This window comes from Micropruina sp., assembly GCF_047607385.1.
In the GTDB taxonomy this organism is placed as follows: Bacteria; Actinomycetota; Actinomycetes; order Propionibacteriales; family Propionibacteriaceae; genus Micropruina.
The window spans coordinates 1-55,924 of record NZ_JASGDE010000080.1; the positions used below are offsets into that span (position 1 = coordinate 1).

General features: G+C 69.0%; 57 protein-coding genes, 1 tRNA gene and 2 pseudogenes (1 of these 60 cut by a window edge). 28 read left to right on the forward strand and 32 right to left on the reverse strand.

Annotation, left to right across the window (positions count from 1 at the left end):
• The 3 genes from QM582_RS06995 to QM582_RS07005 all read left to right on the forward strand — a co-directional run.
• A partial coding sequence (locus QM582_RS06995; RefSeq protein WP_415082989.1) for an MFS transporter occupies nt 1–965 on the forward strand: 965 nt, incomplete at its 5' end.
• Nucleotides 966–1,110: 145 nt separating this feature from the next.
• Nucleotides 1,111–1,983 (forward strand): helix-turn-helix transcriptional regulator, encoded by an 873-nt coding sequence (locus QM582_RS07000; protein WP_415082990.1) that lies wholly within the window; start codon nt 1,111–1,113, stop codon nt 1,981–1,983.
• Nucleotides 1,984–2,079: 96 nt separating this feature from the next.
• The gene (locus QM582_RS07005) at nt 2,080–2,511 is read left to right on the forward strand and encodes a cupin domain-containing protein (protein WP_415082992.1); all 432 of its coding nucleotides are present in this window, start codon (nt 2,080–2,082) and stop codon (nt 2,509–2,511) included.
• Between the two features lie 51 nt (nt 2,512–2,562).
• On the opposite strand, the gene QM582_RS07010 is transcribed toward QM582_RS07005, so the two are convergent.
• The gene (locus QM582_RS07010; RefSeq protein WP_415082994.1) at nt 2,563–3,408 is read right to left on the reverse strand and encodes a PRD domain-containing protein; all 846 of its coding nucleotides are present in this window, start codon (nt 3,406–3,408) and stop codon (nt 2,563–2,565) included.
• A 151-nt stretch (nt 3,409–3,559) separates the two neighbouring features.
• On the opposite strand from QM582_RS07010, the gene QM582_RS07015 reads away from it, so the two are divergent.
• The 5 genes from QM582_RS07015 to QM582_RS07035 all read left to right on the forward strand — a co-directional run bounded on the left by QM582_RS07015 (nt 3,560) and on the right by QM582_RS07035 (nt 6,862).
• Nucleotides 3,560–4,573 carry a zinc-dependent alcohol dehydrogenase family protein gene (locus QM582_RS07015; RefSeq protein WP_415082996.1) on the forward strand — a complete coding sequence of 338 codons (1,014 nt, stop codon included), beginning with the start codon at nt 3,560–3,562 and terminating at the stop codon, nt 4,571–4,573.
• Nucleotides 4,570–4,701: a hypothetical protein gene (locus QM582_RS07020; RefSeq protein ID WP_415082998.1), complete on the forward strand. Its 132-nt coding sequence runs from the start codon at nt 4,570–4,572 to the stop codon at nt 4,699–4,701. Before QM582_RS07015 ends, QM582_RS07020 begins: the two co-directional genes overlap by 4 nt.
• Before the next feature lie 9 nt (nt 4,702–4,710).
• Nucleotides 4,711–5,217 (forward strand): DUF6328 family protein, encoded by a 507-nt coding sequence (locus QM582_RS07025; protein ID WP_415083000.1) that lies wholly within the window; start codon nt 4,711–4,713, stop codon nt 5,215–5,217.
• Between the two features lie 209 nt (nt 5,218–5,426).
• Nucleotides 5,427–6,287: an EamA family transporter gene (locus QM582_RS07030; protein WP_415083002.1), complete on the forward strand. Its 861-nt coding sequence runs from the start codon at nt 5,427–5,429 to the stop codon at nt 6,285–6,287.
• A 23-nt stretch (nt 6,288–6,310) separates the two neighbouring features.
• Entirely contained in the window at nt 6,311–6,862 is a 552-nt protein-coding gene (locus QM582_RS07035) for an AAA family ATPase (protein WP_415083003.1), read from the forward strand.
• A gap of 148 nt (nt 6,863–7,010) precedes the next feature.
• Here the strand turns inward: QM582_RS07035 and QM582_RS07040 are convergent, their stop codons facing one another.
• Nucleotides 7,011–8,216, reverse strand: coding sequence for an MFS transporter (locus QM582_RS07040; protein ID WP_415083005.1), 1,206 nt, complete (start codon nt 8,214–8,216; stop codon nt 7,011–7,013).
• A gap of 287 nt (nt 8,217–8,503) precedes the next feature.
• On the opposite strand from QM582_RS07040, the gene QM582_RS07045 reads away from it, so the two are divergent.
• From QM582_RS07045 to QM582_RS07055, 3 genes are all read left to right on the forward strand, one after another.
• Nucleotides 8,504–9,118 carry a TetR/AcrR family transcriptional regulator gene (locus QM582_RS07045; protein ID WP_415083007.1) on the forward strand — a complete coding sequence of 205 codons (615 nt, stop codon included), beginning with the start codon at nt 8,504–8,506 and terminating at the stop codon, nt 9,116–9,118.
• A gap of 54 nt (nt 9,119–9,172) precedes the next feature.
• Nucleotides 9,173–10,075, forward strand: coding sequence for an alkaline phosphatase family protein (locus QM582_RS07050; protein WP_415083009.1), 903 nt, complete (start codon nt 9,173–9,175; stop codon nt 10,073–10,075).
• Nucleotides 10,076–10,219: 144 nt separating this feature from the next.
• Nucleotides 10,220–10,486 (forward strand): DUF4342 domain-containing protein, encoded by a 267-nt coding sequence (locus tag QM582_RS07055; RefSeq protein ID WP_415083011.1) that lies wholly within the window; start codon nt 10,220–10,222, stop codon nt 10,484–10,486.
• 60 nt (nt 10,487–10,546) lie between these two features.
• Here the strand turns inward: QM582_RS07055 and QM582_RS07060 are convergent, their stop codons facing one another.
• From QM582_RS07060 to QM582_RS07080, 5 genes are all read right to left on the reverse strand, one after another.
• Nucleotides 10,547–11,716, reverse strand: a complete 1,170-nt coding sequence (locus QM582_RS07060) for a glycoside hydrolase family 1 protein (RefSeq protein ID WP_415083013.1) — start codon at nt 11,714–11,716, stop codon at nt 10,547–10,549.
• A 61-nt stretch (nt 11,717–11,777) separates the two neighbouring features.
• Entirely contained in the window at nt 11,778–14,108 is a 2,331-nt protein-coding gene (locus QM582_RS07065; RefSeq protein WP_415083014.1) for a glycoside hydrolase family 3 N-terminal domain-containing protein, read from the reverse strand.
• A gap of 10 nt (nt 14,109–14,118) precedes the next feature.
• Entirely contained in the window at nt 14,119–15,021 is a 903-nt protein-coding gene (locus QM582_RS07070; RefSeq protein WP_415083016.1) for a carbohydrate ABC transporter permease, read from the reverse strand.
• Between the two features lie 9 nt (nt 15,022–15,030).
• The gene (locus tag QM582_RS07075) at nt 15,031–15,954 is read right to left on the reverse strand and encodes a carbohydrate ABC transporter permease (protein ID WP_415083017.1); all 924 of its coding nucleotides are present in this window, start codon (nt 15,952–15,954) and stop codon (nt 15,031–15,033) included.
• The gene (locus QM582_RS07080; RefSeq protein WP_415083019.1) at nt 15,951–17,258 is read right to left on the reverse strand and encodes a sugar ABC transporter substrate-binding protein; all 1,308 of its coding nucleotides are present in this window, start codon (nt 17,256–17,258) and stop codon (nt 15,951–15,953) included. Before QM582_RS07080 ends, QM582_RS07075 begins: the two co-directional genes overlap by 4 nt.
• Nucleotides 17,259–17,459: 201 nt before the next feature.
• Here QM582_RS07080 and QM582_RS07085 point away from each other — a divergent pair, with 201 nt between their 5' ends.
• Together QM582_RS07085 and QM582_RS07090 are read left to right on the forward strand one after the other, a co-directional pair.
• Nucleotides 17,460–18,647, forward strand: a complete 1,188-nt coding sequence (locus tag QM582_RS07085; RefSeq protein ID WP_415083021.1) for an ROK family protein — start codon at nt 17,460–17,462, stop codon at nt 18,645–18,647.
• 106 nt (nt 18,648–18,753) lie between these two features.
• A complete protein-coding gene (locus QM582_RS07090; RefSeq protein WP_415083023.1) occupies nt 18,754–21,015 on the forward strand; it encodes a glycoside hydrolase family 3 N-terminal domain-containing protein in 2,262 nt (753 codons plus the stop codon).
• A gap of 45 nt (nt 21,016–21,060) precedes the next feature.
• Here the strand turns inward: QM582_RS07090 and QM582_RS07095 are convergent, their stop codons facing one another.
• Nucleotides 21,061–21,708 carry an SDR family oxidoreductase gene (locus tag QM582_RS07095; protein ID WP_415083025.1) on the reverse strand — a complete coding sequence of 216 codons (648 nt, stop codon included), beginning with the start codon at nt 21,706–21,708 and terminating at the stop codon, nt 21,061–21,063.
• 113 nt (nt 21,709–21,821) lie between these two features.
• On the opposite strand from QM582_RS07095, the gene QM582_RS07100 reads away from it, so the two are divergent.
• The gene (locus QM582_RS07100; protein WP_415083026.1) at nt 21,822–22,403 is read left to right on the forward strand and encodes a dihydrofolate reductase family protein; all 582 of its coding nucleotides are present in this window, start codon (nt 21,822–21,824) and stop codon (nt 22,401–22,403) included.
• Nucleotides 22,404–22,613: 210 nt separating this feature from the next.
• On the opposite strand, the gene QM582_RS07105 is transcribed toward QM582_RS07100, so the two are convergent.
• Both QM582_RS07105 and QM582_RS07110 read right to left on the reverse strand, forming a co-directional pair.
• Complete coding sequence (locus tag QM582_RS07105) at nt 22,614–23,786, reverse strand: MFS transporter (RefSeq protein ID WP_415083027.1); 1,173 nt, start codon at nt 23,784–23,786, stop codon at nt 22,614–22,616.
• Nucleotides 23,783–24,805 carry a zinc-dependent alcohol dehydrogenase family protein gene (locus QM582_RS07110; RefSeq protein ID WP_415083028.1) on the reverse strand — a complete coding sequence of 341 codons (1,023 nt, stop codon included), beginning with the start codon at nt 24,803–24,805 and terminating at the stop codon, nt 23,783–23,785. Before QM582_RS07110 ends, QM582_RS07105 begins: the two co-directional genes overlap by 4 nt.
• A gap of 136 nt (nt 24,806–24,941) precedes the next feature.
• Here QM582_RS07110 and QM582_RS07115 point away from each other — a divergent pair, with 136 nt between their 5' ends.
• A complete protein-coding gene (locus QM582_RS07115) occupies nt 24,942–25,832 on the forward strand; it encodes a helix-turn-helix domain-containing protein (protein ID WP_415083030.1) in 891 nt (296 codons plus the stop codon).
• Nucleotides 25,833–25,885: 53 nt separating this feature from the next.
• Here the strand turns inward: QM582_RS07115 and QM582_RS07120 are convergent, their stop codons facing one another.
• Nucleotides 25,886–26,980 (reverse strand): FAD-dependent oxidoreductase, encoded by a 1,095-nt coding sequence (locus tag QM582_RS07120; RefSeq protein WP_415083032.1) that lies wholly within the window; start codon nt 26,978–26,980, stop codon nt 25,886–25,888.
• A 129-nt stretch (nt 26,981–27,109) separates the two neighbouring features.
• Here QM582_RS07120 and QM582_RS07125 point away from each other — a divergent pair, with 129 nt between their 5' ends.
• Together QM582_RS07125 and QM582_RS07130 are read left to right on the forward strand one after the other, a co-directional pair.
• The gene (locus tag QM582_RS07125) at nt 27,110–27,775 is read left to right on the forward strand and encodes an SDR family NAD(P)-dependent oxidoreductase (protein WP_415083034.1); all 666 of its coding nucleotides are present in this window, start codon (nt 27,110–27,112) and stop codon (nt 27,773–27,775) included.
• Between the two features lie 152 nt (nt 27,776–27,927).
• Nucleotides 27,928–28,290, forward strand: coding sequence for a cyclophilin-like fold protein (locus tag QM582_RS07130; RefSeq protein WP_415083035.1), 363 nt, complete (start codon nt 27,928–27,930; stop codon nt 28,288–28,290).
• Nucleotides 28,291–28,395: 105 nt separating this feature from the next.
• On the opposite strand, the gene QM582_RS07135 is transcribed toward QM582_RS07130, so the two are convergent.
• From QM582_RS07135 to QM582_RS07145, 3 genes and pseudogenes are all read right to left on the reverse strand, one after another.
• Nucleotides 28,396–30,909 carry a glycoside hydrolase family 3 C-terminal domain-containing protein gene (locus QM582_RS07135; protein ID WP_415083036.1) on the reverse strand — a complete coding sequence of 838 codons (2,514 nt, stop codon included), beginning with the start codon at nt 30,907–30,909 and terminating at the stop codon, nt 28,396–28,398.
• A gap of 14 nt (nt 30,910–30,923) precedes the next feature.
• Nucleotides 30,924–31,067, reverse strand: a pseudogene (locus QM582_RS07140) (SDR family oxidoreductase); the annotation flags it as partial.
• Between the two features lie 15 nt (nt 31,068–31,082).
• A pseudogene (locus QM582_RS07145) lies at nt 31,083–31,586 on the reverse strand (SDR family NAD(P)-dependent oxidoreductase); the annotation flags it as partial.
• A 136-nt stretch (nt 31,587–31,722) separates the two neighbouring features.
• Here QM582_RS07145 and QM582_RS07150 point away from each other — a divergent pair.
• On the forward strand, nt 31,723–33,423 hold the full coding sequence (locus QM582_RS07150; RefSeq protein ID WP_415083038.1) for a glycoside hydrolase family 13 protein: 1,701 nt from the start codon (nt 31,723–31,725) through the stop codon (nt 33,421–33,423).
• A gap of 1,200 nt (nt 33,424–34,623) precedes the next feature.
• Here QM582_RS07150 and QM582_RS07155 read toward each other — a convergent pair.
• Nucleotides 34,624–34,800 (reverse strand): hypothetical protein, encoded by a 177-nt coding sequence (locus QM582_RS07155; protein WP_415083049.1) that lies wholly within the window; start codon nt 34,798–34,800, stop codon nt 34,624–34,626.
• A 112-nt stretch (nt 34,801–34,912) separates the two neighbouring features.
• On the opposite strand from QM582_RS07155, the gene QM582_RS07160 reads away from it, so the two are divergent.
• Nucleotides 34,913–35,242: a histone-like nucleoid-structuring protein Lsr2 gene (locus QM582_RS07160; RefSeq protein ID WP_415083050.1), complete on the forward strand. Its 330-nt coding sequence runs from the start codon at nt 34,913–34,915 to the stop codon at nt 35,240–35,242.
• A gap of 100 nt (nt 35,243–35,342) precedes the next feature.
• Here QM582_RS07160 and QM582_RS07165 read toward each other — a convergent pair whose 3' ends face one another.
• Together QM582_RS07165 and QM582_RS07170 are read right to left on the reverse strand one after the other, a co-directional pair.
• Nucleotides 35,343–36,182, reverse strand: a complete 840-nt coding sequence (locus tag QM582_RS07165; RefSeq protein WP_415083052.1) for a cytochrome c biogenesis CcdA family protein — start codon at nt 36,180–36,182, stop codon at nt 35,343–35,345.
• 3 nt (nt 36,183–36,185) lie between these two features.
• On the reverse strand, nt 36,186–37,055 hold the full coding sequence (locus tag QM582_RS07170; RefSeq protein ID WP_415083053.1) for a DsbA family protein: 870 nt from the start codon (nt 37,053–37,055) through the stop codon (nt 36,186–36,188).
• A gap of 221 nt (nt 37,056–37,276) precedes the next feature.
• Between QM582_RS07170 and QM582_RS07175 the strand changes: the two genes are divergently transcribed.
• The 5 genes from QM582_RS07175 to QM582_RS07195 all read left to right on the forward strand — a co-directional run bounded on the left by QM582_RS07175 (nt 37,277) and on the right by QM582_RS07195 (nt 40,357).
• A complete protein-coding gene (locus QM582_RS07175) occupies nt 37,277–38,482 on the forward strand; it encodes a sodium:proton exchanger (protein ID WP_415083055.1) in 1,206 nt (401 codons plus the stop codon).
• 38 nt (nt 38,483–38,520) lie between these two features.
• Nucleotides 38,521–39,192 carry a hypothetical protein gene (locus QM582_RS07180; protein ID WP_415083057.1) on the forward strand — a complete coding sequence of 224 codons (672 nt, stop codon included), beginning with the start codon at nt 38,521–38,523 and terminating at the stop codon, nt 39,190–39,192.
• Entirely contained in the window at nt 39,189–39,689 is a 501-nt protein-coding gene (locus QM582_RS07185) for a hypothetical protein (protein ID WP_415083059.1), read from the forward strand. Before QM582_RS07180 ends, QM582_RS07185 begins: the two co-directional genes overlap by 4 nt.
• Nucleotides 39,690–39,860: 171 nt before the next feature.
• Nucleotides 39,861–40,115, forward strand: coding sequence for a type II toxin-antitoxin system Phd/YefM family antitoxin (locus QM582_RS07190; protein ID WP_415083061.1), 255 nt, complete (start codon nt 39,861–39,863; stop codon nt 40,113–40,115).
• A complete protein-coding gene (locus tag QM582_RS07195) occupies nt 40,112–40,357 on the forward strand; it encodes a hypothetical protein (RefSeq protein WP_415083063.1) in 246 nt (81 codons plus the stop codon). The genes QM582_RS07190 and QM582_RS07195 overlap by 4 nt, the downstream gene beginning before the upstream one ends.
• 64 nt (nt 40,358–40,421) lie before the next feature.
• Here QM582_RS07195 and QM582_RS07200 read toward each other — a convergent pair whose 3' ends face one another.
• The 6 genes from QM582_RS07200 to QM582_RS07225 all read right to left on the reverse strand — a co-directional run bounded on the left by QM582_RS07200 (nt 40,422) and on the right by QM582_RS07225 (nt 44,879).
• Nucleotides 40,422–40,958 (reverse strand): GNAT family N-acetyltransferase, encoded by a 537-nt coding sequence (locus QM582_RS07200; RefSeq protein ID WP_415083064.1) that lies wholly within the window; start codon nt 40,956–40,958, stop codon nt 40,422–40,424.
• Nucleotides 40,959–41,149: 191 nt separating this feature from the next.
• Nucleotides 41,150–43,027, reverse strand: coding sequence for a heavy metal translocating P-type ATPase (locus QM582_RS07205; protein ID WP_415083066.1), 1,878 nt, complete (start codon nt 43,025–43,027; stop codon nt 41,150–41,152).
• Nucleotides 43,024–43,422, reverse strand: coding sequence for an ArsR/SmtB family transcription factor (locus QM582_RS07210; RefSeq protein ID WP_415083068.1), 399 nt, complete (start codon nt 43,420–43,422; stop codon nt 43,024–43,026). The genes QM582_RS07205 and QM582_RS07210 overlap by 4 nt, the downstream gene beginning before the upstream one ends.
• A 109-nt stretch (nt 43,423–43,531) precedes the next feature.
• Entirely contained in the window at nt 43,532–44,089 is a 558-nt protein-coding gene (locus QM582_RS07215; protein WP_415083070.1) for a hypothetical protein, read from the reverse strand.
• Nucleotides 44,090–44,295: 206 nt separating this feature from the next.
• Nucleotides 44,296–44,631 carry a type II toxin-antitoxin system PemK/MazF family toxin gene (locus QM582_RS07220; RefSeq protein WP_415083072.1) on the reverse strand — a complete coding sequence of 112 codons (336 nt, stop codon included), beginning with the start codon at nt 44,629–44,631 and terminating at the stop codon, nt 44,296–44,298.
• On the reverse strand, nt 44,628–44,879 hold the full coding sequence (locus QM582_RS07225) for a hypothetical protein (RefSeq protein WP_415083073.1): 252 nt from the start codon (nt 44,877–44,879) through the stop codon (nt 44,628–44,630). Before QM582_RS07225 ends, QM582_RS07220 begins: the two co-directional genes overlap by 4 nt.
• 370 nt (nt 44,880–45,249) lie before the next feature.
• Here QM582_RS07225 and QM582_RS07230 point away from each other — a divergent pair, with 370 nt between their 5' ends.
• Nucleotides 45,250–45,675: a hypothetical protein gene (locus QM582_RS07230; RefSeq protein WP_415083075.1), complete on the forward strand. Its 426-nt coding sequence runs from the start codon at nt 45,250–45,252 to the stop codon at nt 45,673–45,675.
• Between the two features lie 61 nt (nt 45,676–45,736).
• Here QM582_RS07230 and QM582_RS07235 read toward each other — a convergent pair whose 3' ends face one another.
• The 3 genes from QM582_RS07235 to QM582_RS07245 all read right to left on the reverse strand — a co-directional run bounded on the left by QM582_RS07235 (nt 45,737) and on the right by QM582_RS07245 (nt 48,365).
• Nucleotides 45,737–46,984: an ATP-binding protein gene (locus tag QM582_RS07235; protein ID WP_415083077.1), complete on the reverse strand. Its 1,248-nt coding sequence runs from the start codon at nt 46,982–46,984 to the stop codon at nt 45,737–45,739.
• A 130-nt stretch (nt 46,985–47,114) separates the two neighbouring features.
• Entirely contained in the window at nt 47,115–47,825 is a 711-nt protein-coding gene (locus tag QM582_RS07240) for a tyrosine-type recombinase/integrase (protein WP_415083078.1), read from the reverse strand.
• Nucleotides 47,826–47,849: 24 nt separating this feature from the next.
• A complete protein-coding gene (locus QM582_RS07245) occupies nt 47,850–48,365 on the reverse strand; it encodes a hypothetical protein (protein ID WP_415083113.1) in 516 nt (171 codons plus the stop codon).
• Between the two features lie 313 nt (nt 48,366–48,678).
• Here QM582_RS07245 and QM582_RS07250 point away from each other — a divergent pair, with 313 nt between their 5' ends.
• Entirely contained in the window at nt 48,679–49,599 is a 921-nt protein-coding gene (locus QM582_RS07250) for an IS5 family transposase (RefSeq protein ID WP_415083080.1), read from the forward strand.
• Nucleotides 49,600–49,605: 6 nt separating this feature from the next.
• Here the strand turns inward: QM582_RS07250 and QM582_RS07255 are convergent, their stop codons facing one another.
• A complete protein-coding gene (locus QM582_RS07255; protein WP_415083082.1) occupies nt 49,606–50,835 on the reverse strand; it encodes a type II toxin-antitoxin system HipA family toxin in 1,230 nt (409 codons plus the stop codon).
• Nucleotides 50,819–51,064 (reverse strand): helix-turn-helix domain-containing protein, encoded by a 246-nt coding sequence (locus QM582_RS07260; protein WP_415083084.1) that lies wholly within the window; start codon nt 51,062–51,064, stop codon nt 50,819–50,821. Before QM582_RS07260 ends, QM582_RS07255 begins: the two co-directional genes overlap by 17 nt.
• A 139-nt stretch (nt 51,065–51,203) precedes the next feature.
• Here QM582_RS07260 and QM582_RS07265 point away from each other — a divergent pair, with 139 nt between their 5' ends.
• Entirely contained in the window at nt 51,204–51,461 is a 258-nt protein-coding gene (locus QM582_RS07265) for a hypothetical protein (protein ID WP_415083086.1), read from the forward strand.
• A gap of 89 nt (nt 51,462–51,550) precedes the next feature.
• On the opposite strand, the gene QM582_RS07270 is transcribed toward QM582_RS07265, so the two are convergent.
• The 3 genes from QM582_RS07270 to QM582_RS07280 form a co-directional block, all read right to left on the reverse strand.
• Nucleotides 51,551–51,627: transfer RNA gene (locus QM582_RS07270), tRNA-Pro, on the reverse strand.
• A gap of 44 nt (nt 51,628–51,671) precedes the next feature.
• Nucleotides 51,672–52,574, reverse strand: coding sequence for a metallophosphoesterase (locus tag QM582_RS07275; RefSeq protein WP_415083088.1), 903 nt, complete (start codon nt 52,572–52,574; stop codon nt 51,672–51,674).
• On the reverse strand, nt 52,575–54,974 hold the full coding sequence (locus QM582_RS07280) for a transglycosylase domain-containing protein (protein WP_415083090.1): 2,400 nt from the start codon (nt 54,972–54,974) through the stop codon (nt 52,575–52,577).
• Nucleotides 54,975–55,143: 169 nt separating this feature from the next.
• Here QM582_RS07280 and QM582_RS07285 point away from each other — a divergent pair, with 169 nt between their 5' ends.
• A complete protein-coding gene (locus tag QM582_RS07285) occupies nt 55,144–55,422 on the forward strand; it encodes a WhiB family transcriptional regulator (protein ID WP_415083092.1) in 279 nt (92 codons plus the stop codon).
• Here the strand turns inward: QM582_RS07285 and QM582_RS07290 are convergent.
• Nucleotides 55,366–55,924, reverse strand: the 3' portion of a protein-coding gene (locus QM582_RS07290) for an ArsA family ATPase (RefSeq protein WP_415083093.1). The gene runs 548 nt beyond the window's last position; 559 of the gene's 1,107 nt are visible here — the last part of the coding sequence; the start codon falls outside the window, past its right edge; the stop codon is at nt 55,366–55,368. The genes QM582_RS07285 and QM582_RS07290 overlap by 57 nt on opposite strands.

The window sequence follows — 55,924 nt, forward strand, 5'->3', positions numbered from 1 at the left end:
GCCGGGCGAGGGCGCTCGGGGTCTGGGCGGCCGGCGGCGCGGTCGCCTCGGCGGCCGGCCCGGTGCTGGGCGGGGCGCTGTCCGGTTGGGACTGGCGGCTGATCTTCGCCGTGAACGTGCCGGTCTGCGCCGCCATGCTGGCGCTCGCGCCGCGGGTTCGGCGCTCGCCCCGCACCAGCGTCCCGTTCGACTGGGCCGGCCAGCTCCTCGCGCTGGTGGCGCTCGGTTCGATCATCTACGCGCTGATCGAAGGCGGCGTGATCGGCTACGGCGATCCGCTGATCGTCGTGCTGCTGATCGTCGGCGTGAGCGCGCTGGTGGCGTTCGTCGTCGTGCAGTCACGGGTCGCGCACCCGATGATGCCGCTCGGGCTGTTCCACGCCGGACCGATGCGGGTCGCCATGTTCGGCGGCTTCACCTTCATCTACTCCTGGTTCGGCAGCGTCTTCGTGGCCAGCCTGTACCTGCAGCAACAGCTGCACCTCGCCCCGGCGCTGGCCGGCCTGGTCTTCCTGCCCAGCGCCGTGCTGTCCTTCTTCGGCAACCTGGCCAGCGGCCCCCTCGCCAACCAGTTCGGGCCCCGCTTCCCCGTCCTGGTCGGCATGGCGTCACTGCTGGTCGGCCTCGGCACCCTGGCCCTGTCCGCCCCTGCCGAGTCGGTGGCACTGGTCGCGATCACCCTGATCCTGATCGGCGGCGGCGGATCGGTCGCCATGCCGCCGCTGGCCGGCGTCGTCCTGGAACACGCGCCGGACGGTCAGGCCGGGGTGGCCAGCGCCGTGTCGAACACCTTCCGGCAGGTCGGCGGGGCGCTCGCGGTCGCCCTGTTCGGGGTGCTGGTCGGACACCGCACCGACTTCCTGACCGGCATGCAGATCAGCCTGGCCACCGCCGCCGCACTGGCGCTGGCCTGCCTGCTGGTCAGCACCACCCTCGCCGGGCGCCGGCGGGGAGCCGGGCGATAGCGACTACGCACCCGACTCCCCGCCGCACCATCCGCACTTGTTCCGGTTCCAGCTTCACGTGCGATCCGTGTGGTGTGGAGGAACGCGTCATCCGCGTACTGGCAGTACACCGAAAGACCCGGAGTTCCGCCCTAGCGTTGAAGCCGTGAACCAGCGACAGGAGGTCGGCGAGTTCCTTCGCAGCCGCCGCGACAAGGTGACGCCCGAGCGGGCCGGCATCATCGGCGGCCACCGGCGACGGGTCCCGGGCCTGCGCCGCGAGGAGGTCGCGACGCTGGCGAACATCAGCGTGGACTATTACGCAAGGATGGAGCGAGGCGACCTGCGCGGTGTCGCCCCGGAGATTCTTGAGGCCGTCGCACGAGCACTGCTGCTGGACGAGGCTGAAACCGATCATCTGCACGACCTGGCGCAGGCGTCCAGCCCCCGTCCGCCGAGACAGCGCAGGTCGAAGCCGGACCAGAACATACGGCCGAGCCTGCAGCGCTTCGTCGACGCGGTCACCGGCGCACCGGTGTGGGTGCGAGACCGCCGGATGGACCTGGTGACCGCGAACCCGCTCGGCCGGGCGCTGTACCGTCCGCTGATCGACGATCGCGATGGCAGGGGCAACACCGCGCGCTTCATGTTCCTCAGTCCCGCCGCCCGCACCTTCTTTCCGGACTGGGAACGGAACGCGGACGACATCGTCGCCACCATGCGCGGCTACGCCGGGCAGAACCCTCGCGACAAGGCGCTGACCGATCTCATCGGAGAACTCGTCACCCGTTCCGGCGCGTTCCGGACCCGTTGGGCCGCGCACAATGTGCGACACCACCGCACCGGCGTCAAGAGGTTCCGCCACCCCGAGGTGGGCGAGCTGGAACTCACGTACGAAGGACTGGGATTCCCGACGAATCCGGACTGGCTCATGTTCGCCTACACCGCCGAACCTGGCAGCCCGACCGCGGAACGGCTGAGCATTCTCGGCAGCCTTGTCGCCACCACGTCGGCCGGCGAGCAGGTTCACCCCACATGACGACCCCGGACGCCTTCCCCGGTACGCCCTGAGGTCAGGGACGGCAACGGTGTCGTCTGGTTACGCCACACCATCGGAACACAGATGAGGACGAACATGACAGAGAACGAATTCGAGCAGATCTTTCCCCTCGGAGCGCCCAACGACGCCTTCGCGCAGTACTTCGTCGGGCAGAGCTATCTCGCGCCGCTGACATCGGGCAGCGTGCCGGTCAGCAACGTCTCCTTCGAGCCCGGCTGCCGCAACAACTGGCACATCCACCACGGCACCGACGGCGGCGGCGACCAGATCCTGATGTGCACCGCCGGCAGCGGCTGGTGTCAGATCGAGGGGGATGAGCCGGTCAGCATGGAGCCCGGAACGGTGATCCGGGTGCCGGCCGGCACCAAACACTGGCACGGCGCGAAGGCCGACTCGTGGTTCTCCCACGTCGCCTTCATCACCCCTGGCACGGACGTCCGCAACGAATGGCTCGAACCCGTCACCGACGCCGAGTACGGCGCGCTGCCGCGATCGACGGATCGCTGACGAAGCCGGGCCTGGAACACCCGCTCGCCAACGCCCGGGCCGACGTCGGGCTCAGCCCCGGCCGTCCCGCAGATCCCAGAGCAGCCGGGCCACGTGCAGCGCCAGGTAGGCCACCTCGTCGGTGCTCAGCTTCTCGCCCAGGTTCATCTCGAACTGGAAGCGCAGCTTCATCGCGCAGGCGGTCGCCTCGGGGTGAGCGTTGGCGATGGCGTCCGCGAACGTCGGATGCGGGTAGACGATCTGCTTGCCGGAGGCCACCCGGGCGTACAGGTAGCGCAGGTGGGTGACGAACCGGGCGGCGTTCATCGAATGCGTGTCGATGGTGACGCCGAAGCTCTTCTCGATCACCTCGAAGGCCTTGCTGATCGCCTGCGTCATCTCCATCGCCCGGGACATGCCGGGCGATGCGAACTGGGCGTTCACGAAGTGCATCGCGAACGCCACCGCCTCGTCGCCGGGCAGCGCGACGCCGAACGCGGCGTTGGCCAGGCCCAGCGCCGCCTCGCCGACCGCCAGTTCGTCGGGGTACAGCTGGCGCACCTCCCAGGCCAGCGGATAGTGCATCTCCATCCCGTCGGCCTGCCGCCGGACCGCGAAGTGCAGGTGGTCGGCGATCGGCAGGATCAACGCCTGGGTGACCTTCAGGCCGAGCCGCTCGTGCGCCAGCTCGGCGATCCGTCCGGCCACCCGGACGTACTCCAGCGGCACGTCGGCGAGGAATCGGGTCAGCCGCTCGTCGGCGTCGCCGGCCACGAAGACCTGCTCGACCCGCTCGGGCTCCAGCAGGTCGCCGGGACGCCGGCCGTGGCCCAGCCCGCGTCCCAGCGCCACCATGTCCTGCCCGTCGGCGTCGAGCGCGAGGACGGCGTTGTTGCTGATCACGCGTTTGACGCGCATCGCCGCACCTTCCTCACTCGATCGGTCATGTCAGGTCGGCACCGTTTCCGGCGATCACCTTCTGTTCGCGCCCCGGGTGCGCAGCGAGCCCGGCCGAGGGTGGCACTGGCAATACCTCCCACGACGGCGTCCGATGTAGTGAGGTAGAGGCATGTATGGAGCAGTGATTCACGCACCCGGCGACGTCCGCTACGAAGAGCGCGCCGACCCGGAGATCCTGGAGCCCACGGACGCCGTGGTGCGCACCGTGGCGGCCTGCGTCTGCGGGTCGGACCTGTGGCGCTACCGCGGTATCGCGGCGGTGCCGAAGCCGACCCCGATCGGCCACGAGTTCTGCGGCGTCGTCGAACAGGTCGGCGACGCGGTGACCAGCGTCAAGCCCGGCGACTTCGTGGTCGGCGGGTTCAACCCCGGCGACAACACCTGCCCGGTCTGCCGCAAGAATGCCCAGGCCAACTGCGTCAACGGCGCCCACTACGCCGGATGCCAGGCCGAGAAGATCCGGATCCCGTACGCCGAGGGCACCCTCGTGGTCACCCCCGGCATCCCGACCGAGGCGCAGCTGCCGGCGATTCTGGCGCTGTCGGACGTGATGTGCACCGGCTGGCACGCCGCGGTCAGCGCCGGCGTCGGCCCGGACACCACGGTCGCCGTGGTCGGCGACGGCGCGGTCGGGCTGTGCGCGGTGCTGGCCGCCGCCCAGTTGGGGGCACCCACCATCATCGCGATGAGCCGGCACGAGGATCGGCAGCAGCTGGCCCGCCGGTTCGGCGCCACCCACATCGTCGCCGAGCGGGACGAGGCCGGCAGCGAGGCGGTCAAGCGGCTCACCGACGGGATCGGCGCCGACCGCGTGCTGGAGTGCGTCGGCACCGAGGGCGCCCGGCTGCAGGCCATCGGCTGCGTCCGCGACGGCGGCAACATCGGCCTGGTCGGCGTCCCGCACGGCGACCTGCCGGTGAACGAGCTGTTCTGGCGCAACGTCGGCATCAAGGGCGGTCCGGCGCACTGTCGGGCCTACCTGCCGCAGCTGCTCGAGCTGGTCTGGAGCGGCGCCATCGACCCGGGACCGGTGTTCGACCTGCAGCTGCCGCTGGCCGAGGTGGCCGAGGCCTACGCGGCGATGGACTCCCGGCGCGCCGTCAAGGTGCTGCTGCGGCCGTGAGCGCCGGCGTCCGGATCGCGCAGCACCGCGGCACCCCGACGGCGACGCTCGACGTCCGGCTCACCGAGGACGAGGTGAGCGAACCGGAGCGGCCCGACCGGCCGCACCCGCCCACGTCGTTCGCGTAGCTTGGGGCCATGGATCCCGACCGAGACCGGGTGACGCCGGCTCCCGAACGCAACGAGACCGCGGCCGAGCGCCTGGATCGCAACTGGGCGGAACTGCTGCAGGAGCTGCGGGTCACCGAGACCGGCATCCAGCTGCTCACCGGCTTCCTGCTGATCCTGCCGTTCCAGTCCCGCTTCGCCGATCTCGACCCGGTGCTGGTCGGCGTGTTCCTGGCCGCGGTGCTGCTCGCCGTGCTGGCCACCGCGCTGGTGCTGGCCCCGGTGACGGCGCACCGGTTGTTGTTCCGCCGGCACGACAAGGACCTGCTGGTCGACATGGGCAGCGCGATGGCGAAGGCCGGGCTGGTCTGCCTCGGGCTCACCGTGGGCCTGGTGGCCACCCTGGTGGTCGGCATGGTCGCCGGCCGGACCACCGGCCTGGTGGTGGGCGGCGTCACCCTGCTGGTGTTCCTCGGATTGTGGCTGTGGCTTCCGCTGACGCTGGTCCGGCGGCGCGGGCAGCGTCCGTATTCGTGACGCCTCGGCGAAGCCAGTGGGGCGATCGGGCGCGCCGCGGGTCCGAGAACGGTTCGCGGGCCGGCCGGCGTCCGGCCCTTCTCCGGCTGGTGAGCTCTTTCTCCGGCTGGTGAGTTCGGCGCGCGGGACCGGCGTCCGGTGCGGCGAGGGGCCGCCTACGCTGCTGGCGGGCGCACTGTCGCCCCGGGATGGGACGGAATCGGATGTGGGTGCTGTACGCCGCGGGCTCCGCGGTCTTCGCCGGGTTGACCGCGATCCTGGCCAAGGTGGGCATCCGGCACACCCCGTCCAATCTGGCCACGGCGATCCGGACCGTGGTGGTGCTCGGCTTCGCCTGGCTGGTGGTGTTCGTGGTGGGTTCGCAGGGCACCATCGGTGCGCTGTCCGGCGGCACCATCGGGTTCCTGGTGCTGTCCGGGCTGGCGACCGGGGCGTCCTGGCTGTGCTACTTCCGGGCGCTGCAGCTGGCCGACGTCAACCAGGTCACCCCGATCGACAAATCCAGCATCGTGCTCACCGTGCTGTTCGCGATGATGCTGCTGGGTGAGACCGACAATCTGCCGACCCGGTTGGCCGGCGTCGCGGTGATCACCGCCGGCACCTACCTGATGATCGACCGCCGTCCGCGGCGTCCGGCGGTGGCGACCCGGGGACCCGGCTGGCTGGTCTACGCGCTCGGCTCGGCGGTGTTCGCGGCGTTGACCGCGATCCTCGGCAAGGTGGGCATCGCGGACGTCGAGTCGAACCTGGGCACGGCGATCCGGACCGCGGTGGTGCTGCTGATGGCGTGGGTGGTGGCCTTCGTGACCAAGGAGCACCGGCAGCTGACCCGGATTCCGCGCCGCGACCTGGTGTTCATCGTGCTCTCCGGGGTGGCGACCGGGGCGTCCTGGCTGTGCTACTTCCGGGCGTTGCAGGACGGTCCGGCCAGCGTGGTGGTGCCGATCGACAAGACCAGCATCGTGCTCACCGTCGCGTTCGCCTGGCTGTTCCTGGGCGAGCGGCTCAGCCGGCGGGCCACCGTCGGGCTGGTGCTGATCGTCACCGGGACGCTGCTGATGCTGGTGTGAGCCCGGTCGGTTACCGTGGGGCGGTGCCTCGCCTGATTCACCTCAACGGACCGCCGGGCGTCGGCAAGTCCACCTTGGCCGCGCTCTACGTCGAGCGGCATCCGGAGACGCTCGATCTCGACCTGGACCGGCTGCATCCGCTGGTCGGTGGCTGGCAGGATCCGTCCAGCGACACCCACCAGATCGTCCGCCCGCTGGCGCTGGCGATGGCGGCCGCGCACCTGGCCGGCGGCCGGGACGTGATCGTGCCGCAGTTGCGCGCCCGGATCACCGAGATCGAGGCCTTCGAGCGGGTGGCCCGGGACGCCGGCGCGCGGTTCGTCGAGATCGTCCTGATGGCCGACAAGGACGACGCCCTGGACCGTTTCGAACGCCGGGTGGACGACTCCGAATGGGGCCGGCACAACCGGGCGAGCGTCGCCGCCGCCGGTGGCCGCGCGGTGCTCGGCGAGTTCTACGACCGGCTGCTGGAGGTCCTGAAGCAACGTCCGGACGCCATCCTGGTGCCCAGCCGCGAAGGCGAGATCGAAGCCACCTACGACGCCCTGGTCCGGGCCGTCGACGCGGCGTCCTGAACCACCGGGGACGGTTCTCAACGGTTGGGGACGGTTCTCAACGGTCGAAACTCGCACCATTGGGGACGGTTCTCAACCGGCGGGGACGGTTCTCAACGGTTGGGAACCGTCCCCGGCGATCGAGCAGCGGTGGGGTCGGCGCGGCGGGTCACCGGTCCTGGGTGTCGGACGCCTGCAGCGGGCGCGCGGTCGGCACCACCAGGATCGCCAGCAGAGAGACCGCGCCGACCACCAGCAGCGCCCGCAGGATGCCGAAGTGGTCGCCCAGGAAGCCGATCAGCACCGGACCGGCCAGGAACGCCCCGTAGCCGACGGTCGACACCACGCTCAGCCGGACGGCGGCGCGCGCCGGGTCGTCCGCTGCCGCCGACATGCCGACCGGGAAGCCCAGGCTGGCGCCGACGCCCCAGATCGCGGCACCGATGAAGGCCAGCCACGGCGTCCCGAAGACGACCAGCGCACAGCCGATCACCGCGGCGGCGAACAGCGTCCGCAGCACCACCACGCGTCCGTAGCGGTCGAGCAGCTGGGCGCCGAGGATGCGTCCGGCGGTCATGAAGGCGAGGAAGACGGCCAGCCCCACCACGCCCATCGAGTTGTCCAGACCGTGCCCCTCGACGAAGGCGAGCGCCATCCAGTCGTTGGCCACGCCCTCGGTGAAGGCGGCGGCCAGCACCATCACACCGATCAGCAGGGTGCGCGGCTCGGTCCACGGCGAGCGTCCCTTCGAACCGGCGGACGCGGCGTCGCCGTGGTCCTCGTCGAAGGCGGGCAGGAAGCGTCCGGTACCCCACCAGACCGCGATCAAAGTGAGCGCCGCAGCCGAGGCCAGGTGGATGCCGAGCGGCACCTTGAGCCAGGTCAGGCCGGCGCCGATCAGCGCCCCGACCACGGTCCCCGCGCTGAACATGGCGTGGAACCAGGGCATGATCGCCCGGCCGAGCGCCTGCTCGATGATGGTGCCCTCCAGGTTCTGGGCGACGTCCCAGATGCCGATGCCCAGGCCGAGCAGCACCATCATGGGTGCGATCAGCAGCAGCGGCGCGTGCATCTCCACGGCCAGCGCGGCGAGCACGATGCCGGGCAGGGTGAGCAGCGCGCCCAGCCGGACCGTGGTGGTGGCGCCGAACCGGTGGGCGATCCGACCGGCCAGCGGCAGGCCCAGCAGCGAGCCGACCGAGGTGGCCAGCAGCAGCAGGCTGAGCTGCCCGGCGGTGATGTCCAGCAGCTGTTTCACGTCCGGCACCCGGGACATCCACGAGGCGAAGACGAAGCCGTTGACGCCGAACACCAACAGATCGCCGTTGCGGGCGGCGTTGGTTGTCGAGCGAGAGATGGTTGCGGCCTGGGTCACGAAGTTCCTCCGAAGACATGCGGGTGCCACGCTGCCGCGCGGCGGGTGTGAGGGATGTCGAACATCAGCCTAAGCGAACATGTACACTTGTGTCGAGTTTCACCGGAGGTTCGTTCCACGGACGTCGCCCACCCCGAAGCCTGGCCCTCGCCCACCCCGGCGCGGACGCCGACCAGGGCCCTCCCTAACTACCTGGGCCCTCCCACCTGCGGGAGGGCAGAACTAGTTAGGGAGGGGTTTTCGCGGGACGTCCGACCGGCCCGACCCCGACGCGGCACAGGAGGGCCATGGGTACACGTGAGGGCGGCTACGCCGTCGGACGACTGCGCCGCGAGCAGATCGTCACCGCAGCGACGGAACTGTTCTCCCGGGTGGGCTACCGGCACGCCACGGTCCTGGAACTGGCGCAGGCGGCCGGCATCTCCCGGACCGGCCTGCTGCACCATTTCAGCTCCAAGGAGGCGCTGCTGGAGGCGGTGCTGCAGCGCCGGGACGTCGAGGACACCGCCCGGCTCGCCCCGGCACAGACCGACGAGACCGGGCTGACCGCGCTCGCCGCGCTGGTCGACCTGGCCCGGTACAACGCCTCACGGCCGCAGCTGGTCGCCCTGTTCGCAGTGCTGTCGGCCGAGGCGTCCGCGCCCGATCACCCCGCCCACGACTACTTCGTGCAGCGCTACCGGCGCACCGTCGAGGGCGCCCGACGCTCGCTGTGCCGCGCCGAGCGGGCCGGGCTGCTGGCCGCCGGCGTCGATCCGTCCCGGCAGGCCCGCGCCCTGGTCGCGCTGATGGACGGCCTGCAGGTGCAGTGGCTACTCTCCCCCGACGACGTCGACATGGCCGAGGAGGTCCGGCAGCAGGTGCAGCAACTGCTCACCGTCCCGCTGCCCGGTTCCGACTGAGCCGACCGCCCGCGTTCCCGACCCGCGCCCGGGCGCATCGGGCAGACTGCTCCGGTGAGTGAACATGTGCTGATCGTCGGCATCGACGGCGTGCGTTACGACGCGCTCGGCGAGGAGCCGACGCCGCACCTGGACGCCCTCGCGGCACGGGGCTTCCTGACACCGGTCCAGGTCAACGACGCCGGCCCGACGATTTCCGGGCCGTGCTGGGCGACCATCCTCAGCGGCGCATTGGCCGACCGCCACCTGATCAGGGACAACGACCTCTCCCCCAACGCTCTGGACGCCCACCCCGACGTGCTCCGGCTGGCCGCCGTGCAGCGTCCCCGGACGGCGCGGTTCGCCGGCGCCGGCTGGGCTCCGATCGTCGACGCGGTCTCGGGCGGTCCGCTGCTCGCCGACCGCGGCTTCTTCCCGCCCGGCGACCAGGCGCATCTCCCGGACGAGTGGCAGGTCGCCGACCAGGCGGTCACCGACGCGACGGTGGCCTTCCTGGACGACCACGACGGCCGCGACGGCTCGCTGGTGTTCTGCTACCTCGGCGGCGTGGACGAGACCGGTCACCTGCTCGGCGTCGGCGACGAGTACCGGGGTTTCGTCCGCGACTCCGACACCCGGCTGGGCGAGCTGCTGGCCGCACTCGACCGGCGTCCGAGCACCGAGGACTGGACGGTGATCGTGGTCACCGATCACGGCCACGTCGATGCCGGCGGGCACGGCGGCGAGTCGGACGCCGAGCGCACCGCCTGGATCGCGGCCGCCGGACCGGGGATTCCCGAAAACTCCACACTCGATGCCGAAACGGTGGGCGACACGCCGCTGAAGAACAATCGAGTGGGAGATTTTCGGGTTCGCCCGGGACGAGTGGAGCAGGCCGACGTCGCCGGTCACACCATGCACGTCCTGGGCCTGACCCCGCCGCCGGGGACGTTCGGCGTCCGGTTCGGCGCCCGCTGAGGCGAGGCGAGCAGTCACGCTCCACGACGCCGTCCGGACAGCTCCGAAGCCAGGAATCCGAGAATCGCCGGCCGCGACTTGCCCGTGGCGAACAGAATGGGGCCAACGGCCGGACCTGCCGGCCACCGTCTGGAGTGAGCGAGCATGGCCGAGAAGGGCAACACCGAAGAGTTCGAGGTCACCGTCGGCAACGTGATCGGCAAGATCGGCGAACTGATCCGCGAGGGCAACGTGCGCCGGATCACCTTGAAGCGGGGCGGCAAGACCCTCATCGCGATCCCGCTGAACGCTGGCATCACCGTCGGCGCCATCACCGCGATGGTGGCACCGCTGCTGCTGGGCGTGGGAGCCATCGCCGCCGTGGTCAGCAAGGTCACCATCGTCGTGGAACGGCGCCCTGACAAGGCCTGACGCATCAGGGCGGGCGGCGACCCGCCGGGAGCATCCCGGCAGGGCCGCTCGACTCCCCGGCTACTCGTCCAGGCTCCGGACGCCCCGGGCCACCTCGCCGAGCCAGGCCAGCGACGGCTTCGGGGTGCGTTCGAAGGTCTCCCGATCCCAGGAGATCAGCCCGAAGGTGGGGGTGTAGGAGCCCCATTCGTAGTTGTCCAGCAGCGACCAGTGCAGGTAGCCGAGCAGCGGCAGCCCGGCCACCATCTCGGCCCGCAGTGCCTTCAGGGCGTCGCGGGTGTAGTCGATCCGCCGGGCGTCGTCGGCGGTCGCGATGCCGTTCTCGGAGACCAGCACCGGCAGTCCGGTGACGTCGTGGGCGAGCCGAGCGGCTTCGGCGATGGCCGGCGGGTAGTACTCCCAGCCGGTCAGGGTGCGCTCCACGGTCTCCGGCGCCGGCACCGGGCCGTCCACGGTGATCCGGGTCCGGGTGTAGGCCTGGACGGCGACGAAGTCGTCATCGCGGGCCGCTTCCAGGAAAACGATCTCACGCGGGTAGGCGTACGCCTTCAGCACCTCCTCGGCACCAGGGTCGGCGAAGAACTGCTGCGGCGCCACCGGCCAGCCGACCGGGACGCCGACCCGCCGGACGATCTCGACCGCCCGCCGGTGCGCGGCGATCAGATTCGCGGTGGCCACCGGGTCGGGCGCCGGCAGGCTGCCGGCCTGCAACTGCTCGTCGCCCTTCTCGCCACCGATCATCATCGCCAGGATGTTCGGCTCGTTGATGGTGAACACGTGGGACGCGGCGTCCAGCAACGGCAGCACCGCCTCGACGTAGCGGGCGAAGCGCGCCACGCTGCGCTCGTCGAGCCAGCCGCCGTCCTCGGCGAACCAGCGCGGCGAGGTGAAGTGGTGCAGGGTGATCAGCGGGGTGACGCCGTGGTCGGCGCAGCAGGCGATCATCCGGCGGTAGTGGTCGAGTTCGGCGCGCGAGAAGTGCCCCTCGGCCGGCTCGATCCGGGCCCATTCCAGCGAGAACCGGTAGCTGGTCAGGCCCGCCTCGGCGAGCAGCCTGATGTCCTCGGCATAGCGGTGGTAGCTGTCGGCGGCGTCCCCGGACGGCTCCGGAATCCTGGTGCCCGGGGCGTGCTCGCGCACCCACCAGTCGCTGTTGACGTTGTTGCCCTCGATCTGGTGAGCCGCGGTCGCCGCGCCCCAGATGAAGTCGTCGCCGAAGTCATCACCCATGGCTGTTATCTCCCCTTGTCAGTCGGTTCTTGTTCGTTGGATTCCGTCCGGTCGGTGGCGCTCACCCGGTGATCTCCAAGCCGGCGACCAAGAGATCGGACAGCTTGGACGAGGGCCCGACCAGCAGTTCGAAGGCACCGGGCTCGACGATCCGGTTGCCCGCGGCGTCCACGATGCTGCAGGACGCCGCCGGCACGCTCAGTTCCACCAGCCGGCTCTCCCCCGGCTGCAGCGGCACCTGCACGAACGCCTTCAGCTCCCGGTCGGCCCAGGTGACCGAGGTCACCACGTCGCGGACGTAGACCTGCACGGTCTCCAGGGCGGGCCGGGCACCGGCGTTACCGACCCGCACGGTGGCCCGGATCGTCTCGTCGGCGCGGACCCGTGGCGTAGCGACCTGAAGGTCGGCGTAGCGCACCGAGCTGTAGGACAGCCCCTCCCCGAAGGCGAACTGCGGCTCCTGGGTCAGGTCGGCGTAGCGGTTGCCGTGCTGGCCGCGCACCTGGTTGTAGAAGACCGGCAACTGGCCGGCGTGCCGAGGTATCGAGATCGGCAGCCGTCCGCTGGGCTCGATCTGGCCGAGCACCAGCTCGGCGATGGCCCGGCCGCCGCGCATGCCGGGGCTGAACGCCCAGATCAGCGCGGACGCCCCCAGCGCCGACGGCGGCAGCACCAGCGGCTTGCTGGTCATCGCCACCACCGTCATCGGGGTGCCGGTGGCGGCCACGGCGTCGAGCAGCGCCACCTGGCCGGCATTGAGTTCCAGGGTGGCGGTGCACAGCTCTTCGCCGATCTGGCTGAGGTGATCGCCGACCACCAGCACCGCATGGTCGGCGTCGCGGGCATGCTGCACCGCCTCGGCGATCAGGCCCGCGTCGGCGTCGGCGGGCATCGACCGGTAGCGGTCCGGCGCCCCCATCCGGCCCGGCAGTTCCTCGGGCGTGGCCGGGCGCACCATCTGGGCGCCTTGGGCGTGGCTGACCGTCCAGTCCTCCGGCGCGACGGCGCGCAGGCCGTCCAGCACCGTCTCGATCAGGTGCCGCGGGTGGCCTTCGGGCATCCAGTCGATCTGCCCGGAATCGCCGGACCAGTCGCCGAGCTGGCCCACTGGGTAGTCGGCGAGCGGCCCGATCAGCGCGATGCGGCGTCCGGGCAGCGTGGTGTCGAGCGGCAGGACGCCGTCGTTGCGCAGCAGCACCAGCGCCCGCCGCGCCACCTCCAGATTGAGCGCGGCATGCTCGGCCGAACCGATCGCCGCCTGGGCGGCCACCGACGGCCGCCGCGGCCGGTCGAACAGGCCGAGGGCGAATTTGAGTCCGAGGATGTGCCGGACGGCCTCGTCGACCCGTTCCTCGTCGACCCGTCCGGCGCCGACCGCCTCTGCCGTCGCCGCGCCGAAGCCCGCCGTGGTCATGGCCAGGTCGTTGCCGGCCTCGATCGCCACCACGGACGCCTCGACCAGGTCGGCGCACACCTTCTGTTCCCAGACCATCCGGCCGACGCTGTCCCAGTCGGTGACCAGGACGCCGCGGAAGCCCCACTCGCCGCGCAACACCTCGTTGAGCAGCCAGGAGTTGGCGGTGACCGGGACGCCGTCGATGGCCTGGTAGCCGAGCATGAAGGTGGCGCAGCCCTCGCTGACCGCCCGCTGGAACGGCGGCAGGAACCAGGCTCGCAGCTTGCGCCGGCTCAGATCGGCCTCGCTGGCGTCCCGGCCGCCCTGGGTCTCGGAGTAGCCGGCGAAGTGCTTGGCGGTGGCGAGCACCGCGGTCGGGTCGTCCAGCCCCTGCCCCTGGTAGCCGCGGATCATCGCGGCACCCAGCTCGGCGATCAGGTGCGGGTCCTCGCCGAAGGTCTCGCCGACCCGGCCCCAGCGTGGATCGCGGGCGATGCAGAGCACCGGGGAGAAGGCCCAGTGGATGCCGGTGGACGCCGCCTCGATCGCCGCGACCCGCGCCACCCGTTGGGCGAGGCCGGCGTCGAAGGTGCAGCCGAGGGCGAGCTGCTCGCCGAAGACGGTCGCACCCGGCCAGAACGAGTGCCCGTGGATGACGTCCTGCGCCACCAGCAGCGGGATCCGCAGCCGGGTCCGCTGCACCAGGGCGTGGAGTTCGTCGATCCGGCCGGGCGCGGCGTGCAGCACGGCGCCGGCCAGCTTGCCCAGCACGAGGTCGCCGAGGTCGCCGCGGGCGTCGAGTTGCAGCATCTGGCCGACCTTCTCGGCCAGCGTCATCCGGTCGAGCAGATCCTGCACCCGGTCGGCGATCGGCAGACTCGGATCGAGGTACCGGGCCGAGTCGAGAGACCCAGCCGAATCGAACGAGTCGGCCGGATCGACGGACTGGGCAGAGCGCTCAGCGCCCTGCCCAGTCTGCTCGTCGTCGCGAGTCACCGATCTCCGTTCACTTCACGCCGGCGCTGACGACGCTCTGCACGAAGTAGCGCTGCAGGAAGAGGAACAGGATGACGATCGGGGTAACCACCAGCACCGAACCGGCCAGCAGCAGGCCGTAGTTGGTGGCCTCCTGGCCCTTGGAGAACAGGGTCAGCGCGATCGGCAGGGTGTACATCTTCTCGCTCTGCGCGGCGACCAACGGCCAGAGGAACTGGTTCCACGAGCCGAGGAAGGTGAGGATCGACAGGGTCGCCAGCGGCGCCCCGCACAGCGGCAGGATCACCCGGAAGAAGATGGTGCCCTCCTTGGCGCCGTCGATCCGGGCCGCCTCCATCAGCACGTCCGGGATGCCCATGATGAACTGGCGCATCAGGAACACCCCCAGCGGGGTGACGATGAACGGCAGGAACAGGCCGGGCACGGTGTTCACCAGGCCGAGCCGGCTGACCAGCACGAACAGCGGCACGAAGGTGACCGTTCCCGGCACCATCAGGGTCAGCATGACCAGCGAGAACAGCAGCTTCTTGCCCGGGAACTGCATCTTGGCCATGGCGTAGCCGACCATCGAGCAGAACACCACGTTGCCGGCGACGGTGACGATGGCGACCAGCAGGCTGGTGCCGAAGAACTGCTGGATGTTCAGTTCCTGGAACCAGCGGGTGTAGTTCTCGAAGGTGATCTCGGCCGGCACCAGGCCGACCGGGTTGCGCAGCAGTTCGCCCTCGGTCTTCAGCGAGTTGATGATCATGATGACGAACGGCATCACGTAGAGCACGACGCCGGCGGTCAACAGAATGTAGGTGGTGATCTGCAGGGGCATCGGGGTGGCCATGCCGGCCCCGGTGCGGCGCCTGCGGCGGGGCACCTCGGACGTCGGGGCCTGCTCGGTGGCGGATGTGGTGGTGGTCATGTCGTCCTCTCAGTCCCGTTCCCGCAGCACGCGGAACTGCACCAGCGAGAGCAGCGCGATGATCACGAACAGCACGTAGCTGCCCGCCGATGCGGCGCCGTAGTTGCCGAACCCGAACTGGTTGTAGATGTAGTAGCTGACCGACATCGTCGCGTTCAGCGGGCCGCCGTTGGTCATCACGAACGGCTCCTCGAAGAACTGCAGGTAGCCCACCGAGGTGAGGATGGCGCCGAGCAGCAGGGTCGGACGCATCAGCGGCAGGGTGATGTGGATGAACCGGCGCCAGATGGTCGCGCCGTCCACCGCGGACGCCTCCTTCATCTCCGGCGCGATGCCCTGCAGGCCGGCCAGGAAGATGATCATCAGCGTGCCGACGTTGCGCCAGACCGCCATCAGGATCATCGCCGGCATCGCCCAGAAGGTGTCGTTGAGCCAGTTCGGCCCGTGGATGCCGATCGCGCCGAGGGCGGCGTTCAACACGCCCTCGTCCTGCAGGATGAACCGCCACACCACCGCGACGGCGACGATCGAGCAGACCACCGGCAGGTAGAAGCCCACCCGGTAGACCGCCCGGAACCGCTCGATGCCGCTGTTCAGGGCCAGCGCCAGCAGCAGCGCCACCGCCATGGTCAGCGGAATGCCGACCAGGACGAAGTAGAAGGTGACCCACAGCGAGTTGAGGAACTGCGCGTTCCGGAACAGGCCGATGTACTGATCAAGCCCCACGAAGCCGACGGCGAGCGGATTCGGGATGTCCTGCGCGCGGAAGTCGGTGAACGACATGGCGAACGACGACACGATCGGAATCAGCATGAACACCGCGAAGAACACCATGTAAGGGAGCGCGAATCCCCACGCGACCAGCGCCTGCCGGCGGGACTCCTGAGAGGCCCGCCGGCGGGCCGGCACCGTCGGCGCCGGGGTCGTGGTCATCGCCTGCCCGTGCCGATCGAGTCGGCCTGGCTCTGCAGATCCTTCATCACCGCGGCCGGATCCTTGCCGCCCCGGACGATCTGCTCCAGGGCCTTGTCGGCCTGCGCGCTGACCTGGGTCCAGGTGAGCAGGGCCGGCGGGGCCTTGGTGTCGGCCAGCTGCTCGCCGAAGACGCTCAGGTGCGGATCGTCGGCCAGGCTCTTGTCCTTCCACGCGCTCTGCTTGGCCGGCAGGTCACCGATCGTCTTCTGCCACTTGACCTGGATCTCCGGCTTGCTCAGCCAGCGGGCGAACTTCCAGGCGGCGTCGGCGTTCTTGGCCTGCTTGAAGACGACCAGGTTCGAGCCGCCGGTGAAGCTGGTCGACGACTTCTGCGCCGGCACCCGCATCACCGAGAACTTCGACTTGTAGGCGTCGCCGCCGCCGGCCTTGGAGATCGAGCCGATGCCGCTCGGCCCGGCGATCAGCACCGGGGTGTCGCCGCTGACGAACCGGGACTCGGACGCGCCCGCGCCGGTGGCCGGGTTGGCGTCGGCCAGGCCGTCGGTGAACAGGCTCTTGTAGTACTCCATCGCCGAGACGAACTCGGGGGTGTCCAGGGTCCACTTGGTCTGGCCCTCGTCGGTCAGGTTCGCGCCGTTCGACCAGGGGAACATCAGCATGCTCTGGAAGCCGTCGGCCTCACCGCCGTTGGGCAGGCTGATCCCCCACTTCGCGCCGGCCTTGGACTTCAGGTCCTTGAGGAACTGCTTGAACTCGTCCCAGGTCTTCGGGGCCTGGCTCCAGCCGGCCTTCTGGGCCAGGTCGGTGCGGTAGTAGATCACCCGGGTGTCCACGTACCACGGGACGCCGAGCAGCTGGTCGCCGACCTTGTTGGTGTTCAGCGAGCCCTCGAAGAAGTCGGAGGTGTCGATGCCCTGCGGCACGGTCTGGAAGGCGTCGCTGAAGTCGGCCATCCAGGTGGTGCCCATCTGGGCCATGTCCGGTGTGGTGCCGGAGGCGATCGCGGTCTGGTACTTGTTGTGCGCGGCGTCCCAGGGCAGTGCGGTCACCGTGATCTTCAGGCCCGGGTTAGCCTTCATGAACTCTTCGGCGAATTTCGGCAGCGCCGCCGCCTCGTCCGCCTGGGCCCAGACGTTGAGGTCACCGGTGGCCGGGGAGTCGTTGATCGACGCCGCGGAGGACGTCGCACCACCACCGGACGGGGTTTCGGCCCGGCCGCAGCCGGTGAGCAGCAGCGAGGTGGCCAATGCCGCCGCACCGAGGGCCGCGGAGGCCCTCTTCCATCGTTTCGTCCCTGACATCGTTGTCCTCCTCGTGTGGTCTTCCCTGACCCAAGGGCTCTCGGTGATTTTATGATCGACGAGTAGTATTTCCCTGCCGCGAGGTTAAGAGCGCGCCTCCGCACTGTCAAGTGGCTCCGCGGGCCGCCATGGCACACTGACCCGGTGATCGCTGCCGCTCCCGACCAGGGAGGCCCTCGGACATCGAGCCAGTTGCGCCGGGTGACGGCCGATCGCATCCTGCGTGCCCTGAAACGGCGTCCGGTGTGGACGGCGTCCGACCTGATGGACGCCACCGGACTCAGCCGCAACGCCATCCACAAGGTCTGCGGCGAGCTGGCCGGGCTCGGCCTGGTCACCGAGACCGACGCGACGAGCGAGGCGGACCGCGCCCCGGCCGGACGCGGCAGGCCGCCGCGGATGTTCAGCTTCGCCGCGGACGCCGGGGCCATCGTCAGCGTCGACTTCGGGGTCAACACGATCCGGGCCTGCGTGGCCGATCTCCGTGGCAACGAGCACAGCCGGGTGGTGCGGCACGTGGACAATCCCGACGACATCGACCGGGAGAGCGTCCTGGACGAGTTGCTGAACGCCGTCCTGGTGTCCGCGGGCCTACCCGCCGACCGGGTCCGGGTGGCCGTGGTCGGCGTCCCGATGGCGCTGTCGTCGAACGTGGCCATCCAATACCCCGCCTATCAGCGGGTGATCGACATCTCCCGGCGCTGGGGACGCGACCACGGTTGGCCGGTGCTGGTCGAGAACGACGCCAACCTGGCCGCACTGGGCGAGCGACGCTTCGGTGCGGCCCGCGCCGTCGCCGACGTCGTCGTGCTGCTCGCCGGCGAGCGGTTCGGCGCCGGCATCATCACCCGGGGGGCGCTGGTCCGCGGCGCGCACGCCAGCGCGGGCGAGCTGCGGTTCCTCTCGCTGCTGCCGGGATCGACGCCCGAGTACGTGGGCGTCGCGCTGCATGCCCGCGGACTCGCCCACGACGCGCTGCGCGACGGCTGGGCGACCCCCGAGCTGCGCGCGGCGGTCGAGGCCGACGGCGGACGGATCCGGATCTCCGCCATCTTCCGAGCCGCCGAGCAGGGCGACGCCAGCGCGCTGTCGATCGTCCACACCGTCTGCGAGCGGCTCGCGGGCCTGGTCGGCGTGCTGGCCACCATCCTCGACCCGGCCATGGTGGTGATCTCCGGCGGCGCCGCCGAGGCCGGCGACCTGCTGGCGCGGACCACCCAGAGCCTGCTGCCGTCGTGGATGATCGACAATCCCCCGCGGATCGCCATCTCGCCCCTCGGCGGGGACGCGGTGATCGCCGGAGGGCTCAGTCTGGCGCTGTCCCACCTCGACGCCCACCTGCTGGACGACCTCGATGTGCCCGACCGGGCCGGCGGGCCGGCGGCCTGATGCGGACGGGCGTCCGGCCCCGACCCGAGGACGTTGGGATATTCTCATCGGCGTTCATTAATTCTCTGAATCTGTTCCGTTCCGCTGTACCTGTCGAGGAGTGTTCATGACCGAGACCGACATCCGTCCGGTTGACCTGCCGTTCCGGGACCCGGCCCTGCCGGCGGCCGACCGGGTCGCGGACCTGCTCGGCAGGATGACCCTGGAGGAGAAGGTCGGGCAGATGATGCAGCTCGACGCCCGCCGCGACGTCGCCGACGAGGTGCTCCGGATCGGCGCCGGCTCACTGCTGCACGCCTCCCCGGAACGGCTGCGACTAGCCCATTCGCTGGTGGAACAGACCCGGCTGCGGATCCCGCTGCTGATCGGCGAGGACTGCATTCACGGCCACTCCTTCTTCGAGGGGGCGACCATCTACCCCACCCAGCTGGGCATGGCGGCGTCCTGGGATCGGGCGCTGCTGGAGCGGGTGGCGCGGGCCACCGCCGTCGAGGTGGCGGCGACCGGGGTGCACTGGACGTTCTCACCGGTGCTCTGCATCACCCGCGACCTGCGCTGGGGACGGGTGGACGAGACCTTCGGCGAGGACCCGTTCCTGATCGGCGAGCTGGCCTCGGCGATGGTGCGCGGCTACCAGGGTTCCGGGCTGGACGACCCGACCGCGATCCTGGCCACCGCGAAGCACTTCGCCGGCTACTCCGAGACCCAGGGCGGCCGGGACGCCAGCGAGGCCGACATCTCGGAGCGCAAGCTGCGGTCGTGGTTCCTGCCGCCGTTCGAGCGGGTGGCCCGGGAGGGCTGCCGCACCTTCATGCTCGGCTACCAGTCGATGGACGGGGTCCCGATCACCGTCAACGACTGGATCCTCACCGACGTGCTGCGTGGCGAGTGGGGCTACACCGGCACCCTGGTCACCGACTGGGACAACGTCGGCCGGATGGTCTGGGAGCAGAAGATCCAGCCCGACTACGCCCACGCCTCGGCGGCCGCGGTGCGGGCCGGGAACGACCTGATCATGACCACCCCGGGCTTCTTCGAGGGCGCCCTGGACGCCGTCGCGTCCGGCCTGCTGGACGAGGCCGACATCGACCGTGCGGTGGCCCGCATCCTGACCCTGAAGTTCGAGCTCGGCCTGTTCGAGGACCCGCGGCGCCCCGACCCGGAGCGGATCGAGTTGGCGATCGGGACCGACGCCCACGCCGAGCTCAACCTGGAGGCCGCCCGGCGCTCGCTGGTGCTGCTGCGCAACGACGGCGTGCTGCCACTCTCCCCCACCGCGCCGAAGCGGATCGCGGTGGTCGGTCCGCTGGCCGACGACCCCCAGAACCAACTCGGCGACTGGGCGGGCGGCTCCGGGCAGGCCGACTGGATCGACAGCCAGCCGCGCTCGATGATCAGCACCGTGCTCGACGGGCTGCGAACCTCGGCTCCGGCAGGCTGGACGGTGACCCATGCCCGGGGCGCCGACATCGCGCACTTCGTCCCGCACCCCGACGGACCGACCTACGCCGACGGCCAGCCGCGGATGCCGCTGGTGATGGCCAGTCCCCCGGACCAGGCGCTGATCGCCGAGGCGGTCGCGGCCGCCGAGGCGTCCGAGCTGGTGGTGGCGGTGGTCGGTGACTGCATCCCGCTGGTCGGCGAGGCGCGCTCGACCGCCACCCTGGAGCTGGTCGGCGGCCAGATCGCGCTGCTTGACGCCCTGGCCGCCACCGGCACCCCGATGGCGGTGGTGCTGATGGCGTCCAAGCCGCTGGTGCTGCCGCCGTCCGCGCTGGACGCCGCGGCGCTGCTCTGGGTCGCCAACCCCGGCATGCAGGGCGGACGTGCCATCGCCGAACTGCTGCTCGGGCAGATCGAGCCGTCCGGACGGCTGCCGATCTCGTTCACCCGGCACGTCGGCCAGCAGCCCAGCTACTACAACCAGGTGCGCGGCCAGCACGGCGACCGCTATGCCGACCTGACCCAGAGCCCCGCCTTCGCCTTCGGCGAGGGACTCTCCTACACCAGCGTCGAGTACGCCGAGCTGCGGCTGGCGAGCGACCGGCTCACGGCGTCCGACACCCTGGTCGCGACAGTGCAGGTGACCAACACCGGCCGGCGTCCGGCGCGCGAGACGGTGCAGGCCTACGTCAGCGACCTGGTCACCTCGGCCAGCTGGGCCGACCAGGAACTCAAGGCCTACCGGCAGGTGGACCTCGAACCCGGTGAATCCGCGACGGTCCGCGTCGAGATCGCCGTCGGCGAGCTGACCATCGTGGACGCCCACGGCGTCCGGGTGGTCGAGCCGGGCGAGTTCGAACTCCGCGTCGGACCGTCCTCGCGAGCCGAGACGCAACTGCGCGCCCGGTTCACGGTCGTGGGCTGAGAGGTTCCGCAGGCAGGGCGTCTCAGCTCCGGGTGTGCGGACGCGTCACCCGGCGGTGTGGATCGCCTCCGCGATCGGGGCGTCGCCGTCGTTGAACCGGATCGTCCGGCCGATCGTCGAGTCGTCGGCGAGGGTGGCGACGATCACCTGAGCCACGGCTTCGCGGGACACTGTCGCTGACTTCTCGGCCGCGGTGTCGATGCCGCGTGCGGGTTCGAGGGTGAGCGTGGAGGGCCCGAGGATCGTGTGGTCGAGGCCGGACGCCCGCAGATACTCGTCGGCGGCGGCCTTCGCCTCGGCGTACTGCCAGAACGGGTTGCCGGGGTCGACACCGTGCTGCGGCGAGCTGCCGAAGTACGAGACCATGACGTAGCGCTTCACCCCGGACTGCCGCGCCGCATCCATGGTGCGGATGGCGGCGTCCTGATCGACCGCCCGGGTGCGTTCCGGGTTGCCGCCGCCCGCTCCGGCGGACCACACCACGGCGTCGTGCCCCTCGATCAGCGTCGCCAGCTCGGCGGTGTCGAGACGCTCGATGTCGGCGACCAGCGGCGTCGCCCCGGTCGCGCGCACCTCGTCGGCGTGCCCAGGGTTGCGGATCACCGCGGTCACCGAGTCGCCCTGCCGGGTGAACAGGGGTTCCGCGAGCAGCGCGACCTTGCCGTGTCCACCGAAGAGAATGATGCGTGCCATGACTCCACCCTAGGACGGGTCCAACCGACGTCCGCGGCTCGCTGGTGCTGTCCGACGGGAGCTTCTCCGGACGAACAGCACTAGCGTGGGCACCCTGAGCAGAGGAGGGCTCCATGGGCAGGGTCGTCATGTACGCCTCGGTGTCGGTCGACGGTTTCATCGCGGATTCCAGCGATCAGCCCGGGCCGCTGTTCGACTGGTTGGTCAGCGGTGACGTGCCGTTGGACGACAGCGGCGTGCTGAAAGTGTCGCAGGCGTCCTATGACTACACCCGGCCCTACTGGGACCAGATCGGGGTGACGATCGCCGGTCGCCATGTCTTCGACCTGACCGACGGCTGGGACGGGACGCCTCCGGCCGGGGTCGATCACGTGATCGTCGTCACGCACCGTCCGGCACCCGAGGGCTGGGACCCCGATGCGCCGTTCTCGTTCGTGGACGGCATCGTGGCCGCCGTGGCGAAGGCGCAAGAGCTTGCCGGTGATCGCGTGGTGGAGGTAGCCGCCGGTGACGTCGGCGGCCAGGCACTTGCCGCGGGCCTGGTCGACGAGGTCCGCATGGACGTCGTCCCCGTGGTGCTCGGGTCCGGCAAGCGCTACTTCGGGTCGGTCGACGCGCAGCGCCTGCTCGAGGATCCCGACGTGGTGATTCAGGGCGACCGGGTGCTTCACCTGCGGTTTCGGGTGCGCCGCTGAGAAGACGCTCTGTCGCTAGGGCCTGTTACGGAAGCCCGGTCCGGCTCGCGGGGTCCCAGAGCGGCAAGAGTGCTGCAGCAAACCCCGGCGTCCGCCGGATGACAAGATGCTCCCAGTGGCACGCGTGCGCCGGAAAGCAACCGTCCCTATTCCGAGTCACGGACGTCCGGTCACAGAAGGTCGTCGGCAACGGCTCCGTCATCGGTCAGCTCAGCGATCGGCTCTCCTGGCCAGCAACCCGAGCGGGACGAAGTAGAGCACCGCGATCACGGCGCCGACGACGACCGGGCCGTTCGCTGCCAGCGGGGACTCGATGGCGAAACCCGCTATCCAGGTGCCGACAGCCGTACCGACGTTGAACATCGAGGTGCACATCGCCGACGCCAGCGTGGGGGCGTCCTTGGCGTAGCCGACGGCCTTGCCGATCAGCACCGGGTTGGTCGACATGCCGAACAGCCCCAGCAGCGTCAGCAACACCACCGCAGGCACCGCGGCCGACGACGAGAAGACGAGCGCGACCAGGACCACGAGGGTAGCGGCGGCGGAACCGAACAGCAGCCTGAACGGGTGCCGGTCGCCGATCCGTCCGCCCAGGTAGGAGCCAACCGCCGCCCCCACGCCGTAAGCGACCAGAACCACCGGCACCGCCGCGCTCGGCAAGCCGGCGACCTCGGTGATCAACGGCGAGACGAAGCTGTACACGGTGAGCGCCGACCCGGTCACCACCGCACAGCAGGCCAGAACCAGCAGCACCCGCACGTCATGCAGCGCGACCAGCTCGGCCGTCAGCGACGGCGGCCGCGCACCGACGGCATCGTGCGGAATCAGCCGGTACACCGCGAACGCACCCAGGAACGCCAGCACGGCCAACGCCCAGAACGGTCCGCGCCAGCCGATCGCCTGACCGGTGAACGAACCCAGCGGCACGCCGAGCACGTTGGCCACCATGCCTCCGCCGAGCACGACGCCGACGGCTCGCGCACTCATCGCAGCCCCGGCGGTCTGCGCGGCCACGACCGCAGCGACCGCCCAGAACCCGCCGGTGGCAAGGGCAGTCAGGAACCGTGCGGCCAGCACGACCCCGTAGTCGTCGGCGAGGGCGACGAGGACGTGTCCGACGGAGAACACCATCAGCGACAGTCCCAGCGCCAGCCGCCGGGACAGCCGCAGCGTCAGCGCGGCCATTGCCGGCGTCCCGACGATCATGCCGATCGCAAAGACGGTGATCATCAGCCCGGTCTGCGCGACGGACGTCCCCAGGTCGGCGCCGATCTCCGGCAGGATCCCGGCCACGATGAACTCCGACGTCCCCATCAGGAAGACGCCGGCGGCCAGCACGTAGCTGACCAGCGGCAGCCGACCAGGGTTCACGTGCCCCGTCACAGGGTGAGCAGCACCTTGGTGGCGCGCCGTTCGTCCATGGCGCGGTAGCCGTCGGCGGCGTCCTCGATCGGCAGGGTGAGGTCGAAGACGGCGCCGGGGTCGATCTGGTCGGTCATGATCAGTTCGATCAGGTCGGGTAGGAAGCGGCGCACCGGTGCCGGGCCGCCGAGCAGGCTGACCGTCGCGAAGAACAGGTCGAGCCCGTCGAGTCGGACGCCGTGCGAGACGCCGACGTACCCGACATGCCCGCCGGGACGGGTGGCGCCGATCGCCTGCAGCATGGACTCCTGGGTGCCGACGGCCTCGATGGTCGAGTGCGCGCCGTAGCCGCCGGTGAGCGCCTTGATCGTCGCGATGCCGGCCTCGCCACGCTCCTCGACGATGTCGGTGGCACCGAATCGGCGGGCCAGCGCCTGCCGATCGGCGTGCCGCGACATCGCGATGACCCGCTCGGCACCCAGCCGCTTGGCGGCCAGCACCCCGAGCAGCCCGACGGCGCCGTCGCCGACCACCGCGACCGTCTTGCCCGGCCCCGCCTCGGCGGCCACGGCGGCGAACCAGCCCGTCCCGAGCACATCGGACGCCGCCAGCAGGCTGCGCGCCTGCGCCTCGGTCGGCTCGCCCGGCACCGTCACCAACGTGCCGTCGGCCAGCGGGATCCGGGCAAAGTCGGCCTGGGTGCCGATCGAGCCCATCATCACCTGATGCACGCAGCGCGACTGGAAACCGGCCCGGCAGATCTCGCAGGTGTTGTCGGACGCCACGAACGACCCGACCACGTAGTCGCCCACGGTGACCTGGCGAACCTCCGGCCCGACCTGATCGACGATGCCGATGTACTCGTGCCCCATCCGGGTCGGACCGTTGACGTCCTCCAACCCGCGGTACGGCCACAGGTCCGACCCGCAGATGCAGGCGGCGGTGACGCGGATGATCGCGTCCGTCGGCTCGACGATGACCGGCTTCTCCACGTCTTCGACCCGGACGTCGCCGGGCGCGTGCATGACGACAGCTCGCACTGTTTCCCTCACTGAGATGGCTTGTGGACGATTGCACTTCTACGACACCAGAACGGAGGCCGGCGAGGGAGACCTGGTCGATGGAGGTACTGGCAGGGACTCCATGGACAGCGGCCGCGCCGCCTACCCTGACGCCATGGACAACCGCGCCGAGGTCAGGGACTTCCTGACCACGCGACGGGCGAAGATCACGCCCGACCAGGTCGGCCTGCCCGCGGGGATGAAGCGCCGGGTCGCCGGTTTGCGGCGCAGCGAGGTCGCCGCCCTGGCCGGCGTCAGCATCGAGTACTACACCCGGCTGGAACGCGGCGCGATCAGCGGTGCCTCCCCCGAAGTCCTGGACGCCCTCGCCAGAGCGCTGCTGCTCGACGACGCCGAGCGCGCCTACCTGTTCGACCTCGCCCACGCCGCCAGCCCGGTCGCCCGTCCTCCGAAGCGGCGGCCGTCGACGAGTTGGACGCCGCACCGCGGCCTGCAGTGGGTGCTGGACGGCATCACCGCCGGCCCGGCGTTCGTCCGCAACGGCCGGATGGACCTGCTGGCCACCAACCTGCTGGCTCGTGCCTTCTATGCCGACGTCTTCGACATGCCCGGCCAGCCACCCAACATCGCCCGCTTCACCTTCCTGGACGAGCGCGCCCACCGGTTCTACCCCGACTGGGACGCCTTCGCCGACGTCACCGTCGCCATCCTGCGTACCGAAGCCGGACGGGACCCGCACAACAAGGACCTGCACGACCTGATCGGCGAACTCGGCACCCGCAGTGAGGAGTTCCGCCGACTCTGGGGCAGCCACAACGTGCGACACCACGGCGCCGGCTTCAAGACCTTCCACCACCCGGTCGCCGGCCAGCTGACCCTCGCCTACGAAGGAATGAACCTCGAAGCCGAGCCCGGGCTCACCGTCACCGTCTACGTGGCCGAGCCCGGCTCGCCGGACGCCGAACGGATGCGACTGCTCGCCTCCTGGGCGGTGTCCGAGTACGGCGGCTCGGGCACGAAGGACGCCGCCGGCACGACCCGCTGATCGGTGATCATCGCTGGTCGAGCTTCGAGGCCCGGGCAAGGGTTTCGACAAGCTCAACCCACGGTGAGCGTACGGACGGCGTCCCGTCCGGCCCGATTGGCGCCGACGGTGGACTGAGAAGGTCCGAATCCGATCAGGTGGATCCGCGGGTCCGCGACCACCTGGGTGCCGCGGACGGCGATCCCGCCGCGGGCGTTCCGCAGCCCGAGCGGGTCGAGGTGCCGCAGCGCGGGCCGGAAGCCGGTGGCCCACAGGATGGCGTCCACCGGCGTGACCCTGCCGTCAGCTTCGCGGACGCCGTCCGGCTCGATCCGGGTGAACATCGGACGCCGGTCGAGCACGCCGCGCTCCCGGGCGGCGATCGCGTAGGGCGCCCAGCCCAGGCCGGTGTAAGAGACGACGCTGCGTGCCGGGTTGCCGGCCTCGGCGTCGGCGGTGACCGTGGCGATGATCTCGCGCCCCTCGGTCTCCGGACGGAACTCGCCGCCGCGGAACACCGGCTCGCGCCGGGTGTACCAGTACACCGTGGCCGACCGGGAGATCTCCTCGAGCTGCTGGACCGCCGAGATGCCGCCGCCCACGATCGCCACCCGCAGCCCGGCGAACTCCTCGGCGGCCAGGTAGTCGCGGGTGTGCAACTGGCGTCCACGGAAAGTGTCCTGACCCGGGTAGGACGGCAGCACCGGGTTGGTCCAGGTGCCGGTGGCGTTGATGATCGCCGTGGTGCGCCAGCGTCCCGCGCTGCTGTCGACCAGCAGGTCGCCGTCAGAATGGCCGTCCGCCCGGGTCCCCGTGCTGGGCGTCACCGTGCCGACCGTCACCGGGCGCAGGATCGGCAGCCGCATCGCGTCCTCGAAGGCGGCGAAGTACCGCGGCACCGCCGTGCGGCTGGGCTCGTCCGCGGCGATCGGCGGCTTCGGGAAGCCGGGCAGGTCGAAGATGCCGTTCACGGTCGCCATCCGCAGCGACTCCCAACGGTGCTGCCAGGCGCCGCCGGGGTGCTGGTCGGCGTCCAGCATCACGAAGCTGCGCTCGGCGTCCAGCTCGGTGAGTGCGCTGGCGTAGCCGCGGCGGGCCAGGTGATAGCCCGCCGACAAGCCGGCCTGCCCCGCTCCGATCACCACGACGGTCGCAACGCCGATTGCCATGGGCGGATGATAGACGTTTCAACCAACTGTCCGAGGGGGCGACAACCGCGCCCGCGACCTACTGACCCTCCCGAGGGCGGTACTGACAGGGACTCCCCCACCGCACGACCACCGCTTAGCGTGAGGGACATGTCTGTGATCGCGATCATCGGTGCCGGCCCCGGCCTGGGCGCCGCCACTGCCCGCCGCTTCGCCCGCGAGGGATTCTCCCTCGCCCTCATCTCCCGCACCCCCGAGAAACTCAGCTCCCTGCGCGAGGAGTTGGCGGCCGAGGGCATCCGGACCAGCGGCTATGCTGCGGACGTACAGGACACCGCGGCGCTCTGTGCCGCTCTGCAGGCGGCGGCGTCCGAACTGGGTCCGATCGAGGTGCTGCAGTACAGCCCGGTGCCCAGGAAGGAGTTCCTGCGGCCAGTGCTGGAGACCAGCGCCGATGATCTGGCCGCCGCGGCGGCCTTCTCCGTCATCGGGCCGGTGACCGCCGTGCAGACCGTGCTGCCCGGCATGGAAGAACTCGGACGCGGCACGATCCTGCTGGTCAACGGCTCGAGCGCGGCGCGTCCGAACGGGAACGTGGCCGGCACCTCGATCGCCTTCGCCGGCGAGTCCGCCTACGGGACGATGCTGCACGACGCCCTCGCGCCGCGGAACATCCACGTGGCCCAGCTGATCATTCCCGGCGCCATCGGCGGCGGTGATCCGCTGTACGCACCGGAAGCGCTGGCCGACCGGCTCTGGGCCATCCACACCGACCGCGGACCCTTCCGCACCACCGTGGGAGAGCCGTCGGCATGAGGGCGTTGCGGCCGTCGGTGGCCGCCGCGGTCGCGATCGTGACCGTCCTGGCCGGCTGCACCTCCCCGACGACCCCGGACAGCACCGCTCCGTCGTCCGCCTCGGCAACCCCAGCACCCAGCACTCCACCGCCTACCCCGTCAGGAGAAGCCGTGCGCGCGACCCCGATCCGGATAGCCATCGGCGACCGCGTCCTGTCGGCCAGCCTGTCGGACAACCCCACCGCGCGGTCACTCGTCGACCAGCTTCCGATGACGACGGCGTTCGAGGACTACAGCGGCCAGGAGGTGATCGGCACCCCGCCCACGCCGCTCACCATGGCGGGCATGCCGTCCGGCGCCGATCCCGAGGTCGGTGACATCGGGTACTACGCGCCCAGCGGTGTGGTCGTCCTCTACTACGCCGACGTCGGCTACTTTCCCGGCATCGCCAGAATCGGCCGGATCGAGGGCGATCTGTCGGCTATCAAGGGATGGAGCGGCTCGGTGCGCGTGACCATCGAACGAGCCGACTGAACCGAAGGGAGTCACATGGCACCGGCTGGATGCCGACCCGGACGGGCGGACGTCACGCGCCGGACGACCTGACCACGGACGACCCTGCGACCACTCGATCATGGCTCACATCGGGAGCCGGGCGCGGATGTCGCCAAGCCCGCGGGCAATGAGCAACTCACCGTCGTGGAGCGAGGTCCAGGCATCGATGCCCTCATCCCAAGCCCGGAACAGCCGTTCGTCGCAGCCGATGGTGACGGTGGTGGTGGCGGCCGGTTCCAGCTGCGCACCGGTGTAGCCGACGAGGCGGACCGGATGGGCCGGGTCGGCGGGCTGGAAGTAGACCTGCACCATCTCCCGCGATGTCCTGCTCCCGATGTTGGTCATGGTGACGTCGACCACCGGTGCACCGCCGCGGATGTGCAGACGGGCGTCGCGATAGTCCCATGCGCCGTAGCCCAGCCCGTGTCCGAACCAGAACAGCGGTTCGGGCGCGAGCCTCTGGTGGTGGCCGCGATAGCCCACGGCGGTGCCCTCGCTGTAGCTGACGGCGAGGTTGTCATCAGGAGTGACCGTCCAGGCCGGAGCGGCTCCGTCCGCGCGCGGATAGCTGGTGACCAGTCGTCCGGTGGGTTCGGCGTCGCCGAACAGGACGTCCGCTATCGCGTCGCCAGCTTCCTGGCCGGGAAGGCCGGCGATCAGGACAGCATCCACCTGGTCGATCCAGGGCATCAGGATCGGCGTGGCGGCGTTGATCACGACGATGGTGCGCCGGGCGGCGGCGGCAACTCTGCGGACCAGCTCGTCCTGGCGCCCGGGCAAGACGAGGGTGCTCTTGTCGTGCGCCTCGGTCTCATCCTCGTCGGTGAGGCCGACCACGACGATCGCTGTGCGCGATTCACGAGCCGCTGCCTCTGCCTCGGCGAGCGCGTCATCATCGGTGCGGGTGCGTTGCTCTGCGACCAGTGCGACGATGCCGAACGTGCCGGTGGTGAGGAGATGGCTCTCCTCGGCGATGTCCAGCTTCGGGTTCGCCGCGAAGAGCGCCGCCCAGTCCACCCGGGCGATTTCGAGGCGTGCGGTGAGCAGCGCAGCCTCGGGTAGTTCGATCGTCTCGACGATCGCGGGTGGCCGCAGCATGGTCTCGGCGGGCTCGGGGGTGGTCACCGGCAGTTCAGCCCGAACCTGCACGCCGGTCTCGGTGGTGAGCGTCCAGATCCCGTTGGCGATGCCGCCGACTCGGACCGGTCCGGCGGTGTTCTCCAAGCGGGCGGTGAGTTCGACGGCTGTGGGCTTCTCGGCGAAGTCGTCGTCCCAACCGATCGTGATGGTAGTGCCGTCCTCGTGACGACTGGCAAGTTGGCGGCCGTCGGCGGCGAAGAACGTCACCCTCATGCCGTGCTGCCCGGTCACCGGGTCGACGGTGAATGCCGGGTCGGCGGGCAGCGGCCGGCTCCGGACCTCGACGCCGTCCACCACAGTCACGAGGTCGCCGAGCCGCGCGCCGAGGGCATCAGTGAGACTGGTGAGATGGGGCGGGTTGACGTGGGCCGAACCGCCGCCCATCCCCTGGGTGTCCAGCGCGTGACGTCCGATCAACGCCATCCGGTCAGCCCCTTCCAGTGGCAGCAGATCGTCGTCGTTCTTGACCAGCACCATGCCGCGGGTGGCGATCCGGCGCAGCTGCGCGCGGCGCTCCGGGGAACTCGGACGCGGATAGTCCGCGGCATCGGGAGTGACCTCGCCGAGGGCACCAGTTCGTTCCGCGAGCAACAGCAGGCGGGCGAGATGATCATCGATCGTGGTCTCCGCCACCTCGCCACGGCGCACCGCCTCCACCAGGCGCTCACCCCACGGGCCGTCCGGGCCGGGCATGACCAGGTCGAGGCCGGCATTGACTGAAGCCACGGTCCGTTTGACGGCGAACCAGTCGCTCATGATCAGGCCGTCCCAGGCCCATTCGTCCTTGACGATGGCCTGCTGGATGACCCGATGCTCGGTTGCGGTGATGCCGTTGATGTCGTTGTAGGCGGCCATCATCGACCAGGCGTGCGCGTCCTGCACCGCCATTTCGAACGGCAACAGATACACCTCGCGCAGCGCCTGCTCCGAGACCCGGGAGTCGACGAAGTTCCGCAGCGTCTCCGACTCGTTGGCGATCAAGTGCTTCAAGCACGCCGCCACGCCGCGGCGCTGCATCCCTCGGACATATGCGGCCGCGACACGTCCGGTCAGGTATGGATCCTCCGAGTACGCCTCGAACAGCCGCCCACCCAGGGGCGAACGGTGCAGGTTGATCGTCGGGCCGAGCACGACATGGATGCCCTGCCGACGGGCCTCATCAGCAAGCATCCCGCCGACCTCGTCGGCGATCGCGTCGTCCCAGGAGCCTGAGATCAGGGTGGCATTGGGGAACAGCGCCACCGGTTCACCGCCCGCAAACTTCAGCCCCCGAACTCCGGTCGGGCCGTCCGAGAACGCCAGCGGCGCCAAACCGATGGCTTCGCTCCCGGGCAGCGTGAACGCTGTCTCACCGGTGAGCAGATGCACCTTCTGCGGCAGGGCGAGCGCGACGACTCGTGCGCGCTGCCGCTCGAGGGAGGCCGGCCGCTTCCCGCCGGTCGAAGCCGGGCCGATCATGCCCTCGTCCCCGGTCACTCGGCCGTGTGGCCCGCGTCGACGGGAAGCGCCACGCCCGTGACATAGCTGGCGCCGTCACTGCACAACCACAGCACCGCGGCCGCGATCTCTTCCGGACGTCCCAGCCGGCGCAGCGGCGAGCCTGCCGCGACCGCGTCGCGATTGTTGAACGCCATGTCCAAGCTGCCGAAAGCCTCTACCGTCCGCGCGACGGCGTCCTTCACTTGCTGCTCATCGGACACATCACAGCCGATCGGCAACGCACGCAGCCCCTGCGCACTCAACCCTTCCGCGAGCCTCTCAGCGGCGCTCACGTCGCGATCGACGATGGCGACCGCCGCTCCCGCCTGCGCGAACGCACGCACTGTCGCCGCGCCCATGCCGGCACTGCCACCGGTGACGAACGCCACCTTGTCGGAGAAGTCGTAGGTGACCATGCGAGATCCCTTCATCAGCCTTGTGCACTCGTGAGCGGCGACGCCGCGACGGACGTCGGTGACCGTCCGAGTCATCCGACTCCACCACGATCCGCGCGGGCGAGGGAGACCCGGTCGATGGTGGTACCGACAGGACCTCCCAGCACCCGCATCAGGGTGTCTCGACAGGTCCGCGAGGGGCTTCGGCAGCCGGCCGGCGAGCCCGCCGGAACAACACGGACACTGCCCGCAGACCCCCATTTGACCGGCACGCCCACACTGTTAGGCTGGTGTCCGCGTTGATTTGATCCAACTGTCGAATCAGCCCCACCAGCCTCCGGCCAGCGTTCCCCGCGGCCGAACACCCACAATCGTCCAGGAAGGACGGGGCGGACCCATGTCGCTCTCTTCGCACGATGTCTTCAACGCGCCCGATTGGTGGCGCCAGGCCGTCGTCTACCAGATCTATCCGCGCAGCTTCGCCGACGCCAACGGCGACGGCATCGGTGACCTGAAAGGCATCACCTCACGCGTCCCGTATCTCAAAGAACTGGGCGTCGATGCCGTCTGGCTGAGCCCCTTCTACCCCTCGGCGCTGGCCGACGGCGGCTACGACGTCGACGACTACCGCGACGTCGACCCGAAGATCGGCACCCTCGACGACTTCGACGCGATGGTGGCGGCGCTGCACGCCGCGCACATCAAGGTGGTCGTCGACATCGTGCCCAACCACTCCTCCGACCTGCACGAGTGGTTCAAGGCCGCACTCGCCGCCGGCAAGGGTTCCGCGGAGCGCGAGCGCTACATCTTCCGCGACGGCCGGGGCGAGAACGGTGAGCTCCCGCCCAGCGATCTGAAGTCGATCTTCGGCGGCAGAGCCTGGGAGCGGGTCACCGAACCGGACGGCACTCCCGGTCAGTGGTACCTGCACCTGTTCGCCAAGGAACAGCCCGATTTCAACTGGGACAATCCCGAGGTCCACGCCGATTTCCTGAAGACGCTGCGGTTCTGGAGCGACCGAGGCGTCGACGGTTTCCGGGTGGATGTGGCGCACGGCCTGAAGAAGGACCTGAACCCGGCCTTCCATGCCATGGTCGGTTTCGATGACGGTGTCGTCGATTCGGACGACGGCCAGCATCCGCTCTGGGACCGCGACGAAGTGCAGGACGTCTACGCCGAGTGGCGTGCCGTGTTCAACGAGTACGACCCGCCGCGCACCGCGGTGGCCGAGGCCTGGGTGGCGCCGCACCGCCAGGCCCGTTACTCATCGCCGTCCGGATTGGGCCAGACCTTCAATTTCGACCTGCTGAAGGCCGAGTTCACCGCCACCGACTTCCACGACATCATTGATCGCAACCTGACGGCGACCAAGGCGCTCGGCGGCTCGACCACCTGGGTGTTCTCCAACCACGACGTGGTGCGGCACGCCACCCGCTACGGGCTGCCGGACGGCGTCGCGGGCGCGGGCGCACCCGGTGCGGCCTCGTCGACCACCGGCGGCAACAGCGGCAAGCAGTGGCTGCTGGACGGCGGCGACCCGGCCGAGGTCGACCAGGCGAAGGGGCTGCGCCGGGCGCGCGCGGCCACTCTGTTCATGCTCGCCCTGCCGGGCTCGGCCTACCTGTACCAGGGTGAGGAGCTCGGCCTGCAGGAGGTCAGCCAGATTCCGGACGAGGACCGCCAGGACCCGGCCTTCTTCCGCAACCGGCAGATCGAGATCGGACGCGACGGCTGCCGGGTTCCGCTGCCCTGGACGCGCGAGGGTTCGTCGTTCGGCTTCGGCCCCGGCGGCGCGCACCTGCCGCAGCCGGCCTGGTTCGCCGACTATGCCGTCGACACACAGACCGACGACTCGGCATCCACGCTGAACCTGTACCGCCGGGCGCTGCACCTGCGGAACGAGCTGGAGACCGAGGAGAGCCTGGAGTGGACGCAGGTGGCACCGACGGTGCTGGCGTTCGTCCGCCCCAACGGCTGGTCCGCGGTGATGAACTTCGGCACCGAGCCGGTGGCGCTGCCCGAGGGCGAGGTGCTGCTGGCCAGCGGTCCGCTCGGCGATGGCGAACTGCCCGGCGAGACCACGGTCTGGCTTCGCTGACCTAACGAAGTCGTGCTCCGCCGGCGGCGGGTCCACACATGGTCCGCCGTCGGCGCAGTTCGACTCGTTCTCGACGGACCCGCAGGTCTATCGCGTGTCGCCCTGTGGCAAAGTCGCCGGATCGGCCGGTCGCAATTGCCGCGGACATTCGGCGAAGGTCTCGTCCACGAGCACAGCATGGATGTCGACGAAGTCGCGGGCGTCAGCACGCTGGCACAGTGCCGACATCTTGCCAGGCACAGCATCCCTTACGTCCAGCACTGGGCCCAGCTCAATCCGAAGCGGGGGGAACTCACGATAGTTCACTCCGAGCTGCGGATCGCTCTGTGTCATCCGTGGCCGGGTCAACGACGTGGAGGTCAGCAAACAACGCACGAACACGGCGCTTGGTCACTGAAAGCCCGGCAGCGATGAGAGCCTGGCGGAACTCCACGAGCACCTCGTGGAACTAACTGGTCGGCACTGGTGCTACTGGTGAAGAGATCCACCTCCATCAACGGGCGGTTGCCGATGCCATTGACGCTTATCGCGTAGCCGCCGGCCAGCACAAATCCGAACCGATCCACCGCCTGCAAGGGCGACCGGAACAGACCTCCCCCGAACGATTGACCGGCCGGCGGGCGAACGTCCGGCGATCCGGTCTCACTCGGGCCACGCCGGTGGTACCTGGTTCATGAGCCCGACGCCGAGTAGCGCCCCGACCCCGCCGAGCGACACTCCGACCCCTTGTGCCGCTCGAACCGGACCAGAACTCGCGGACGCCGGGGCCATTCACGTCGCCGTCCGGATGCACCGATAGCGGCTCGATCCGCCACCTGATTGCCTTCCCTATTCGTTCCATCGCGCCAGCAATCACGCACTGCCAATCCGCCCGACAGCGGAGCTCTATGCACTTCCCGAATCTCGCGAATTCCGTGCCCCCAGGTTGTCCGCCGCAGCCGGCCAGCTGGCGCGAATCGCCCGTTCGCGATCCACGCCTGCTACCGCTCCCGTCGATCGCCGGCGCGCGGGCCCTGACCTCCTCGCCCAGGCTCGCCAGGGAGCACTCCCCCGCTTTACCCAGGCCCGTGAATCAACGGGGCGACAAACCCGGCGCCTCTCGCCAGCTGCGACCTCACAGCGGACGGACAGCCGGGCAGCCTCCGTCGGACGCCGCCGTCCAGTGCCGAATGACAAGGATCTTCGCACCAGCGAAGCGGTTCAACTCGGCGCGTTGCCGTCGCCCGAACCCCAGGCCCGCATCGCCGCCGCCGGAGGCAACGCGTCCACCCGCCGCGACGATCCGGCCCAGTCGCGCTCGCCGTAACCGCTTTTAGGTCGAGTAAAATGCGCCGTCTCCACCAACACGACCAGTTGGTGACTTGACAGCCACCGCACGCCAGCTAGGATACTGAATATCACGGACTCGTAGCATGGTGTTTTGCTTCTCACGATTTCGAGAACACGCGGCAGTTCGCCAAGCCAGCAACCAGGGACAGGAGCTTACGTAATGGCGCGCAAGACGGTGGTAACCCATATCGACGACCTCGACGGCACGACCGCCGACGAGACCGTCGTATTCTCACTCGACCAGGTCGACTACGAAATCGACCTGAGCACGGCCAACGCGGCAACCCTGCGCGATGCTCTCGGCATCTACGTGGGGGCTGCTCGTCGCGTCGGCGGGCAAAAGCGGGCCGGCCGCGCGACGCGTCCCGCACGCACCGACCGGGAGCAGCTCGACGCGATGCGCCGTTGGGCTCGCGAGAACGGCTTCGAGGTTTCCGATCGGGGCCGAATCAGCAAGGTGATCCGCGAGGCGTACAACACGGCGCGTTAGTCGACAGCCACGCGAAGCGCGGGCCCTCCACCTCCGGTGAGGATGGGGGCCCGCGCTTCGTGTCTGCCTAAGGAAGCGCTGATCAGCGCTTCCCTAACGGTCAACTCCGCATGCGTCCATCGGCACGATGGCGGGTCGCCGCTCTACTGCGGCGGCGTCCGATGATCCACCCGACGATGACTGCAGCCGCGGCGACCACGGCCACCACCCCGTCCGGCACCGCGGCACTCACCCGCATCACCCACGATTCGAGCCGGAACTGATCGGAGACGCCCAGCACACCGCCGAGTGATGCGGTGCCGTCCGTGGCGAGCAGCACGACGCCGACCACCATGGTCAGGACGCCGCCGATCACCGCGGTCCAGGTATTGCGCCAGGCGCCGAGCCTGATCTCGCGGGGACGGACCAGGCGTTGCACGAATGGCAACCGGCCCCAGGCGAGGGCGAGGAGCAGCAGCGGGAAGGTCATGCCCGCGGCGAAGGCGAACAGAACGATCCCGCCGACGACCGCATTGCCGCCCAGGGCCGCGTAGGTGAGCGCGGCGCCGAGCAGTGGCCCCGCACAGACCCCGGCAAGCCCGTAGACGGTTCCCAGCGCATAGACCGCGGCGTTCGATGTTCCCGAGGCACTGCGCTCCCGAGACAGCGCCGGCAAGGAAACCCCGGACAGCATCAGGGCGCCGAGCCCCACCACGATCCATGCCGCAATGGCCACCACGCCGGATCGGTTGTGATTCACAAACGCTCCCAGGCTTCCGGCGAGAATCCCGAGCGGCACCAGGGTGGTGATCAGGCCGAGGTAGAACACGCCGGTGCGGGCGATCAGGGTCGCCGGCCCGGTGAACGCGAACGAGAAGAACGCCGGCAGCAACATGACCGAACAGGGACTGAGCAGCGTGAGCACACCTCCGAGGAATGCCCCCAGCAGGCCGAGTTCCATCGATCAGGCCGCTTGCTCGATCGCATCGTCGAGGAATCGGCGGAAGACCTCGATGGGCTGCGCGCCGGCGACAGCGGTATTGCCGACCACGAAGAACGGGACGCTGTTCACGCCGAGGCTCTGCGCCCCCTGCGTGCTCTGCTGAGCGGCTTGGCGGAGATCAGATCGACCGAGATCGGCGGTGAACTGCTTGATATCGGGCACGCCGGCCTTCTTGGCGAAATAGATCAGCCGCTGCCGCGGGAGTTCCGGATGGCCCTTCTCCGGCGCCTCGGCGTAGACGGCATTCAGGAACGCGAAGAACTTGCCCTGCTCACCGGCGGCCTGAGCGGCCACGGCCGCATCGCCGGATTGTTCGCCGAAGAACGCCACCGGATGCACCTCGATGCGGACCTTGCCGGTCTGAACGTAATCGCGGACGATGGTCGGCAGCGTGTCGCGGTCGAACAAGGCGCAGAACGGGCACCGCAGGTCGGTCCACAGCAGCAGCACGACCGGCGCGTTGACGTCACCGATGGCCGCCGGGTCCTTCGCGTCCCGTCGGACGATGGAGAGCTCGGCCCGCTGCGGGGACGCGCTGGCAGTACTCGTCGCGGTCGTACTCGGCGGCGGGCTCGCCTCCGCCTGGGGCCGTTGCGGGGTCTGTTGCGCGACGAGGACCAGGATCGCGAACACGACGACGACCAACCCGGCGATCAGCAGCGGCGGCTTGCGACGAGACCCGCGCGGGGCCGTGGATGTACTCACCTGCTCAGAATACGAGAAGCCGTCCGCATGGCGACCGGAACGCGTCACCGCGTGGAAACCCGCCGATCTCGCCTCGCCGCAGGCGAGGGTCGGCCCACCCGAGCAAGTGTTTGAACCTTCAAACATTGAGTTGTCCGTAGACACACCCGATCGGCGTCGGGAAGCCTTGGCGATCGAAGGGGAGTAGTTCCGCCCGGCCGCGGCCGGGCGCGCTGCGTCGACATGCTGATCGTCATCCGAGATGGTCCGGCGTAGCACCTCGCACAAGCGGGGCGAACGAGACCTTCGGCTGATCCGTCGTCGCCGGGGACTCGTTCTACGGCTGCGGCATGGGTGAGGACTTCTCAATGCCAACTGCTCTTGCTCGACGCGTTCTGCTGTGCCTGCTGATCGCGGCTCCCGCGATCGCCCTGCGCATGACCGGTACACAGCTGGCACCGATCGCAGACCTGTTCATCTTCGGCGCCTCGGTGGTGTCGGCGGCATTTCTGCTGGCCTGGGCGGCGGAGGCCGCGCAGAAGGACATCTCGGGGACGCTGGCGATTGCGCTGCTGGCGCTGATCGCCGTGCTTCCCGAATATGCCGTCGACCTGTATTACGCCTTCCGGGCCGGCTCGGACGCCGGATACACCCATTTCGCCGCGGCGAACATGACCGGCTCGAATCGCCTGTTGCTGGGATTCGGCTGGCCCTTGGTGGTGATCGTGGCCTATCTGGTAGCCCGCCGACACACCGCCGGGACACGACGCCATCCCGGTTCCCTGCGGCTGCCCGACGAGAGCCGAATCGACATCGGCTTCTTGGCGATTCTGGCCGTGGGGGCTTTCGCGATCCCGGCCCTGGGCAGCATTCCGCTGTGGCTCGGCATCGGGTTGATCGCCGTGTTCGGCCTCTATCTGTGGCGGGCCAGCCAGGTCCACGACGACGAGGAGGAGGAGGAGGAGTTCGTCGGAGCGGCCGCATTGATCGCGGGAATGGACGCCCGACCGCGCCGGATCACCGTCGTGGCGCTGTTCCTGGTCTCCGCGGCGATCATCCTGTCCTCAGCGGAGCCGTTCGCCGAAGCCCTGGTCTCGTCCGGGTCCGCGCTGGGCATCGACAGCTACTTCCTGGTGCAGTGGCTGGCGCCGCTGGCGTCCGAGGCCCCAGAGTTCATCATCGCCGTCATGTTCGCGCTGCGCGGCATGGGTGCCGCCGCGATCGGGACGCTGATCGCGTCCAAGGTGAATCAGTGGAGCCTGCTGGTCGGCTCGCTGCCCGTCGCCTACTGGGTGGGCGGCGGCACGACCGCGCTGCCGATGGACGGCCGGCAGGTCGAGGAGTTCGTGCTGACCGCGACGCAGACGCTGCTCGGCGTCGCGATCATCATCGCGCTGCGCTTCCACTGGTGGTCGGCGCTCGGCCTTGCCGCACTGTTCGCCGCGCAGTTCTTCGTCACCGACACCGGCGGAAGGTACCTGCTCAGCATCGTCCAGGTGGCCCTCGCGGCGGGGTTCTTCATCGCGGCCCCGGCAAGTACTTCGCCTTCGACTCGTCCAATGCTGTCGACCTGATGACAGGATCGATCACACGGGCGGCGGAGCTCCGGGCGGTGGCGCGCGACGCAGCCGGGGTCGCCCACGACACCCTGCAGGTCTCCACCCTCGACCGGGCGCGCGTGCAGGGTTTGACGAGGCGTTCGCTCCGCGGCGCGTCCCCGACGGGCGTGAAGTACGGCGAACTGAGCCACGTCGTCTCCAGCGACATCAAGAGCCGCGTCACGAGCTACAGCTACGTGACGGGCAGCCGGATCTACCCCAACAGCACCGGCATCTGCGGCTGGGTCGCGGGCTCCATCGTCACCCGGTACTGGCATGCCCGCTCGTCGGCTCGCGTTTTGCTGCCGTCCAAGTACCGCAGCGGAACCAACATGACCGCGTCGCCCAACTTCGCGACCTATCTGCAGGGCGACAAGGGCAACGGCACCTGGGCGCCCGACATCGAGGGACGCCTCGCGTGGAACGCGAAGAAGCAGGGTGCCGGGTACGTGTCGTCCTGGGCTCTGAGCAACATCGGCATGTTCAGCGAGGTGCGCAACAATTACCCGGTCATCGTGTTCGGCAACCTGCCCACCGGCAACAAGAAGAAAGGTGCCCATGCGGTGGTGGCCTACGGCGAGACCAAGGGCGGCTACCTGATCACCCACTACGGCTGGTCGGGCTATACCGACATCGTGCTGAACGGTGGCGTCATCGGCTCGAACGCCCGCTTCAGGCTCAAGTGACCGGCCGTGTGCTGCGGGCCGCGTGCCTGGTGATCGTTGCCGCGCTGGTCGCCAGTTGCAGCCTGTTCCAGACCAAGCGGTCCCTCGGCGTCAAGGCCACGGACGTCGCGAAGGTCGAGCTGTACGGCTACACCTGGGGCGACAGCGCCGACCCGATCAGCAAGGTGACCATCGAGAACTCCGACACCCGCCGCGAGCCGGTGCAGGAACTGGTGACGATGTTCACCGATATGCCGGTCAGTCCCCTGCGGTCGGACGCCACCGGCGATGCGGCCGGGAAAGAGACCCTGGGCGTCCGTTACACGCTGAACACCGGCACCACCGTGGAGGTGACCAGAATCCTGGTCGGTCTGCAGAATGCGATCGTGATCTGGCCGGACGGCACCGCCAACCGCACCGACTGGGGCTCCCCCGACCTGATCGGCCACTACAGCGAGATCGGCTCAACCACCAAGGTCGACCCGAGCGAGCCTCCGCAGGCGAAGCTGCCTGGATAGCGTTTCCGTCGCACTCAGCAGCTGGCTGCCCCGCTTCATCGAGGCATCTACACCTCCCCCGGCCTCGAGCGGTCGGGTGTTTGAGTCTCGCGTCCGGCTTCCGGACCACTGGTGACGGGCACCCTGAATCGTCCCAGCGCAGGTTGGTAGGATGGATCCAACCTACTTCGAGTGGAGGCCATCGTGCTCGCCGACCCTGAGAACACCATCGCCATCAGCGACGCCAACAAGAACTTCTCCCTCGTCGCCCGCCAGGTCGACGCCAACGGGGCCGTGATCGTCACCCGCAACAACAAGCCTGCCTACATCGTCATCAGCTACCCCGCCGCCAGGGAGTCGGAGCGAGCCAGCAACGAAGACGTCCTCGCGGTCGCACGCCACTACATGGCCGACCACCGGGCCGCCTTCGAGGCGCTCGCCCGGTGATCCACCTCGACACCGAACACCTCCGTGTCCTGCACGCCTACGCACTCGCTGAGACCGGTGGCGCTGAAGGGGTGCGGGACGAGGCACTTCTCGAAGCCGCAGCAGCCGCACCCTACGCCGGCTTCGGCGGCACCGAGTTCCACCCGACGATCGAGGCGAAGGCCGCCCGGCTCGCCTTCGGCATCATCGCTACCGACCAGATCCAGAGCTGGATCGAGGCCCACGAGATCAGTGCCGACTGAGCAGTCCTGGCCGCCGATAGATGGACGGGCCGTCCCTGGACAGGGAGCCTCTCGCGTCCGACGCTCAGGCTGACAGCGAGCCGAATGCCAACTCGTAGGTGGTGACCGGCCGGCCGGAGTCCAAGCCAGCATCGACGTCCACCGGCCTGAAGCCAAGTGCCAGGTGGATTCTCACAGCACCCGTTCGAGTCTCCTCGAAGCTGTTCCGCACCACGTCGACTCGTCCGGGGGACTTGAGGCGCCGCACCAACTCGGCGAAGGTCGCCAGGCCGAGCCCTCGGCGTCGGTGATCCGGGTGAATCGACGCTCCGATCTCCGCAACTCGCCGCCCATCTTCATCGATCTCGATCCGGTAGTGCGCGTGACCCACGATGTGCTGCCGGGCGTCCTCAACGAACCAGTAGTCGCGATCAACGCCACCCACCCAGACGTGGTACCAGACACCCCGAACCTCAGGTGGGAAGTCCACGCAGCCGGTATCGCGGTGGTAGCCGGCGAACTCCACGGCCCAACCAGCGTTGTAGGACATGAACTCCGGGTCGGCCAGCCACTCCTGTCGGAGCGCCATCTCGGCTCGGTTCGGAGCCCGGAACTCGATCAATGTTCCGCTCCTATGTTGTGCAAGATCGCTCGAACCATAGCAAACTCCGAATAAATCTCCTAGCCAGAGCCATATTCCAGCGGTCAGGGCGACAGGACTCGAACCTGCGGCAGCCTCGACACTACGACTACTGGCGTTGATCCATGAAGAACCCGGGCCAAACGGTGCACACGCTCCATGCCACATTCGAGTCATTGGCGAATGCGGCGTCCGGGGATGAGGCGGGCGGAGTTGAGGATGAACGCGGTCTCCGAGCCGACGTGGATGAACGCGGCGAGAACGGGGCTCAGGTAGCCGAGAGCGGCCAGTGCGATGCCGATGAGGTCGACGGCGATGGTGCCGGCGAAGTTGACCATCACGATGCGGCGGGCGCGGCGGGCGGTGTGGATGGTGCCGACCAGGTCGTCGAGGTCGGAGCTGATCAGGATCACGTCGGCGCTCTCGCGGGCGATGTCGGTGCCCGATCCCATCGCGATGCCGACATCGGCCCGGGTCAGGGCAGGGGCGTCGTTGACGCCGTCCCCGACCATCGCGAGCCGGTGACCGGCGGCCCGTTCGGCGTCGATCGCGGTCAGCTTCTCCTCGGGCAGCAGACCGGCCCGGACGTCGTCGATGCCCAGTTCCGCGGCGACCGCGCGGGCGGTCGGCTCGGTGTCGCCGGTGATCATCAGGGTGCGCAGACCCCGTCGGCGCAGTTCAGCGACCGCGGCCTTGGCCGAGTCGCGCAGGGTGTCGGCCAGCAGGATGGTGCCCGCGTAGCGTCCGTCGACGCCGACGTGTACCGCGGTGGCGATGCCTTGGCCTTCGATCCGTTCCGGGGCGCCGGTGACGAGCATCGGGTTCCCCGCCGTGACCGATCTCCCGGCGACGGTCGCGGTCACGCCGAGCCCCGGCTGGTAGGCGAAGCCCTCACACGGACCGATCGGTAGGCCCTGGGCGCGGGCGTGGGCCACGATCGCCTGCCCGAGCGGGTGCTCCGAGTAGGACTCGGCGGCCGCAGCCAGCATCAGCAGTCCCTCGGTAGTCAGATCCCCGGACGGGCGGATGTCCACCACCGCGGGCGTCCCGGTGGTCAGCGTGCCGGTCTTGTCGAACACGACGGTGTCCACCGCGGAGAGCGCCTCCAGGTGCGCACCGTGCTTGACGAAGGCCCCGGTACGCGCGATCCGGGCGATCGCCGCCAGCACCGCCAGCGGAGTTCCCGCCGCGATGCCGCAGGCGCCCGCCACCACCACGACGGCGATCGTGGCCGTGACGTCGCGGGTCAGCAGGTAGGTGATCGCGGCGCCGGCCAGCGCGAGGTAGATGAGCCAGGCGGCGAGCCGGTCGGCCAGCCGCTGCACCGGCGGCTCGGACGACTGGGCCTTCCGCACCGCCGCCACGATGCGCCCGAAGGACGACTCGGTGCCGACCTTCTCGGCACGGATCTCGACAGCGCCGACGTGGTTGATCGAACCGGCGAACACCTCGTCCCCGGCCGCGATGTCCACCGGCAGGGATTCGCCGGTGATCCGGGACTGGTCCGCCGTGGACCGCCCGGCGACCACCGTGCCGTCGACCGGGATCCGTCCGCCCGGCCCGACCACCACAACCTGCCCGGGCCGGACGTCCGCCAACTGCACCGTGATCAGGTCACCGCCCTGGCGGATCTGCACGGTCTCGGGCAGGAACGCCATCAGATCGGTCAGCGCGTCCCGCCCGCGGTCCATCGAGAGGTCTTCGAGGATCTCCGCGGCCAGCACGAACGTGGTCACCACCAGGGCCGTCGTCCACTCACCGATCGCCGCCGCAGCCGCGATCGCGATCAGCATGGACAGCTCCATGCTCATCCGCCGCTCCCGGGCGTCGTGCAGCGCCTCGGTCAGGATCGGCCAACACCCGACAACCAGCCCGACGACCGCGATCAGCGGCACCTGCGGCCAGGGCCAGGTCAGACCCAGCGCCACGGCGAGAGCGCACACCGCCACGAACAGCGTCCGAGCCAGGTCGCCTCGATCGATCCTTCGCCACAGGCTCGCCAGGCTCGGAGCCGCGCCCGTCTCGGTGGCCGGCACGGTGTCGACGCTCACCGCTCGCCCTCGTCGTCAGCCCCGGACGGGGCCGCTCCCCCGGCGCCCCCGGCGCGATGGTGCGGCGGAATGGCGTCCACGACATGCTCGGCCTGGAACACCGCGTGACTGACCAGCTGACGGGCGTGCTCGCCGATCAGGCTGTAGAACACCCGGGTGCCCTCTTGCCGGGCCCGGACGATCTTGCCCCACCGCAGCTTCGCCAGATGCTGCGACACCACCGTCGGCGACTTGCCGACCAACTCGGCCAACTCACCCACCGGCAGCTCCCCCTCGCGCAGCGCCAGGATGATCCGCACCCGAGTGGCATCGGAGAGCAGCGAGAACACCTCGGCCGCGAAGTCCGCGTACTGACTCTCCGGCCCGAGTGTGCATCTCTTCGAATCTTCACGCATGCTTAGATACTAAGATTGCTCGGTTCGGTCAAGCAACTACCTCAAGCAGCAGATCAAGCCTCGCGTTCGACTTCCGGGCCAGTGAGCGCCGACTCCAGTGTCGTCGCCCTCACGCTCCCGACCTTCCGCGCCGGTCACGGGCAGGATGAACACCGTACTTCTCGATCATGAACCGCCAGAAGAGCGGCAGGGCTTCCGAGGTCGGCCTGGTGATGTCGTCGTCCCGGCCCCGAAACGACATGTGACTAATCCGCACAGTTCCCGAGCCACGCGAGGACACCCGCACGTGATCAATCGGCCCTTCACCCAGGGGCAGCGAGGTGACCAGCAGATCATTCATCGAGGTGTGACCAACCAGTTGACTATCCGCCTGCTCCGCCACGACGCTGCGCGCAACGTCCAGCATCGGCGACACGAACAGAGCCCCGTTCTCGAGCCGGGACTCATAAGTCGCAATGATGTCCGACCACGGACGCCCTGGGAACAGGTCAGCCACTCCCCGATCGTATGGCAATGGCATGCCGTACTCCTTGCCGCGGCCAGCACCATCCACCTCTGGCAGGCTGTCGCAATGTCCGCCGTCCGAGGAGTCGTCACCCACTGGCTGGACGACCACCAGCCCGGCTTCGTCGAGTTCACCCTTACCGATGTCGACGGTGCCGTCCACGTCGTGCACGAGAAGGTGCCCGTTCTGACCGCGGAAGAACTCTCCCCGTCGTCAACATATCCACGAGAGCTATGGATCGACGCTGAGGTGCTACGGCGTCGCCACAAGGGAACAACCGTCCGACTCGGCGCCGGCATCGAGTCTGTCGATGGCCGCACGGACTTCACCCTCCCACCCGAGTCGATCAGCCACCACTGAGCCGCTGCTTACCTACCGCCGGTGAGCAACACGAGGATCTGGTGAACCTGATCGACCTGAGTCGGCGAGTACGGCGCGCGGTCGACACGGGTGACTCGGTTGATCGACATGGACTTGACCTGTTCGCACATCGCCACGGTGGTCGAGCCACTCGAGGTGAGCTTTACGTGCGTGGACCAGCCGCGGTCGGTGTGCGTCAGCGGCACGGCGATGAGCAGGCCGCGGGCGCGGTGAAGCGCTGGCTCGGACAACACCAGCCAAGGCCGGTGCTTTGCCTGCTCGCGGCCGACGGTCGGGTCCATGTTCGCCCAGACGACATCACCGCGGGCGACCACCTGGGTCACTGACCCGCCTCGAACCGGGCGATGGACTCCTCGGCGTCACCGGCGAATGCCGCGTCCGCCTCGGCAAGCTCGTCCAAATACTCCTGGTCAGGACTCTCGGCTTCGAGCGCAGCCCAGAACTCAGCCTTGCGGCGCTGTTCCAGCATCTCCTCGATGAGCTGCCCCTGGGTCAGGTGCGCCGCCCGGGCGGCGTCCCGAACACGGTCACGCACCACGCGAGGAACCTTGATGGTAGCCATTTCAGTCATACCTGCATGGTATCTCTGCGGTCCCGGTGCTGTTCAGTCACGGGGTGCCGACTCCCGTTCCGTGTCGGTCTCGGCCGGCCGCCCAGAGGCAGGAACAGCGTGCCCGGAAGGAAGCTCGAGGTGAGCGCCACTGTTCAGCGCGGCTTCTTCGAGCAGACCAACTCCTACGACACCCGGAGTCCCTGAACGAGCTCCACGGTGCGACCTCTGGGAGCGTACGCATGCGCCCGCGCATCGACACCAGCCCAAACCCGGTCTACGCCCTGGCTTAGCCGTCCCAGGTGTGGAGCCTGTACAGCGCCGCTGTGTGCCGGTTCGAGGCGTCCATTGAGCGCCGCGGAACGAGATCGTCGGGGTCAAACCCGAGGTTGTGAAGGGCGTTTCACCCGCCGCTCGACTCAGCGATTGGGAGAAGGAACGGCGCCAGCAGATCGAGCGAAACCTCGATCGCGACGCGGTCGTCGAGATGGTCGCGAGGCGGCTCGAACTGCTCATGGACGCGCTCGCACGCATCGAAGAACAGGGGTTGAGCGCCCCCGCTGGAGACCGCCAGATCCTCTCCGACGCCATGATCCGAACGGCGCTTTCCGTCTCCCCCGAGACCGTCGACCGGGCCACCGCGTCCCCGGGGCGCCCGCACAAACGAGACGTCTCCGAGTGGGTCACCCTCCTCGACGAGCTGACCATGCAGCTCGCCACCGGGTTGCTCTACAACCGCGATCTGCCGACGCTCGACGATCCCATGCGCAACCTGGTCGACCACTACCTCCAGCGCGTGGACGGCTCGAACCGCTGAGCAGACTCCCCCACCCGGGTCGGCCAGGTCGCCTCGGCGTTTGCGACGCGCTCGGCGAGGTTCAGTGATCCCAGAGGCTCCGCATCGGCAGCACGTGCAACCAGCCGTGAAGGTGTGCGACCTGAGTACCCCCGTGAAGGACGACCCCCGTGGTCTTCCGGTCTGGGTATCGGTTGCGGAAGCGCTCCAGCGCCGACCAGGACTGCTCTGTGACCGTTCGCGTGCTCTTCACCTCGATAGCCAGTAGTTGACCGTCCGGGAGCTCGGCGACGATGTCGACTTCCAAGCCGTCGAGGTCACGGTAGTGGTACAGCTGGAACGGCTGCTGAGTCCAGGCGGACTGCTTTCGCAACTCCAGCGCGACGCACTGCTCGGCAAGGGCTCCGAAGTACTCGCGTCCCCCCACAGTGCCGGCTGCGGCGCTGGTGAAGCCCGTGAGATGGGCGGACAAGCCAGTGTCGTTCAGGGCGACCTTGGGACGGCGCGCGATGCGACCGCGCGGCGACCTCGTCCATGGAGGAAGGAGGACCAGAAGCCGCATCGTCGAGGCGAGCCGAAGGTACGCCTCCACGCTGTTCTCGGAGACGCCGATCGTGCGAGCGAGCTTGGCCTTGACGATCTCCGCCTGCCCGCCAGCGGCGATCAGACGCAGCAGGGTCCGCATGTGGTCGGCGTAGCCCCCTTGCTGGAGGTCGCGAGCGTCGTGGTCGGCCAACCGCTCGATGTAGGCGTCGAACCATCGTGCGGCCCGGTTCGGGGTGCGCTGGACTGCTTCGGGGTACCCCCCGCGCACGATCGTGTCCGGCTCGATGGCGGAGAACCTGCCCGAGGCCGCCCCCGCCATGACCCAGGCGACGAAGTCCTCCGGTGTCGCACGACGGCCCAGTTCCCCCTTGCTCAACGGCAGCAGTTCGATGGTCTCTGCGCGTCCGGCGAGGGAATCGCCGACTCCTTTGACCTGGAGGAGATCGGCGGACCCGGTGAGAAGAAAGCGGCCGGGTCTCCGGTCCCGATCAACGCTGGCCTTCAACGGCAGGATCAGGCCCGGCGCCCGTTGGGCTTCGTCGATGACGAGCAAGCCCTCACCGGCCTGCTCCACGAAGAACACCGGGTCGGACTCGGCAACGGCAAGCACGGCGGGGTCGTCCAAGGTCACCGAGACCACCTCAGGCGCTTCGGCGGCCACCATCGCAGCCAGCGTGCTCTTGCCCACCTGACGGGCGCCCTGGATGATCGTGATCGGCGTGTCACCCATCGCCTCGCGGACTGTGACGGCGGCGTGCCGAGGGTACGGCTCTGGTGGTGTCATGACTCAACGCTACCCGAGAACTTGCAGATTTGAGCAACGAAACTTGCGGTTTTGAGCTGCCGAACGTGAAGGTTCGCCCGACCTGTCGGGAGATCCAGGCGGTGCCGCAGCGAGCTCAGCAGTGCTCGACTCAGCCGAGCCAGAAGGGACGCAGCATCGCGTCGACGTCCTCGGGACGGACGCGGAGGATGCGCCGTCCGCTCGAGAAGACCGGCAGTTGGCCGGACGCGATCCGGCGTCGCAAGGTCTTCCGGCTGATCCCCGTCCGTTCCGCCGCCTGGGCCAGAGACTCGTAGCGCTGCAGTTCCATCTTGATCTCCTTCCGCAGTCCCTTAAGCCTCAGAAGGAGCCCGATCCGGACATGGAGGGCCCAGGGGATGTGAAGATCTGCCACCCGACGACCGGGTCGCGCAGACGGGCCTCCGATCTCCGCGAGCTTGCTCATGTTCTCGGCCAGCCGCGACCGGGACGCCCGTGTCGCGTGCTGGTAGCGCTCGACCATCCCGGCGGTGGCGTGGCCCATCATCGCCTTCAACTCGGCGGTCGTTGCCCCGGTCATGCCAGCCAGCGACGCCGCGGAGTGGCGCATGTCATGGAAGGTCAGGTCCTCCCGGCCGATGACCTTGCGGGCCTTGCCGTACGCGTAGCGCAGCGCCTTCTCCGACATCGGCGAGACGCCGTCTCCGCCGGGGAAGAGGAAGCCGTCGCGTCCGGTCACCGGGAGCACGGCCCCGTACTTCGCCAGGTACGAGATCAGGTGCGGCGGAATGCCGACGTCCCGGGTGCCGGCCGCCGTCTTCGGCGCGCCGACATGCACCTGGCCTTTGGTCCGCCACCGCATGCCGGACGCGCACAACGGCCTCGGTCAGGGCCAGGTCGCGCCAACGCAGGCCACGAACTCCCTCGACCTCAGGTTGCGCCAACCTGCCAGGACCACCGGCAGCCCCTGTTTGGCCGGCAGGTCGAGCAGCGTGTTGAGTTCGGCGGGCGTGGCCGGCTCGATGTCGCGGGTCCGGTGCACCTTGCCAGCGTTGCGGACGCGGCACGGATTGCGGTCGATCAGGCCCTCGTCCTCGGCCTCCCGCAGGATCGAGCGCAGCAGCGAGTAGGCGTGCTTGCGCTGTACCGGACGATCCGCCGACAGCACCGTGGAGTACCAGCGGCGGATCTGGTCAGGTTCTAGGTACTTCAGCTTGAAACTCCCGAGCGTTGGGGCGATCAGCTTCTCCAGGAGCCGGCCGTACTCCTCACGCGTCCGCGGGGTCAGTTCGCGCTCGGCCAGGCATTGCCGCGCGTAGCCGGCGAGGGTGTCCAGGTCGTCCGGCTGACCCTTCACCTTCACCGGCGGACGCCACTCCTGGCGCGAGATCGAGCGGTGCACCTCACCCAACCAGAACTCGGCGTCGATCCGCTCGGAAAACAGGTTCGGAGCCTCATAGCGCTGCCGATCCGGGCCGACATAACGCGCACGGAAGTACCCCCTTCGGCGCTGATGCTGCCAAAGGACCGGCGCTGCTGACCCTTGGGAACCTCCTGATCGGCAGGAAATCCGAGAATCGGTATATCGCTCTGACTAGGGTGTTCGCTTGCCCCAAATTGGCCCCAATCGGGGCCTAGGGCCTGTTACGGAAGTGGCTTGTGGGGTGTCGCGTGTCGGTGCGCGAGGGGGTGAGGCTCCCGGGGTAGACGGGTTGGTGTCGAAGCAAGCTCCTTCTTCCCCAGGAGGCCTCGTGTCCACGATAGACGCTGCCCGCCGCCATGATCTGACCGACCCACAGTGGAACCTGCTCTGCTCGGTCCTCCCGGCACCCACCGGCCGGGGCCGCCCCCGCCGATGGCCCTTGCGCGGCCTGATCGATGGGGCGCGTTACCGGACCCGGATCGGCTGTCCCTGGCGTGATGTGCCCGCGGTCTACGGGCCGTGGTGGCGGGTGTATGCCCTGTTCGCACTATGGCAAGTGACCGGGGTGTGGGCACAGATCGAGGCCGCGTTGCGTGCCGCTGCACAGACCCTTGGCAAGGTGAAATGGCAGGTATCGGTGGATTCCACCACCAGCCGAGGACACATCCACGCCGCCGGCGCGCGACGCGACTCAGCATTCCGAGTGGTGGGTGAACCTGCTGATCACGGGTTCGGGGTCTCGCGGGGTGGTTGGTCCACCAAGACTCATCTGGCCTGCGACCAAGACCGAGGCGTGCTCGCGTTCCACATCACCGCCGGACAAGCCGGTGACAGTCCCGAGTTCACCCGCGTCCTGGACAACATCACGGTCGCGAACCCGGTCGGCGCGCCACGCCGACGCCCTGACCGGGTACTGGCCGATCGGGCCTACTCCTCGAAAGCGAACCGGGCCTGGCTGCGTGCGCGTCACATCAAGGCCACCATCCCCATCCCGGCCGACCAGGCCGGTCACCGGAAACGCCGCGGCCGCCGAGGCGGCCGACCACCCGCATTCGACCCCACCCGCTACCACGACCGCCACGCCGTCGAATGCGGCATCAACAAGCTCAAACACCACCGAGCCTTCGCCACCCGCTACGACAAACTCGCCGTCCGCTACACCGCCACCATCCACCTCGCCGTCATCAACGACTGGCTCAAACGACTTACATAACAGGCCCTAGGTGAGGCGGTCTCCGACGGGCCTGCCGTTGCGGAGGTTCTCGGTGAACCCGAGAATCTGCTCCTGTAGATGTCCGAATGCGCCGGGAAGAGGGGTCTCCGCAGCGGCGAGCGTGGTGAGTTCCTCCAGTGTGTCGTCGACCACCCTCGTCGCACGAACCAGCCCCCAGGAGGTGATCTCCGCCACCAGGTCGTTTCGGACGACCTCGCGGTGCCGGTACTTCTTGTTGACCGCCAAAGCGAGCCTGCCGTCGTTCTTGAGATGTACCTGGGGTACCACGTCATAGGCAGGGGCGAGTGTCACTTCGCCGTCGGCGGGGTGAAGCAGCCCGAGGTTCTTCGTGTGCATGTCGAGATTGCCGATAGCTACCGAAAGCACGACCATCTGAGCAAAGCTGCGCAGGTCGGCGTCCGAAGCGAACTTCCTGAGTGCTGCCGCGGCTCGATGGAGACTGACGACTCCACCGACCTCTTGGTACTTCTCATTGCGGCTGGCGCCGAGAACCTGGCTGAAGTCTTCCTGGTGCACACGGTGGCCGTGATCTCGGTCGAAGCGCTCGATGACGATCGCAGGCAGGCCGTCGAAGTCCTCGATCCAGGCGTCGAACGTATTCAGGCCCACGCGGCGCGCCAGGCGTAGGCCGTACTCCTCGTCGAAGATGACGGTTTCCTTGTCGCCACTGAGCTGTGGTTTGAGGATGTGCGTTGTGGGATAGCCGCCGAGTGCTTGGGCCCAGCCGTTCGTGGTCCGTGCCAGAACCACCTTCGGCTGGACTCCACCCAGTGACGACTTCCCCGAGTCCACGTCGTTCGCCAGCGGGGAGCCGATGGGATCCTCCAGCAGGTCGCGGACCTCGCCGCGACTCACAAGCCTGATCGACTGGGTCTTGGGCTCGGTTGGGTCGTCCAGATCCCATATCTGCAGCGCGCCGGCGACATCGCGGCCGTAGCGAGCAAGAAATGCCGGGGTGTCGTCTCGTCCGAGCTGTCCTTGGGTCAGCATGTAGTCGTACTGGTCACCTTCGGGCAGTAGTTCTGTGAACCAGTTGCGGCGCCGAGTCGCTCGATCGCGACGTTGGCTGGGGGCGAGCGGAATCGTGGTCGAGAGGATGAGACTGTTCGTTCCGAAGCGGTCGATCCCCTCCGGGCTCGGGGCGAAGTCGAAGCTGCGGAAGTCGCCATTCAGTGTCCCGATGATCGTGTCGTAGAGCTCAACCGCGAGTCGCATCGGCGTCCTCCCAGCTTGCGCTCAACTCCAATCCGGTAGCCCTGGCGATGCTGAGGAGGCGACGCAGGTAGATGGTCGACTTGCCTGACTCGATCTCGCTGATGGCACTCTGGGTGACGCCCAGTTCGGCGGCCAGCTGGCTCTGGGACAGTCCACGCGCCAGCCGCGCCTGCTGGACCGCCAGTCCGAAGTCCGCGGGCGCTCGTAGGCGAGCCGTGTGGCGCTTCATGCGAACCTGGTTCGTATCATGATTTCACGATACTCGAAGTCTATCGGGAAATCTCGATAGAGATGGCGTAGCCCTGCTCGGCCATGGCGCCGGTAGGGGCGCTCTGTAACAGAACGGTCGCGCCTTAGGGTAGGGCGGCATGCGGCCGCCGCGCGTCGCGCGAATGGCGATCCCACAAGGCAGGCTGCTGAGCTATGCGGTCGTGCCGGGCGAGCGCGGCAGGACGCTGCCGGTCTCGTTCGACCAGGGTCGCCATGTCGGACGCGGCCAGCGGCCGGGTTCGTGGATGGCGGTCTCTGCCCGGCTGCCGGTCGGGACGACCCTCGATGACCTGGCTGCCCTGATCGAACTGATCACCGAAGGCCCGACGGACCGCGATCCGCTGGCGTGGGACTGAGCGCACGCTCGTGCCCAGGTCGTGCGGCCGCCGGAAACAGCGAAACCGCTCTGACTTGGAGTGTTTCTCCTAGCCAGAGCGGTTCCCGCTGGTCGGGGTGACAGGATTTGAACCTGCGACCTCATCGTCCCGAACGATGCGCGCTACCAAGCTGCGCCACACCCCGATGGCCCCGAGGGCCGTCGAGCAGTCTATACGAGTCTGGCCCGATCAGCCATTTGAATCCCGGGCGATGAGCGTCAGCACCGTCACCTCGGGTGGGCAGGCGAACCGGTAGGTGGCGAACGGGGACGATCCCATGCCGGCCGAGACGTGTAGTTGGGCCGTCCGACCGTCGGCGGTGTGGGTGGAGAGGCCCTTGGCGCGGATGGTGTCCAGGTCGCAGTTGGTGACCAGTGCTCCGTAGTAGGGGACGCAGACCTGGCCGCCGTGGGTGTGGCCGGCCAGGATCAGGTCGAGGCCGTCGGTGGTCATGGCGTCCAGCACCCGTAGGTAAGGGGCGTGCGTGACGCCGATCGACACGTCCGCCTCGGGAGCCGGCGGGCCGGCCACCAAGGCGTAGTCGTCGCGCCGTAGGTGGGCGTCGTCGGTGCCGCGGAACTCGAAGGTGACGCCGCGGACGGTGATCTGCGCACGCGAGGTGTTGACGTCCACCCAGCCGCGTTCGGAGTAGGCGGCGCGCAGCTCGTCGAACGGCAGCGGTCGGTGCGCCTTCTCCTCGCCCTCGGTGGAGCGCACCAGGTACATCATCGGCGGCCGGAAGATCGGCGCCTCGTAGTCGTTGGAGCCGAAGACGAACACGCCGGGGACGTCGCGCAGCCGTCCCCAGGCGCGCAGCAGCGGCTGCAACGCGTCCGGCTCGCTCCAGTTGTCACCGGTGGTGACCACCAGGTCCGGCTCCAGCCCGGCCAGCGCGTGCAGGAAGTCGGTCTTGTACCGCTGCCGCGCCATCAGGTGGATGTCGGAGACGTGCAGCAGGCGCAGCGGCGCCGAACCCGGCGGCAGGATCGGTACCTCGCGACGGCGCACCACGAAATGCCGGGCCTCCCAGAATCCGTAGGCCAGGCATGCCGCGCCGACCGCGGTGAGGCGGCCGAGGAGCTTTCCGAGCATCTATTTCTTCTTCGGCGGTGTCGGGTCGGTCTTCGGTTTCTCGGACGGCTTGGACGTGGGTTTGTCCGACGGCTTCGGATCTGGTTTGGGGTCGGGCTTCTTCACCGGGCCGGACGAGATCAGGATCCGGATGCTGGTGCCACGGACGGCCACCCCGGCGGGGCTGATGCCCAGGAAGGTGCCCTTCGGCGCGTTACTGGCCACGTAGTCGGTGTAGGAGCCGAAACCCGCATTGGCCAGCACGGCCTTGCAGTTGTACACACCGGAGCAGCCCGGCACGTCCACCTTCCGGCCGGCGAGGATGCCGTAGGGCGGCTCGACGAAGGCCTTCCGGTCGTAGTTCTTCAGCGCCATCGCGAACGGCGGCTTGAAGATGTATCGGCCGGCCTCGGGGCCGGACTGGCCCTTGATCTTGCGGTGCGAGTACTTCATGTAGGCGCCCTGGATATACACCCGTGCGCGGTAGCCGCTCCAGTACTTCTTGAAACGCTTCTCGCTGGAGTAGCTGATCATCCCGCCGCCGGCCAGGTTGCGGGTGAAGCCGACGGTCCAGATCGCCTTGTTGTCGGCGACGGTGCCGGTCTTGCCCGCGAGGGTGTAGCCCGGGATCCGGGCCGCCGTCGCGGTGCCGGAACGGAACGGGCCCTGGAAGATCTTGCTCAGGGCGTCCGCGATGCCCTCGTCCAGCACCCGCTTGCAGTTGGCGCTCGGCGCCTCGAGAGTGGAGCCGTCGGCGGCCTTGATGGACTTGACGATGATCGGGTCGCAGTGGATGCCGCGGGCGGCGACGGTGGCGTAGGCGTTGACCAGCGACAGCGGGGTGACCTCGACCGCGCCCAGGGTGAACGCCGGATAGTTGCTGTAGGTCCTGGTCAGCAGGTCGCCCTTGGGGTCGACCGCCATCTCCAGGCCCAATGCCTGCGCCATCTTGGTGGAATCGCACAACCCGGCGGCCGACTCGAGTGCCGTGAAGTAGCCGTTCACCGAATTGGTGGTTCCGGTGAAGAGGTTGAAGGTGCCGGCTCTGCCCTTGACATAGTGCCGTGTGGGGAAGTTGAACGGCCCCTGGCAGGACTGGAACCGCATGCCCTGAATGTTCATCGAGCCGGGCACCTTGATGGTTCCGTAGGCGCCCAGGCCGTTCTTCAAGGCTGCGGCCGCGACGAACAGTTTGAAGGTGGAGCCGCCCTGATAGCCGCCGGCGCCGCCCATCTTGTTGCCGACCGCGTAGTTCCAGTAGGTCTGGCTCTTCTTGGTGCCCATCTTGTTCCGGTTCTGCGCCATGGAGACGATCAGGCCGGTGCCGGGCTGGATCATCACGTTCACCACGTCGAGCGGGTCGCGCGGGTCGACGAAGTTGTGAATGCTCTTCTCGGCCTTGCGCTGCACCTTCGGGTCGATGATCGTCCGGACGGTGAGGCCGCCACGGTAGAGGGTGTTCTCCCGGTCCTCCTCGGAGGCGCCCAGGCTGGGGGACTTCAACAGAGTGCGGCGCACGTAGTCGCACAGGAACGGGAATTCGCTGTTGCCGCAGCCGTGCAGCTTTGACTTGGCCTTGACCAGGCCGAGCGGCTTCGCTTTGGCTGCCGCCGCATCCTGCGGGGTGATCACCGCGACGTCCTTCTGGGCCATCCGGTCCAGTACGTCGTTGCGGCGCTGCAGGGTGACCAGTTCCAGGCCCGGGGTGCGCGGGTTGGTTCCGACCGGGTTGCGCACCATGCCGGCCAGCATCGCGGCCTGCTGCAGGTTCAGCTTGCTGGCGTGCACCCCGAAGTAGTTCATCGCGGCGGCCTCGACGCCGTAGGCGCCGTCGCCGTAGTAGGCGATGTTGAGGTAGAACTCCAGAATCTGGTCCTTGGTGTACTTCTTCTCCAGGGCCATCGCATAGCGCAGCTCCTGGATCTTGCGGGTGAGGGTGTTCTCCTGCGCCTTCTGCACACCCTCGGCGTCCCCACGGGCGGCGGCGGCGCTGATCTGCGCCATCTTCACGTACTGCTGGGTGAGAGTGGAGGCGCCCTGGGTGTTGCCCCTGACCGTGCTGACCAGGGCCCGCATGGTGCCCTGCAGGTCGAGCGCGCCGTGCTCGTAGAAGCGGTGGTCCTCGATCGCGACCTGCGCCTTCCGCATGATCGGGGCGATCTTGTCCAACTTCACGTACTGGCGGTACTCGTCGTAGAAGTTGACCAGGGTCTTGCCGTCGGCCATCAGCACGCTGGATCGCTGTGCCTGTGGCGGCGTCGCCAACTCGGCAGGCAGCGAGTCCATCGTCACCGCGGTGGCCTTGCCCACCTCGGCGCCCATGCCCGCTACCGGAACCACCAAACCGGCCACCAACAGCCCGCCAAGGACGCTGACCACCAAGAACATGACCAGCGAATAGAGCCTCTTCCCCAAGCGCATGGGCACCAGAGTACGTGACGTACCTGGCCGGCTCCGAAACCCTCGCCCCGGCGGCGCGCGGCCGGCGTCCGGTGAGGGGCCCCGGAATGGGCCGTCTTGTCATCGACGATCACGACAACTACACTGCGTAGTAGTAAAGAATCCAACCAACCACGGATGGTGATCCACCTTGTCGCTGATGGAGATGGACAGTTGGCCGATGCTGGCCAAGTGCCGCGGTATGCAGGACGACTTGTTTCCGGACGGTGCGGACCAGAAGCGCGCTCGCACCGTCTGTTACGGATGTGAAGTTCGCGCCGAATGCCTGGCCGAAGCCCTCGACAACCGGATCGAGTGGGGGGTGTGGGGCGGCATGACCGAGCGGGAACGCCGTCGCCTGCTGCGCCAGCACTCAGACATCCAGTCCTGGCGCCGGCTGCTGCTCGAGGGGAGCAAACAGGGCAAGTAATGACGCGAGGTCGTTGACCCCGCCGTCCCGCCGCGCGATCGAGATCGCCGGCACCCCGGTGCGGAGCAGTCCGGCGATGGCCCGGTGCTCCGCTTCGGCTTGGGCCAGCCGCAGGCGATGATGCCGCAGCACGGCCCGCTGTGCGGCCGGTGCGGATTCCTCCGCATCGGCCAGCCGTTCCGGATCGACCTCCACCGGGACGGTGACCTGATTGACCAGCACCCCCCGCAGCGGCAGGCGGTCGGCGCGCAACCGCCGGACCAGCGCCAGTGCCTCCGCCGCCGGACCCGGACGGGGTGCGGCCACCACCAGAAATCCCGCCGCCTCGGACGCCAACAGCTGCCGAGTCGCGGCGGCGTGCGACTCGAAGGCAAGCACCGCCCGCTCGAACACCCTCAGGAAGGTCCGCAGGTCGCCGAACAGCCGTCCGCCGAGGATCGCGTCCAGGGCCCGGCCGGCGAAGGCTGCGCCGGCGTCCAGGAAGCCGAACGGACCGCGAGGC

Bases quoted from the DNA above. Each gene is read 5' to 3' on its own strand.
- QM582_RS07005 (WP_415082992.1), top strand. From the start codon at position 2,080: ATGACAGAGAACGAATTCGAGCAGATCTTTCCCCTCGGAGCGCCCAAC.
- QM582_RS07010 (WP_415082994.1), bottom strand. From the start codon at position 3,408: ATGCGCGTCAAACGCGTGATCAGCAACAACGCCGTCCTCGCGCTCGAC.
- QM582_RS07015 (WP_415082996.1), top strand. From the start codon at position 3,560: ATGTATGGAGCAGTGATTCACGCACCCGGCGACGTCCGCTACGAAGAG.
- QM582_RS07025 (WP_415083000.1), top strand. From the start codon at position 4,711: ATGGATCCCGACCGAGACCGGGTGACGCCGGCTCCCGAACGCAACGAG.
- QM582_RS07045 (WP_415083007.1), top strand. From the start codon at position 8,504: ATGGGTACACGTGAGGGCGGCTACGCCGTCGGACGACTGCGCCGCGAG.
- QM582_RS07055 (WP_415083011.1), top strand. From the start codon at position 10,220: ATGGCCGAGAAGGGCAACACCGAAGAGTTCGAGGTCACCGTCGGCAAC.
- QM582_RS07060 (WP_415083013.1), bottom strand. From the start codon at position 11,716: ATGGGTGATGACTTCGGCGACGACTTCATCTGGGGCGCGGCGACCGCG.
- QM582_RS07070 (WP_415083016.1), bottom strand. From the start codon at position 15,021: ATGACCACCACCACATCCGCCACCGAGCAGGCCCCGACGTCCGAGGTG.
- QM582_RS07075 (WP_415083017.1), bottom strand. From the start codon at position 15,954: ATGACCACGACCCCGGCGCCGACGGTGCCGGCCCGCCGGCGGGCCTCT.
- QM582_RS07080 (WP_415083019.1), bottom strand. From the start codon at position 17,258: ATGTCAGGGACGAAACGATGGAAGAGGGCCTCCGCGGCCCTCGGTGCG.
- QM582_RS07090 (WP_415083023.1), top strand. From the start codon at position 18,754: ATGACCGAGACCGACATCCGTCCGGTTGACCTGCCGTTCCGGGACCCG.
- QM582_RS07095 (WP_415083025.1), bottom strand. From the start codon at position 21,708: ATGGCACGCATCATTCTCTTCGGTGGACACGGCAAGGTCGCGCTGCTC.
- QM582_RS07100 (WP_415083026.1), top strand. From the start codon at position 21,822: ATGGGCAGGGTCGTCATGTACGCCTCGGTGTCGGTCGACGGTTTCATC.
- QM582_RS07115 (WP_415083030.1), top strand. From the start codon at position 24,942: ATGGACAACCGCGCCGAGGTCAGGGACTTCCTGACCACGCGACGGGCG.
- QM582_RS07120 (WP_415083032.1), bottom strand. From the start codon at position 26,980: ATGGCAATCGGCGTTGCGACCGTCGTGGTGATCGGAGCGGGGCAGGCC.
- QM582_RS07125 (WP_415083034.1), top strand. From the start codon at position 27,110: ATGTCTGTGATCGCGATCATCGGTGCCGGCCCCGGCCTGGGCGCCGCC.
- QM582_RS07135 (WP_415083036.1), bottom strand. From the start codon at position 30,909: ATGATCGGCCCGGCTTCGACCGGCGGGAAGCGGCCGGCCTCCCTCGAG.
- QM582_RS07150 (WP_415083038.1), top strand. From the start codon at position 31,723: ATGTCGCTCTCTTCGCACGATGTCTTCAACGCGCCCGATTGGTGGCGC.
- QM582_RS07160 (WP_415083050.1), top strand. From the start codon at position 34,913: ATGGCGCGCAAGACGGTGGTAACCCATATCGACGACCTCGACGGCACG.
- QM582_RS07165 (WP_415083052.1), bottom strand. From the start codon at position 36,182: ATGGAACTCGGCCTGCTGGGGGCATTCCTCGGAGGTGTGCTCACGCTG.
- QM582_RS07170 (WP_415083053.1), bottom strand. From the start codon at position 37,055: ATGTTTGAAGGTTCAAACACTTGCTCGGGTGGGCCGACCCTCGCCTGC.
- QM582_RS07175 (WP_415083055.1), top strand. From the start codon at position 37,277: ATGCCAACTGCTCTTGCTCGACGCGTTCTGCTGTGCCTGCTGATCGCG.
- QM582_RS07210 (WP_415083068.1), bottom strand. From the start codon at position 43,422: ATGCGTGAAGATTCGAAGAGATGCACACTCGGGCCGGAGAGTCAGTAC.
- QM582_RS07225 (WP_415083073.1), bottom strand. From the start codon at position 44,879: ATGACTGAAATGGCTACCATCAAGGTTCCTCGCGTGGTGCGTGACCGT.
- QM582_RS07235 (WP_415083077.1), bottom strand. From the start codon at position 46,984: ATGACACCACCAGAGCCGTACCCTCGGCACGCCGCCGTCACAGTCCGC.
- QM582_RS07240 (WP_415083078.1), bottom strand. From the start codon at position 47,825: ATGCGGTGGCGGACCAAAGGCCAGGTGCATGTCGGCGCGCCGAAGACG.
- QM582_RS07255 (WP_415083082.1), bottom strand. From the start codon at position 50,835: ATGCGACTCGCGGTTGAGCTCTACGACACGATCATCGGGACACTGAAT.
- QM582_RS07260 (WP_415083084.1), bottom strand. From the start codon at position 51,064: ATGAAGCGCCACACGGCTCGCCTACGAGCGCCCGCGGACTTCGGACTG.
- QM582_RS07265 (WP_415083086.1), top strand. From the start codon at position 51,204: ATGCGGCCGCCGCGCGTCGCGCGAATGGCGATCCCACAAGGCAGGCTG.
- QM582_RS07275 (WP_415083088.1), bottom strand. From the start codon at position 52,574: ATGCTCGGAAAGCTCCTCGGCCGCCTCACCGCGGTCGGCGCGGCATGC.
- QM582_RS07280 (WP_415083090.1), bottom strand. From the start codon at position 54,974: ATGCGCTTGGGGAAGAGGCTCTATTCGCTGGTCATGTTCTTGGTGGTC.